The following is a 55,236-nucleotide window of genomic DNA, read 5'->3' on the forward strand; positions in this document are numbered from 1 at the left end:
AGCGAGATCCACGGCGACGAGAAGGCCGCCACCTGCGCCGGCTTCCTCCGCCGGGCCGCAGCCTTCTTCGCCACCTGCGGCATCGACCGCATCGAGCGGGTCATGACCGACAACGCCTGGCCCTACCGCAAGAGCTTCGCCTGGCAGCGGGCCCTGGCCGACCTCGGCTCGACCGGCAAGCTCACCCGCGCCTACCGGCCACAGACCAACGGCAAGGTCGAACGCTTCAACCGCACCCTGCTCGACGAATGGGCCTACCAGCGGCCCTACACCAGCAACACCGAACGCACCGCAGCCCTGGCAGACTTCCTGCACACCTACAACCACCACCGCTGCCACACCGCACTCGAAGGTCAACCACCCATCACCCGCGTGAACAACCCTGCGGGTCAATACACCTAGGGCGGACCCGCACCCGCCGACGCACGGAAGGGGATGTGTCGGGGGGTGTCCGCCCGCAGTGGTTGGCGCGTCAACGGGCGGTTAGTCGGTATCCGACCCCATCGCGCCGTTCCGAGGACGGACCCCCCGGCGCGGCCCCGACCCACCACCGGCGAGCAGGCGCTACGCGCACCCCCACCAACGCGCCACGGGCCGCCGCAGGCACCCCACCCCCGCCCAAACCACCGGACGCAATCCACCCCCGTAAAATCGGCCTCACTGTGTCTGACTCCGTGAACACCCCCGAAACCCCCCAGCCCAAAACCCCCGGTGCCTCCGTCCGGCGCACCCGGGCCAAGGGTGAGCCGCGCTTTCCCGATGGGCCGAAGGCCGATCCCGCCGGGTCGCACTTCGAGCGGCGGATCCGGAGTTTTCAGCCGCGGCGGAGCCGGGTCACAGCAGGCCAGGCGGACGCGCTTCAGCGGCTGTGGCCCAAGTGGGGCCTCGACATCGACGGCAGCCGCACCCTCGACCTCGCCGACCTGTTCGGCAACGACAACCCCGTCGTCCTGGAGATCGGCTTCGGCATGGGCGAGGCCACCGCCCAGATGGCCGCGGCCGACCCCGCCACCAACATCCTCGCCGTCGACGTCCACACTCCCGGCCAGGGCAACCTGCTCAATCTCGCCGACCGGAACGGCCTGTCCAACATCCGGGTCGGCAACGGCGACGCGATCATCCTCCTCCGCGAGATGCTCACCCCGGACTCCCTCGACGGCCTGCGCGTCTACTTCCCCGACCCCTGGCCCAAGAAGCGGCACCACAAGCGCAGGCTCATCCAGCCCGACTTCCTGACCCTCGCCGCCACCCGCCTCAAGCCCGGCGCGATCCTGCACTGCGCCACCGACTGGGAACCGTACTCCGAACACATGCTCGACGTACTCACGGCACACCCCGGCTTCGAGAACACGCAGGCTGACGGCGGTTTCGCGCCCCGTCCCGACTTCCGTCCCCTGACCCGTTTCGAGGGCCAGGGACTGGACAAGGGACATGTCGTGAACGACCTCCTCTTCCGTCGCGTACAGCACGTGGACCAGCCCCCCACCAGCACCTGACCGCACCTGGCACAGCTCCCGCCAACCGCCTGCGGACAGCGCCCCTCCGTCGTTAGGGTCAATGCCGTGGCCACCTGCCCCCCACACCTCTATCCCAGCGGTCCCCCCGCCGGCGCACCCGCCACCGGCCCCCTGCGGCACGCCCACTGGTGGCAGCGCGCCTGGGTGCGCTACGGCGCGCTGACCACGCTCCTCGCGATATCCGGCCTCGTCATCCTCGCCCTGGTCCGCGAGGAGACCGGCACGGAAGGGTTCCTGGTCGGGCTGGGGCTGGCCACGCTCCCGGTGCCCCTGCTCATAGCCGCGTTCCGCTGGCTGGACCGGGTCGAACCGGGCTCCTGGCGCAACCTGCTGTTCTGCTTCGCCTGGGGCGCCTGCGCGGCGGCGCTGATAGCGATCGTCGCCAACAGCTTCGCGACCAGATGGATAGCGACGGCGACGGCGGATCCGTCCCGCGCGGACACACTCGGCGCGACCGTCATAGCCCCGGTGGTCGAGGAGACGGCCAAGGCGGCGGCCGTCTTACTGGTCTTCCTCTTCCGGCGCCGCGACTTCACCGGCATCCTCGACGGAGTGGTCATGGCCGGCGTCACGGCCACCGGCTTCGCGTTCACGGAGAACGTCCTCTACCTGGGCACCGCCTTCGGCACCGACCAGCTCACCGGCGGCACCGGCATCGCCTCCGTCACGGCGGCCACCTTCTTCGTGCGCATCATCATGTCGCCGTTCGCGCACCCGCTCTTCACCGTCCTCACCGGCATCGGCTTCGGCTTCTCCGCGCTAGCGGCGGACCGCCAGCACGTCCGCCGCGTCGCCTTCCCGCTCTCCGGGCTGCTGCTCGCGATGGGCATGCACGCGATGTGGAACGGCTCGTCGGCGTTCGGCGAGTACGGGTTCTTCGCCGTGTACGCGGCGTTCATGGTGCCCATCTTCGGGCTGCTGACGTGGCTGGTGGTCTGGACACGGCAGCGGGAGCTGAAGACCGTACGGACGGAGCTGCCCGCCTACGCCGTGGCCGGGTGGCTGTCCCCGGTCGAGCCGTACGCGCTCGGCTCGATGCGGGCCCGGCGGATCGCCCGCCGGTACGCCCGCCGCCACGCGGGCAGGGCGGCGGCGCGGGAGGTCGCACAGTATGAGGCGTACGCGACGTCCCTGGCGTTCCTGCGGCACCGGGGCCGCCGCGGCCGCGCCGGTGCCGACTTCGTCGTACGGGAACGAGAACTGCTGGACGAACTGTGGCGCCGCCGGGAGGCCGCCCGCCCGGCCCTGGACTACGCCGCGCGGATCACGGCCCCTCCGGTACCGGTGGCGGCCCCGCCCTGGCCGGTGTACGGCGCCTACGGATACGGCTATCCGACGACGCCGTACCCCGCGTACAACCCATACCGGTCGTAATCGAAAGCTCAGCCCCCGGAGCAGGAGACTCAGCCCGGGGGGGCAGAAACCGCTCAGGCCGAAGCCCCCGAAGCATCGGAAGCCTCCCGATCTCCGCCTCCGTCAGCGTCAGCTCCCCGACCCCGACCAGCGCCGGCAGCTGCTCCACCGTCCGCGCGGAAGCGATCGGCGCCGCCACCGTCGGCTGGGCCGCGAGCCAGGCAAGGGCGACCGTGGCGACGGGGACGTCGTGGGCCGCGGCGATCTCGTCGAGGGCGTCGAGGACCCGGCGGCCCCGCTCGGTCTCCAGGTGCCCCGCGGCACCGCCCGCCCGCGCGCTGTCGACGGTCGTACCGGGCCGGTACTTGCCGGTGAGGAAGCCCGACGCGAGCGCGTAGTACGGGACGGCCGCCAGGCCGGTCCGCTCGACGAAGTCCTGGAGCTCGCCCTCGTAGGTGTCGCGGGAGACCAGGTTGTAGTGGGGCTGGAGGGCCACGTACCGGGCGAGCCCCTCGCGGTCGGAGAACTCCAGGGAGGCCCGCAGCCGCTCCGCGGAGATGTTGGAGGCGGCGATGTACCGCACCTTCCCGGCCTTCACGAGTTCGTCGAGCGCGCCGATGATCTCCTCCACCGGCACGTCGGGCTGGTCGAAGTGCGTGTAGTAGAGGTCGATGTAGTCGGTACCGAGGCGCCGCAGGGAGGCGTCGGCGGCGGCCTTGATGTTGGCGGCGGACAGCCCCTGGTACTCGGGGTGCTGGCTGACCTTCGTGGCGACGACGACGTCCGCGCGGTTGCCCCGGGACGCGAGCCACTTGCCGAGGACGGTCTCGGACTCACCGCCCTGGTTGCCGTCGGCCCAGGCCGAGTAGACGTCGGCGGTGTCGACGAAGTTGCCGCCGGCGGCCGTGTACGCGTCGAGGACGGCGAACGACTGTGCCTCGTCGGCCGTCCAGCCGAATACGTTGCCGCCGAGGGCGAGCGGGAAGACCTCGAGGTCGGAGGAGCCGAGCTTGCGGAGAGAAGTCATGCTATGTGTCAACGACCGTACGGGAACGGCTCATTCCACGGCAGACGCAAAGCTCCCGTAAACACCGCTCCCCGCACGGGATCAGACGTTCAGGCCCTTGCCCCGCAGCCACGCCAGCGGGTCGACCCCGTTGGTGGACCCACCGGTGTGGACCTCGAGGTGCAGGTGCGCCCCGGTGACGTTGCCGGTCGCACCCACGCGGCCGATGACGTCACCCGTGCTGACCTTCTGGCCGACGCTGACGCCGATGGACGACTGGTGCGCGTACCAGATCTCCGTGCCGTCATCGAGGGTCAGGACCGTCTTGTAGCCGTAGGAGCCGTTCCAGCCCGCCTCCGTGATGGTGCCGCTGTGCACCGCCTTGATCGGCGTGCCCGTGGGGGCGGCGAAGTCGAGGCCGGTGTGGTAGCCGGAGGACCAGTAGGCGCCGGCCTGACCGAAGGTCGAGGTGATGGTGTACGCGGAGGTCGGCAGCGTGTACTGCTTGGCGAGGGCGGCGAGCCGCTCGGCCTCGGCCTTCTTCCGGGCCTCCTCCTCCGCCTTCCTCTTGGCTTCGGCGGCCTTGGCCTTGGCTTCCTCCTCCGCCTTGGCGGCGGCCTCCGCGGCCGCCTTCCGGGCGGCTTCCGCGGCGTCCTGCGCGGCCTTGGTCTCGATCTGTTCCTGCTGGTGCTCGGCCTGCGCCATGATCCGGGCGCGCAGCGCCTCACCGGCGCCGGAGGTGCCCTGCTCGGTGTCGGCGGTCACCGTGCCGAGGTCGCTGAGCGGGGTGGCGGAGCCTTCGGGGGTGTCGTCGTCCGCAATGAGGGAACCCACCGAGGGCAGGTCCGAAACGGAGATCGACACCGGCGGCTTGCCGGTCTGGGCGCTGGCCATGCCGCCCGCGCCCACGGCGGCTATGACGCCGACGCCCAGGACGGTGGAGCTGCGGGCGAGTCCGCCGCCGCGCTGCTTGGTGACGCGATGCCGGCCGCGGACGGGACGGATGGACTCCGCGGTGGGGTTCCATTCCTGGAACGGGCCCTCGTCGGTGCGGTGACCGCCGTAGCCGAAGGTTTCGGTGTCGCGCTGGTTCGGCGCGGACGGGGCCGCGGGGGCAGGCCGGTTGGACGCCACGTGGGCGTACTCCTTTCCTTCCTTCTCGCCTACCGGGTTAGCTGACGGGTTCGGAGCAGGAAGGTCTCCTACGCGCGTATATCGGCCGTGCTTCCACGGCGGCATACGCCCGATTCACCCCAAGTGGTGGTTCCCCGGTTCCCTTTCGGGATTCGGCGCGTGCGCACGGAGCCGCCTTCTGTGACGGCTGGGACGACCGCGCTGCGTTATCGAACGTTAATAGACGCGCGGTGGGGATTCCAGCGATTCCTCTTGATCATTAACCTTTTTCGCGCGGACACACCTGCCACGACCGGCGCAAATCGGGCGAGTTGACCGCTATGCAAATGACTCACGAGGTTTGACGGTGTGTCAGTTGTTATGCGCAGCGGTGCGATTCACTCACCAACAGTAATGTCGGGATCGGGAAATACACCGAGGGCCGGAACCCTTTCGGATTCCGGCCCTCGGCCTTCAGTAGCGGGGACAGGATTTGAACCTGCGACCTCTGGGTTATGAGCCCAGCGAGCTACCGAGCTGCTCCACCCCGCGTCGTTGTGACTCCAGTGTACGCCATCCGCGGGACAGCTCGCGCACACCCGGTGCTCAGCGGCCCGGGTTGCCCGCGTGAGTGAGGGTCTCCCAGGCGGTGAACAGGTCGTCGGTGCCGGCGGGCCCGGCACTGCGCAGGTCTCCTGGGTGACGCCGTCCCGGAAGCGCTCCAGGGCGTGGCCGAAGGCCCGGTGGTCGTCGAGAAGAACGGCGATGGCGATGACCGCTTCGGTCGCCACGAGGTCCCAGCCCCCCGTGAAGTCCGGGTCTGTGGCGGCGACTTCCGGGAGATGGGCCGTGCGCAGCATGCCCTCGAAGCGCCGCACCCGCTCGGCGGGCCAGTCCCTGCCGCGCGTGTGCCGCACGATCTTTGCGGCCCTGGCCCAGACCGACCCGGTCGAGCCGGCCTGCACCGCGGTGTTCTCCCCGGTGTGCCGACGCAGCGTGGCCGACCTCCGGGTCGGCGGCCCCGCAGGAGGAGACGAGGAGGGGCGAGCGCGGTGAGCAGGAGCGCTGTCGTACCGGCCCTGGAGGCAGCGCGACCCGGGAGACGGCGCGACCCGGGAGACGGCGCGACCCGGGAGGCGGCGAGGCCGCACGATTTGTTGGGCCGATCGGCCCGCGCTCAGTGCGGCAGGTGGCGGTTCGGGGCCTTGGCCCGCTCCTCGTGCTCCGGGAGGACGACGACCTCCACACCTCCGGCCGCGAGCACGCCGCTGCCGTCGGCCCCCGCCACGAAGGTGTCCGGCTCGCGCCACGCCGTGACCACGCGTCGTACGCCCGCGTCGAGGATCAGCCGGGCGCAGGGTGCGGGGCGGGAGGCCCGGCGGGCGCAGGGCTCCAGGCTGCTGTAGACCGTCGCGCCGGCGAGCCTGGGGTCGGCCGGGCCGGTCTTCGCCAGGGCCACCTCCTCGGCGTGCGCGACCGGGTCGCCGCCCTCGCGGGAGTGGCCGCGGGCCAGCTCCGTGCCGTCGGCCGCGACCACCACAGCGCCGACGCTGAACGCCGTGTCCGAGGGCGGGCACTGTGCCGCCAGTTCGCAGGCGAGGGCCAGCCAGCGGTGGTCGGCGGCGACGGGGAGGGGGCCGGTGCCGGGAGCGGTCGGCTCGTAGCGCATGAGCACCACGTCCTCGATCCGCCGGGTCTCCAGCAGCCGGAGCCGGCCGGACTGGTAGCCGCCGGGTCCGAAGAGGCGGGGCGCCTCGGGGTCGCCCACGAAGAGCGGGGCGAGGACCAGCTGGAGTTCGTCGGCCAGGCCCTGGGTGAGGAGCTGGGTGTGGATCAGGCCGCCGCCCTCGACCATGAGCCGCCGTACGCCCCGGACGTCGTGCAGGTGGGTGAGGAGCCGCCGCCAGTCGAGGTCGGCGCCGAGCGGGACGATGTCGGTGGCATCGGAGGCATCGGTGGCATCGGTGGCATCGGTGGCGAGGCCGAGGGCACGGGCGCGTTCGGCGCCCTTGTCGGTGGTGTAGAGGACCTTCTCGCCGCCGGTGTGCCAGAACCGTGCCGCCGGGTCGAGGTCGCCGGAGCCGCTGACGGTGACCTTGAGGGGGTACTCCGGCCGGCCGGCGGCCGTGCGGGCGGCTCGCCGCTCGGGGGAGTTGACCAGCAGGCGCGGGTTGTCGGCGCGGACGGTGCCGGCGCCGATCAGGATCGCGTCGACGGACGCCCGGACCTCGTCGACCCGGTCGAAGTCGGCCGGGCTGGACAGGAGCAGGCGTTCGGGGCCGGTGTCGTCCAGGTAGCCGTCGAGGGAGACGGCGGCGGACAGCAGGACGTACGGGTGGGGCATCGACGCTCCCGGCTCGTGGAAACTCGTGGCGAACGGCGGACTGACGGGACGGGCTTGGTTCAAGTTTGAAACAAACCTACACTGGCGGCATGACGACTCGCTGGCTCACCCCCGAGGAGCAACGCGCCTGGCGCGCGTACATCGCCGCCTCGCTGCTCCTGGAGGACGCGATCGACCGGCAGCTCCAGCAGGACGCCGGCATGCCGCACCTGTACTACTCCATCCTGTCCGTGCTGTCGGAGTCCCCGGAGCGGCGGCTGCGCATGACCGATCTCGCCGAGCGGCTGAAGATCACGCGCAGCCGGCTGACGTACGCGGTGACGCGGCTGGAGAAGGACGGCATGGTGCGGCGTGAGGCCTGCCGGTACGACAAGCGGGGCAGTATCGCGGCCCTGACCGACGACGGGTCGACCGTACTGGAGCAGGCGGCGCCCGGGCATGTCGAGACCGTGCGGAGCTTCCTGTTCGACCGGCTCAGCGAGGAGCAGGTGGGACAGCTGGAGGAGATCTCCCACGCGATCGCGCAGGGGCTCCAGGAGGAAGGGACGCGGCCGGCGTCGGACGACGTGCCATGGCGACGGAGGTCCTCCACGGCCTGTTCGTGAGCCACGTCACAACGCCCCTCGGCCTCGTTGCTTCAAATTTAAAGCAAGGGTAGGGTTCCGGACGTGGATCTGCTTCAAATCTGAAGCAGCCTGCAAGCCGACGGCTGTGCAGCCGAACAGGAACGGAACCCGGAGGCCCCGCATGCCCGACACCCCCGCTGTCATCGCCACCCCGCGCTCCCGCGTCCGGGTCCCGCTGCGCTTCCACGACGGTTACGAGGTCCACGCCGAAGTCGTCACCTTCCACGGTCTGGCCGACGGCCAGGAGCACGTCGCCGTCGTCCTGGGCAAGCCCGGCGCGGTCCCGCTGGTGCGGCTGCACTCCGAGTGCCTGACCGGGGACGTGTTCGGCTCGGCCCGCTGCGACTGCGGTCCGCAGCTGCGCGAGGCCGTCGAGCGCATAGCCGAGCGCGGCGGCGTGCTCCTCTACCTCCGCCAGGAGGGACGCGGTATCGGCCTCTACAACAAGCTCGACGCGTACGCCCTCCAGGACGAGGGCCTCGACACCTACGAGGCGAACGCGGCCCTGGGACTGCCGGAGGACGCCCGCGACTACACGGCGGCGGCCCAGATGCTCCGGGCCCTGGGCATCGGCGAGCTGGACCTGCTCTCCAACAACCCCGACAAGGCCCTTCAGCTGCGCGACCTGGGCGTGGACGTCCGCGACCGCGTCCCCACGGGCGTCTTCACCACCGCGCACAACGTCCGCTACCTGCGCGCGAAGGTCCTCCAGACCCAGCACACGCTGCCGCTGGCCGCGCTGACGGGGCTCAGCGCGGGCTGAGCCGCCCGGCCCGGCCAGGCGCCGAACGAGGCGGCTTGCCCCTCGGCTCATCGGGTACAGCCTTGAAAGAGGGCGACCTCCGCAGTACCCGGAGCTTATGGAAAGTGACCGTTTCGTGACCGATCTCGGCGGCCCCGGCGACCCCCGGGCAAGGAGACCGGGCGATGGCCCGCAGGCCGTCGCGGCACAGATAGCCGACGCCGTGGAGAGCCTGACGGCGCTGTGGTCGGTCGCGGCCCAGGACGCGTCCCTGCGCCTGTCCCTGCACCAGCTGCGGGCGCTGCGCACCCTGGAGGCGGCGCCCGGCCTGAACCTGACGGCCCTGGCGGACCGGCTGGACATCGGCCTCCCCACGGCCAGCCGCCTCTGCGACCGCCTGGCGGCGGCCGGCCTCCTGGAACGCTCCCCGCACCCGGACACCCGCCGTGAGGTACAGCTGTGGCTCACCACGCACGGGCAGCATGTCCTGGGCGACGTCGCAGGTCGCAGGGCACAGGCCCTGGCCACGGCGCTGGCGGCGATGGAACCGGCGGAACGGGTGGCGTTGAGGCGGGGGCTGCGGGGGTTTCTTGCCGCGCGGGATGCGGAAATCCCGCGTGACGACGAGCCCGACCCGACTGGCGGACCGTAGCGGCGGCAAGTCCGGTCGGTCAGCCCCCCGAGCCATGACGGCTCCCCCCACCGGCGCCGCCGCCACCCAGCACCGCCACACACGTGTCGTCCCCTACCGGACGAGCCGCGCTGCCCGCGTCCCGGAGGACCACCGCGGCCACCGCCGCCGGGTCGCAGCCGAGGAGCACGGCGTCGTCGGGTGGTGTCCAGCGGGCGGGCAGGCCGTCGCTGTGCAGGAGGAGCAGGCTGTCGTCCTGCCACGGCACGCGCTGCACGCTCACGGACGCCGGGACCTGCGCGCCCACGATGCCGGGCTGGGACAGCATCGCCTTCCAGGTGCCGTCGGTGCGCAGGCGGGCGCTGACGTTGCCGATCCCGGCGAAGTGCAACCGCCCGGATCCGAGGTCGAGTTGGGCCACGGCGACGGCCGCGCCCCGGGTACGGCGCAGGACCCGGCCCAGATGCCGCAGTATCTCGGCGGGCGGCCGGTCGGCCACGCCGTGCAGCGCGTCCACGGCGGCCCCGGACGCCTCGGCGGCCTTGGGTCCGTGACCGAGCCCGTCGGCGAGCAGCAGGGTCAGGCGGTCGTCGGAGCACACCCGGCTCCAGGCGTCGCCGGAGTACTCGGCCCGGCCGAGGGGGACGTTGACACCACCGGCGCGCAGACCCCGGGCGGGCGTCCGATGCCGGCCGGCGGGGGGTTCGTGGTCGATGCGGGCCACGGCCACGGTGCCCCGGCCGGGGGCGCTGTGCAGGTCGAAGTCGTTCGCTATGCGCCGGCACGTGCCGAGGCCGGCGCCCAGGGAGGCCGCGGTGGTGTAGCCGTCGCGCATCGCCGCCGCGACGTCCGGGATGCCCGGGCCGTGGTCGAGCGCGACGAGCTGCACGGACAAGCGCCGGGGCTCGGCGGGTGCGCGCTCGACGAGGTTGATGACGACGTACCCGCCGTACGCGTGCCGCACCAGGTTGGTCGCCAGCTCAGTCGCCACGAGGGCCGCGGTCGCGATGCGGTGCGGGCCGAGCCCGGCGCACTCGCCGGCCGCCTCGGCCGCCACCCGGACGTCCCGCACCCGGGTCGAGTCGTCCACCGGCACGTCCCACACCCTGCTCATCACGACCCCGGCCGGGACGGCGGCACGACCGTGGCCCAGGCGGTGACGGTGACGGTCGTCCCCTCACCGGGCCGGCTGTCCACCTCGAACTCGTGGACCAGCCGCCTGGCCCCGCTCAGGCCGAGTCCGAGCCCCCCGCCGCTGGTGTAGCCGTCGGTCATCGCCCGGTCCAGGTCACGGATGCCGGGCCCGGCGTCGACGAAGGCCAGCCGCAGGCCGGGCGACGGCCCGGTGTCCAGCCGGGTGATCTCCGCATGGCCACCGCCGCCGTGGACGAGGGTGTTGCGGGCCAGCTCGCTGGCGGCGGTGACGAGCTTGGTCTGCTGCACCAGCCCGAAACCGAGCTCGGCGGCGGCCTGCCGGACCCGCTGCCGTACCCAGGCCAGGTCGGCGTCCGAGCCGATCGGCAGGCTGGCCGGGGCGGCATGGCGGGAGGCCGGCATCACGGACTCCCCCCGTCCCGGTGCTCATCCGCGGTGAGCAGCTCCATCGCGCGTTCGACGTCCAGGGCCGTACGCAGTCCGGGCAGGGTCAGCCCCAGCTCGACCAGGGTGATCGCGACCGCGGGACGCATCCCGGCCAGCACCGTACGGGCGGCCAGCAGCCTGGCTCCGGCGGCGATCTCGGCGAGGACCCGCCCCAGGAAGGAGTCGACGATGTCCACGCCGGAGATGTCGATGACCACACCGGTCACCCGGGTGTGCGCGATCCGTTCGGTGATGTCCTGCTGGAGCTGCTCGGCCATCCCGTCGTGCAGCTCCCCCTGGAGGGTGACCAGCAGGATGTCGCCCAGCCGGAGGACCGGCACCGTGAAGCCGTGCCCGCCCAAGGACCCGGCGACCGGAGATCCGGCGACCGGGTGCCCGAATCCCGCGGTCCCGTTCCCCGAGGGCCCGGTCATCGCGCGCCCGCGTCGGCCGCCCGGAGCGGTGCGATCTCGACGCCCTGCCGGCTGAGCGCGTAGGCCAGGGCGTCCGCCAGGCTCGCGCGGGTGAGCACCGTGCCGAGGTCGATGCCCAGATGGACGATGGTCTGCGCGATCGCGGGCCGGATCCCGGAGACGATGCACTCGGCGCCCATCAGCCGGGCCGCGGCCACCGTCTTCATCAGGTGCTGGGCGACCAGCGAGTCGACCGTGGGCACGCCGGTGATGTCGAGGATGGCGTACCGGGCGCGCTCGGTGACGATCGCGTCCAGCAGGCTCTCCATGACCACCTGGCTGCGCGCGCTGTCCAGCGTGCCGATCAGCGGTACGGCGACGGTGCTCTCCCAGAGTTTGATCACCGGGGTGGCCACCTCGTTCAGTTGCTCGCGCTGCCGTACGATCACCTCCTCACCCGCGCTGACCGTCGTCTCCAGTACGACCAGACGCAGCGTGCCCATCAGCACGGTGAGGGCCAGCACACACTCCTGGGCCTCGGGGGCGTACGAGTCCGGGAACTCGGCGCGCAGCAGCTCGGTCACCGGCTCGCGCAGGGCGGCCACCTCGTCGGCGAGCTCGTCCGCGCCGACCCCCCTGCGGGCGCGGGAGGCGGCCATCCGCCCCAACTGGTCGCGCACCGCGTCGAATCCGGGGGCCCGGATGTCGTCCAGCCGTCCGGCGGCCGACACCGCGGCCAGCGCCGCCGCCACGGACCGGCCCGCCTCCACCGCCTCGTCGCGGGACACGGTGAAGACCGTGCGGAACAGCGCGGCGTCCGCCCACCGTTGGGCGATCTGCTCCCGGCGCCGTTCGAGGAAGGCACTCACCTGTTGTGCGGCCGGCTCCCGTCCCGCGTTCTCTTCCGAAACCGACACTTGCATCGCTCCCTTGCACGGGCCGGACCGAGGTCGCGCTACGGCGCCTCAGCCGTTACTCGCCGTATGACAAACATTGTGGGCCGACGTACGGCACCACCAAACAACCGCTCATCCACACCCCCTGACCTGCGTCTGCCCCGGCCCTCACCGTCCACGCCAGTCCAGGCACACCACCAGGGCGTCGTCGTCCGGGACGGGTCTGCCGCGGTGGCCGGACAGTTCGCGCAGGACGGCCCGGGGCACCTCGGCGGCCCGGAGCAGCCGGGTCGACTGGATCGCCCGGACCAGTGCGGCGTCCCCGTACGCCTCTCCGCCCGGGGAGGCGGCGTCATACACCCCGTCGCTGACGAAGACCAGCCGGTCACCGGGCTCGACCCCGAACTCCTGGGCCACGTAGTCGGTCTCCTCGAACATGCCGAGCGGCAGCTGGGCGTCGAAGGGCACCCGCTCCACCGCACCCCGGCGCTGCCGCAGCAGCCGCGGGGAACCGGCGTCCACCGCCCGGACCCGCCCGGTGGCCAGCTCAATGTCCAGCATGAGCACGGACAGGTAGCAGCGGCCCCGGTAGCTCGTACTCGGGGCGGGCGCAGGAGCGGCCCGGCAGCAACTGCCACTGCATCTCGGCGGCCAGGGTGAGCCGGTCCCTGCGGCACGCCTGGAGGTACAGGTCGGTGTCCCGCTCGGCCACGACCACCTCGTGCCCGAGCACCTCGGCGATCTCGGCCAGTTCGCCGAGGCAGCCGTCGGAGTGCTCGCCGCCCGGCAGGGTCACCGTCAGCACGCCGAGGCGGTCGCCGCGCACGGTGACCGGCAGATGCGCGCGTACCCCGTCAGCCGAGTCACCCGAAAGGGTTTCCACGTACGGCTCCTGCGCGCCGAAGGCCCGGCCCGCCGGGCTGTTGGCCACGGACACCGGCTGAAGGGTGTGCGGCGGCACGGACACCGGCTGAAGCACCGTCAGTCCGTAGTCGGCCAGGTACAGCTCGACGGAGTCCGCCGCGTCCTGATCGGTCAGTACACGACGGACCGCGTCCAGCAGTTGATGGGGCGCCGCCGTGCGCAGGGCGCGCTCGGCGGTCACGAGTCTGTTCACGATCGTCGTCACGATGGTCGAAGCCCAATCCTTGAATCCTCGGTCGGACACCTGCGGGGTCCTCGCGTACGGCCCTCGGCCGCGGGGCCGGGCCGGGGCCGGGGCCGGTGTCGGCCCCGGCTCGCGGCACGCCTAGTACGCTGACGGCCATCCCGGTGCCTGCGAGAGTGTGACTGTGACTTCCCTCCGACCCCGCCCTGAGCCAGCCGAGGTCGCCCGTGTGACCTCCACGGCCGCGGAGTTGCTGGAAGTCCTCTGGGGCCGGGCCTCGACGGCACCCGCCTCGGCCTCCCAGCTGCGCGTGCTGCTCATCCTGGAGCACCACGAGGGCATCAACCTGCGCACCCTCGCCGACTCCCTCGCCTCCACGCCGCCTTCGACCAGCCGGCTGTGCGACCGGCTCCAGGCGGCCGGATTCGTCGAGCGCGTGGTGAGCGCGGCGGACCGGCGCGAGGTACGGCTGCACCTCAGCGGCCGGGGCCGCGCCTTCCTGGCCGACCTGCGCGTCCGCCGGGAACAGACGCTGCGCGCGGTGCTCGACCAGATGCCGGCCGCCAAGCGCGTCGCGCTGCTGCAAGGGCTGGAAGCGTTCTGCGACGCGGCCGCGGCCCAGATACACGACGACTCCGACGACTCCGACGACTCGCCCGCGTCCGGTACCCGGACTGCCTGAACTGCCCGTCGTGGCACCGGGACGAACATTCCGGATCCTCCCCCGCGTCCGCATGGCACAGCCAGCTTGTTGTCTCACGACTATCGTTGTCGAACGACAACTGTCCGCTCCGCGAGTCCCGTCACCAACTCCTGCGCGCCGCACCGCCCCACCCTCCTGCCCGTACCGTGAGCCGTTCGTGCGGGTACCCCGTCACCGCCCCGACCTGCGCCGTCTGTGGTCAACGTCTCGACGGGGAGGAGGCGGGGCATGAGCCGGGCGACTGCGGGTAGCGGGCTGGAGGTGGCCTGTCGGGGGACGGGAGCGGGCCGGAACGACGAGGGAGGGCCCGTGACGGCGACAACGCGCATCGGCACGACGACGGATTCCGGCACCGACACCGGTGAAGAGCTGCCGCAGATCGCCGAGCCGCAGAAGCTCGCCCCGCAGGACGCGCGCGAGCTGACCGGCCAGTTCCTCGAACGGCTCGCCGTGCTGGAGGAGGGCACGCCCGAACACCAGTACGCGCGCAACACGCTCATCGAGATGAACATGTCGCTGGTGCGGTTCGCGGCCCGCCGGTTCCGTGCGAGCGGCCAGGCGATGGAGGACGTCGTCCAGGTCGGTGTCATCGGGCTGATCAAGGCCATCGACCGGTTCGAGGTCTCCCGCGAGGTCCAGTTCACCAGCTTCGCGGTGCCGTACATCATCGGCGAGATCAAGCGGTTCTTCCGCGACACGTCCTGGGCCGTGCACGTGCCGCGCCGCCTTCAGGAGGCCCGTACCGAACTCGCCAAGGCCACCGAGGAACTGGCCTCCCGCCTCGGCCGCGCGCCGAAGGTCACGGAGCTGGCGGCGCTGATGAACCTCTCGGAGGAGGAGGTCGTCGAGGCCCAGGTCGCGGCGAACGGCTATCTGTCCTCGTCCCTGGACGCCGCGATCACCGGCGACTCGGAGGAGAGCGACACCACGCTGTCCGAGTTCATCGGCGAGGTGGACCCGGCCCTCGAACTCGTCGAGGACTTCCACGCGCTGGCCCCCCTGGTCGCCGAACTCGACGAGCGCCAGCGCCTCATCCTCCACCTCCGTTTCGTGGAGGAACTCACCCAGGCGGAGATCGGCAAGCAACTCGGCATCTCCCAGATGCACGTCTCCCGGCTGATCTCCCGGACGGTGGCACGGCTGCGGTCGGGGATGCTGGCGACGGGCTAGGACCTGTCGTTTGGATCACGCCGCAGACGCGGGGTCTGGCACCGAGCAGAACAGTCGCTTCCCTGCGACCTGATCCAAACGACAGACCCTAGGTGTATTGATCACGAGCGTTGCCGGCCGGGAGCGGACGGTTCAGGTGACGCCGTCGGACGTCGTCCCCGTGCGGTCCTCGACGCCGTGCTCGTATGCGAACGCGACGGGCATCCCCTGCCGCCAGTACGCGCACACCTCCTGGGCCTGGACGCGTTCCTGGGACCGTCCGGCGGGCAACGGCAGGTGCAACGCCCGCAGCAGGTCGAACCGGTGAAGGTCGAAGGCGCTCTCCACGGCCTCACCGAACCGCAACGTCGCGCCCACCGCCTGGCGGTAGCAGATCCATGACAGGGCCAGGGGCCCGAGCGCCAGCAGCAGCCACCAGCCGGAGCGGCTCAGCAGGGCTGTCGCCGCGGCCCCTGCCATGAAGGCCGACGCACAGAGCCGGGCCGCCGCGTCCAGCGTGTTGCGCCGGTCGTCGACGACGGCCCGCAGCGTCTCACCGAGCAGCGGGTACAGCCGCGGCCAGGCCACGACCGCGTCCCAGCCGTACCCGGCGCCCGCACGGTGTTCCGTCGCGGCCAGGGCATTGCCCAACGCGGTGGGCAACAGCCGGTCGGCAGGCGGGAAGAGCTGCCGCAGCCGGGTCCCCGCGGCGCCGGCCGCCTGGAGTTCGGCGTCGGTCATCGACTCGTCCAGTCGGTTCGCGTCGGCTTCCAGCCGGCTGCGCCGCCGCGCCTGCCGTCGGACACAGCGCTCGCTCACCGGCCGCAGGACAGCCGGCCAGAAACCCTCCATCAGCCGGACCAGGGGCAGTTGCAGCGGGTGGGAGACCAGCGCGGCCAGCGTCACCGCCAGCACGAGCAGGGTGAGTTCCCCGGCGTTCAGCCGCGCGGTGGTGCGCCAGGCCAGGCCGAAGTCGATGCGTTCCCCGGGTGCGCCCGCCCGGACGAGGACCAGGACGAAGAGGCTCAGCGCGAGCGTCGGAAGATAGCTGACCAGGAAGAACCGCCCGGTGAACACCTCGGCGGCGCCTCTGCCCAGCCTCTCCGGACTCATCGCACCAGTTCCATGGGGCCGTGGTCCGGGCAGGACGGAGGCTGCCAGTCGGCATGCACCCGCAGGGCGGCCAGTTCACAGTCGCGGCACGTGAACCGCAGCAGGGTGAACCGCTGTGGCGGGCCCGGAAGCGTCGCGTGATCACCACCGCCGAACTCCCGCGACGCCGTGTCGGGGTGCTTCCCGGCGAACCGCTCGCGGCGCGAGACGCCGAGCGGATTCCCGCCCACGGTCACCGTGACGCGCTCCAGTCCCGGATCCGCGCGGAACACCGTCGTCAGGACCGCGGCGGCGGTGTCCGGCGAAGTGCCGGGCGTCAACTCCAGCCGTACCGGCGCGGGCGCGGCGTCCTCAGGATCGACCAGCAGCGCGAAGAACTTCCCCGGATCGGGCATGACCGCACTCTCCTCAAGGGCCGAAATGGACGTAACCCGCCCACACCGACGGCTCCAACGGGTGGTCGAGGCGCAGCCGTTCCACGGCGGCGGCGGTGGCGGCCGCGGGGGAGCCGCCGTCCCGCAGGACATCGTAGAAGCGGCCCGCGGTGACCGCTGCCGAACGGTCGCCGACCGCCCAGAGGGTACCGACCACGTGCCGGAATCCGGCCATCTGGAGCCCGGCCGCCAGATGCTGGGCCTCGTCCATCAGCAGCACGCTGCTGGCCGCCGTACGGCACGCCGACACATACGCCAGCTCCGCCCCGGCCGGGCGGGTCCGGGCCATGTCGAGCACCGTCAGCGCGCCGTCGTGCAGCAGCACCGCGCTGTCGGACGCCTGAGTCGGATCCTGCCTGCCGTGGCAGGCGAAGTGCGCCCACGAACAGCCGGCCAGCTCGCGCCGCACCCGGTCGCGGGTGGCCTGCGCGTCGACCAGCGCCGTATGCGCCAGCCCGGGGAAGCGCGGCGCGATCCCGGCCGCCTCCGACACCACGTGAGGCAGCGGCGGCTGGCCCGGCGAGTCCGGCACCGCCACCGTCAGCAGCCGCCCTCCGTCCCGGCCGAGGACCGCCGGTTCCGCGTCCGTCCCGCCCTGGTAGGTGCGCACCAGCGCCCGCAGCGTAGGGGTGTACGAGGGGATGACGCGCCGCCATGTGCCATCGGCGCCTCCCACGAGTCCGGCGGCGTGCAGTGGCAGCAGGGTGAGCGCCCCGGTCGGGCACCACCAGATCCGCTTGCCGGGCACCCCGCTTCCGTCGTCGATCAGACCGAGCCGGTCGAACACCGGCTTCGCGACGGCCTCCCACAGCCATTCCAGCGTGGTCGCCATAGTCATCTGCAGGGCCACATGGCCCTGCGGCTCCGTGGCGCCCTGGTCGTGGACCGCCCTCAGGAAGTCGACCGCCCGGCGCCCCGTCTCGGCCAGGTCCAGGCCGGGCAACGGGACGACGAGCGGCGCCACGGGCGGCGGGAACACGACGATCGCGTCGCTGCGCCGAGGCGTGACGTTGACCAGTACCACCGGCCCCCCGGCAGCGGCTCGCGCGAGCGTCTCATAGGGGAGCGGCGCGAAGGGGCTGTCGTCACCCAGCTCGGCCCCGACCCGTTCCACCAGGGCGTCCCAGCGGCGCCCCAGCGCGACGAGACGGTCCGACGACGTCTCCGCGGACGCGGCGGCTTCTTCCAGAGCCGCGCCCACCTGACGCAGCTCGGCGGTGAGCCCGGAGGCCAGCCGGCTCAGGGCACCGGCCTCGACACGCGACTGCTGCAACTGCGTCCACAGCACCGAACGGCCCTGTTCCAAGAGCTCCACCGCCAGCTGCGGCCGCCCGGCGTCCAGGGCGCACGCCGCGGCGGCCGACGCCGTGCCCGTCCACTCGGAGAGCTGCGACTCCTGATCCGACCGGCCCAGCCCCCGCCAGCTGACCACGGGCAGGAGTCCGACCGCGAGGGACCAGGCGGCCAGCGCGCCGTCCGGCCCGTCCACGTCCCCTTGCCTCTCGCTGAGGTCGGCCCACTGGGACGCCGCCCGGATCCGCTGGGCGGCGGGGGCGAAAGGGGACCGGGCGCAGTCGGCGTGCAGCAGGGCGGCCTCCCGTGCCGCTCCGGCGTCCGAGGTCTCCTCGTACAGACTGCTGAGCGCCCCCGCCAGGAGGAACATGCTGTCCGCCCGCCGGCGCCTGGCGGCGTCACCCTCCTCGGCCGCCAGCCGGGCGCGCAGCAGGGCGACGGCCTCGTCCAGATCGGGCCGACTGTGCCTGCGGTACCAGCGGAGCAGCAGTGCGTTGGCGAGGTTGACGCTCCGGGAGAAGTGGTGCTGGGGGTGGCTGGACGGGGTCCCGTCCAGCGCCGCACGGATCAGGGTGATCCCCTCGTCGAGCCCCTCCCGCCCGGCGGCGTCGGCGATCAGCAGACAGGAACCGAGGTTGCTCATCGCCCGTACGTGTTCGGGTGTGCCCTTGGCGCTCAGATCGAGCATGCGCCGCAGGGCGTCCAGCGCGGCGTCCAGATCGGCCTCGTCGCCCCGCATCTGGTAGCGGCGGCGGTGCGCACCCCCGAGATTGCTCAGCAGGAGAGGCAGCGTCACCTGATCCGCGAAGACCCCGAAAAGACGGACGGCTTCGGTCCCCGCCGTGACCGCCTCGTCGACATCGGTCAGGGAACCGAGCAGCTCGGCACGGAACATGAGCTTGCTCGTCAGGTTGCCCAGCCGCTGGGCACGGGCGGTCGCGGCGGAACCGCTCGTGGGGGTCAGGGCGACGGACTCGCGCATGGCGGCGATCGAGTTGTCGAGATCCGCCTGGTCACCGGCGTGTTCGAAGCGGTAGGCCAAGGCGCCGGACAGCTGCGAGAGCAGCCGGGCGCGCTCTTCGCGCCCCTCGTCCGAGTCCGCAAGCTCGGCGGACAGCAGCTCGCGGAGCAGACCGACGCACTCGTCGATGTCCGAGCGGGAGCCGGTCGCCTCGTAGCCCGCCAGCAGAAGGTCGGCCAGGGCGGTGCGGATCTGCTCCGCCGCCTCGCCCGTCACCGACTCCGCCGCCTTTCGGACGGCCGCCACGGCGTGCCGGTGATCGGCCGCCGTCCCGGTCGCGTGGAAACGGTCGACGAGCCGCCACGCCAGCCAGTCGGACACGTCGTCCTCCCCGGCCCCGGCCACCTCCCCGCTGTCGTCCGCGTCGGCCCCGTTGATCAGCCGGTGGACACGCCGCATCCGCTGCTCGGCGTCCGGCGCGGTACGGTCCACGCTCGCGGCGAAGGCCGCCTCCGCCCTCGCCCGCGCGCCCGACGCGCCGGTGGTATGCCCCTGCACGCTGGTGTCGGCCGACATGGCCGCCTGGAACGCCGAGTCCGCCCGGCGCCAGTCGTCCTCGGAGAGATCCAGCGCCGCGCGTTCGAACAACGCCTCGGCCAGGGAGAGCTGGACGGCTTCCCGCGCCCCCGGCTCCTCGCCCGGGTTCACGTCCGGTCCCAGTCCCGATCGGAGCACCTCCACCGACCGGTCCAGGTCGGCGCGGTCCCGGAACCGGTCGTACCTGGCGTAGAGCATGTCGCCCAGGATCAGGGACAGCGAGGCAGTGGGCCGGGCCTGCGCCACGAGCCTGGTGTACGTGTCCACCGCCAGGTCGGCGTGTTCGCGCAGGCCCGACCGGTGGAACCGCTTCATGTGCAGCGCGCCGAGCGCGGACAGCAGGGCCTGGGTGAGGGGCTCGCCGTCGGGCGGCATCGGCAGCTCCATGAGCGGCCCGACGACCGCGTCCACCTCGGCCGACGTCACCTCGCCCGGACGTCCGTTCCACGCCTGGAGCACCAAGGCGACCTCTGTGAGCAGCAGGTCCTGCCCGTCGGCCAGTCCTAGCCGCTCGCATACACGGATGCCGTGCACCAGAAGGGGAATGAGCCTGCCCAGCTCCGCGCGGCCCAGCCGGGTGTCGCGGAGCAGTGTGCCCGAGTACCGGAGCCAGGCGAGGACGGCGGGAGAGACCCCGTCACGCAGCAGGCCGTCCGTCGAAGCGACGGCCTCCCGGCTCAGGTCGAGGGCGGCGACGAGGTCCTCCGGGTGGCCGCTCTGCTCGAACATCCCGGTCATCACCGTGTCCAGGAGCGCCAGCAGCCTGCGCCGCTCGGTGGCGGACTGCTTGTCGAGGGCAGCACGCAGCGCCGCGGAGGTGGCGTGCAGCTGGTCGGGGCCGCCGGGCCGGGCCCGAAGGGCGCCGGCGAACGCCTGGAGCACCTGGGGATCCGGCTGTCTGCCGTCCAACGGCAGGATTCTGCCCGCGAGTTCGGTGATCGTGGCGTACAGCGTGGTGCCGTTCCCCGTCATGACGGCATTGTCCTACGGCGCCGGACTCTCCGTCAGGCTTTCCGACCGGCTTCACACACGGTCCCGGAAACGAGACGGCGCCCGGGTCGGCCGAAGCCGACCCGGGCGCCGTACAGCAGGTCAGGGGCTGTTTCCCCGACCCGCCTCCGGTAGGCCCTGTGGGACTCGAACCCACAACCAATGGATTAAAAGTCCACAGGCTCACTGCTGGGGCCAACTCTCGTCAGGATTGGCGTTCCCCCGTTCACCCCACCGAACCCCAAGGAGTGCAGGTCAACGGCCGTGCGGCTGCATGTCTTGCGAGTCGTTCACCCCACCTCACCCCACCTCACCCCACCGCGCTGCATGGCGTTCGGGCCAGCACGGGGCCAGCAAGAAGGGCCCCCGACCCGCAGGTCAGAGGCCCTTTGCCTGTCCCTCGATTCTACGTCCAGCACTCCCCAATGTCAGTGCTGGCCCGTACCGTTGGAGACGTCCATTTCCGCGTCTGCTGGCTGCGACGCACTCGGTGGCCCCTGCTCCGGTACAGCGCCCGGGGCAGGGGCCGCGTCGCGCTTCCGGCGGGCCCTCGGCACGGCGGCCGCCGCCTTCTCCGTCAGTTCTTCCTCGTACTCCTCGAACAGCTCCATGTAGGTGTCGCTGGTGAGCACGATGGTGGAGTGGCGCAACTTCTTCTTGGCGTCGTGCAGGTCGCCGCCGCCGGCCTTCACCAGCGCGGCCGCTCCGTGCCGGAGGTCGCGCAAGTTGATGGGGGGAAGTCCGGCCCGCTCACGGATCCGGTGAAACTCCTTGCTGACCTCGTCGGGATGCAGCCAGGATCCGTCCTCAGCCGTCCAGATCTTGCCCGTGTCGATCCAGTCGTAGGCCTTCTCGCCCCGGGCCCTGCGCTCGGCAGCCCGGCCGTTCCAGGCGTCCCGCTCCGCCAGCTGCTGCGCGCGACGTTCCTTCAGCACGGTCACGGTCTCGCGGTCGATCATCACGGACGCCATCGAACTGTCCGTCTTGGGAGCCGTCTGGATCGGGGTCCAGCCGTCCACCACGATCTCGGTCAGGACGTCGATCCTGGGCGGCCGCGCGTCCAGGCGGGCGTTGTCCCACTCGGCGCCTACGCCCTCGCCACGACGCAGGCCGTGGTGGGCAACCGTATGGAACAGCGAGTACAGCCGCGTCCCTTCCGCCTCGTCGAGGAACGCTCCGAGCTGCTCGGGCGTCCACACCATGACCGGCCCCGGCTTCTCGCCGGTTTCCTGCCAGCGCCGGACCCGCTCATCCGTCCACAGCAGGCCCTTGGGGCGTGCGCCGGGACCCAGTTCAACGTGCGAGGCCGGGTTGAAGGTGATCATCTGCTGAGCGATGGCCGCGTTCAACGCCGCGCGGAGAGTGCGGCGGATCGCGTGCCGAGTCGCTGGGGTGTTCGTCTTGCGGAACGGCTTCATCTCGGCCAGCTTCGCCCGCTCGGCGGCAAGGCGCTCGCGTTCCTTCACGGGTGGCCGGCCAGGCTTGCCCCACTTGGCCCGCTGCACCTGTTCGCGCCGTGCCTGGTTCTCGGCATGGATCACGTCCGACTCGTCGGCGATGGCCCCGAACATGGCCTGGAGGTGGCCGACGTTGAGTCGGTCGAGGCGGTAGTGCCCAATGTGGGGCTTCAAGTGGGCCCGAATGTGGCTGGCGTACCCGTTGGTCGTCGTGCGCCGGATCTCCTTGCCGGCCATCCAGCGGTCCAGCCATTCGCCCACGGTGGTCTTGCCGTCGAGTGGCACGCCCACGCCGAGGCGCCTTTTCACCTCGTCGGCCTGGGGGATGTCTGCGCGGCGCCGGGAGATGTCGGCGAGCAGATCTCCCACGCGCAGCTGCTCGGCTGGATCGTCCCCGGGAAGGTCAAGGATGGCCTGAAGGCGGGAGAGGTCGCCCTGGGCCTCCGTGACTTGCTTGTACCCGGTGCGCCGGAAAGTCCGACGCTTGCCGTTCTCGTCCGGCGGCAACTCTTGGCGGAGTGCCACGGAACCGTGGTTCTTCTTCTTCAGCTGCGGGCATGCGTTGCTCAGCAGCTTGCCGTCGGGGCCCCGGCACTCGCATCGTCGGTAGACGCTTCCTGCCCGGCGCGCTGACGGCATGGGGGTTACTCCTCTCGCTCGGGGGGCTCGTCCTCGTCCCCCACGTCAGGCTCGTCCCCAACGTCGGGCTTGTCCTCGTCCCCCACGTTGAGGATGCCAAGCCCAACGCCCAGAACAAACTCTGTCGTCTTGTTGAGCTGGTCCAGCATCAGCTGATCCATCCCGCTGTTGGGGCGTACGGCGAACGCCAGCCCGTACTCAGACGTGATGGGCACAAGAATCTCGCCATCAGGCAAGTCCTCGCTGAAGAAGTACCAGACTCGTGGGCGGCGCGGTGACTCCATGCAGTCTCCCCCATCTCCCGCTCATGCGTTCGAAATTCGACTGGGACCAGCGCCCTTCCCTCCAAAGGCGTCTGCACATGATCGCACCATAGGTCACAGTGGTCTACGGGCCGCAGCGAACGGCTACTTAAAGTGATGTGAAGGGGAGGGCTGAAATCATTCGCCTTCCCCGCCCGGCGGCACCAGTGTGTCGATGAGACGCAGCAACCGCTCTCGCTGGTCTGGCGGGATCCGATCCAGTTTGTGCACGTAGGCCTTGGCCTCGGTGGAGCCACTCACGAGCGGATCCACGCCGTGGAACTGACTGCCGGCGGCGTCCTGCAACGTCTCCACCGGCAGTTCACAGGCCTCAGCGAGTGCGCAGAGTTCTTCATAAACGGGTGGCGTGACCGGTTCTCCCTGCTCCAGTCGGTACACCCACCCCCGAGTCACTCGGGTCCCCGTAACCGGGTCTACCGCCTTCTCGGCAAATGCCTTCAGCCCCACGTTGAGTTCCGCGCGGCGGCTACGAATGAGGTCCGCAAGCTGAGTTCGCTGTTCAGGGCTGCGCGTGGCTTCGCGCGGGTCCGATCCAGTGGGCGCCATAGGGTACATCCTGCCATTCCTTGGTCAGAGGTTCCGTACGTTGCGTTCAGCGTCTGCGCCGCCTATTTAGACGTACGGGCAGGTCAGTCGGTGGGCTCATCTCACCCACTGAACGGATTGTTCAGCACGTTGGACGATCCCGCCAGGTCGCAGTGAGTCATTGACCGATTACTTACACTCCCCACACGCTGTCACACACGCTGGACAAACCGTTCAACGTGTGTGATGCTCCGTTCATCGCTGTCCTATCCATGGGACAAGTTGTCCAGCGAGGTGAACGTGAGCGAAGTTCCACCCACGATGTACGCGGTCGTCAGCGGCGACCGCTTGAAGACGCTCATGGAGCGCACCGGCACAGGTGAGTCCATCACCAGCCGCGAACTGGCCGCCGCCGCCGGCGTGGCCAACGGGACCATCGGCGCCCTCATGTCCGGCGCCCAGCGCACCGTTCCCGAGGACAAGGCCAAGGCCATCGCCGCCGCCCTCGGCGTCGACCTCTTGGTGCTGTTCATACCGATGGAGCGGGCGGGCCGCGCGGTCGTCCCGCTCCGAGTCCAGCGGGAGGCCGTGTGACTGCCCGCCTGAAGCCGCTGACCCCCGAGCAGGTCCTGGACCTGCCCGCGATGCCGCCCGTCAAGGAGGCGTTCCGCGCCCTCAACATCAGCGAGGGCACCGGCTACGGCCTCATCAAGGACGACCAGTTCCCCATCGAGGTCTTCCAGTTCGGCCGCGCCAAGCGCGTGCGCAAGACCGACCTGCTGGCCTTCCTCCGCCTCCCCGAACCCGCTGCTGCCGAGGTCCAGTCGGCACCAGCGGCCACCAACAGCGACGCCCCCGGGGTCCAGCCGGGGGCGCCTATTGAGCAGCCCGCACCCATCAGTCAGTAGAAACGGAGCAGCTCATGCAGCAGCTTCCCACGGCCGTGTTCGTGGAGCCCAGCGCGGACCAGTCCGGCAACCCCGTCGAGACCGACGTGCGGGCGACCATCCAGGCCCTCGTCTCCGAGCACGGCCTGGTCGTCGAAGAGTTCGACACCGCGACCCTCGCCGAGTCCATCCGCAGCAAGTTCATGGCGTTCTACGTCCAGACCGACCGGCAGAAGATAGTCGTCTTCCCCCTCGGCCAGGACCTCGGCGAACGTCTGTCGGCCCTGCGCTCCCTGCTGCGCCGGCCGGAGGTGACGGCATGACGACCGCCGCCCCCAACCCCAAGGCCACCCAGGCCGACGACACCCGCATCGAGGGGCACGTCGACCGGATCATGGCCGCGCTGATCGAGGCAAAGCCGGAGCCCGCCTCGGCGGCCCACAGCCCGGCAGTGGTCCGCGCCCTCGCCGACATCGAGGCCGCCAAGCGGGACGTCGACGCCGACGTGGCCGCGTGCCTCGACGCCGTCGCCGACCTCATCAGGCAGACCGGTGACCCGGACGCCGTGTTCGACCGCGTCCTGGACAACTTCGCCCGCGAGGAACTGCGGGTGCTGACCGCCGCGCACGGCCTCCGCCTGGCCGAGTCCTCGGCCGAGGCCGTCGAGTCCGGCGACCTGACCGAGACGCTCGTCTTCTGGGAGTTCAACGGCAGCGCCCTCGCTGTGGTCCCGCGCGGGCAACGACCCGCCGACACCCTCCGCCAGCTGCGCGCCGCCATCGACGAGCGCGCAGACGAGCAGCAGCTGGCCGATTCCTTCCAGGCCTCCGTCGCCGCCGGAGACGTCGAGGACCTCGACAGCTGGCACGCCCGAGTGACCACCGAGGCCGCGCGTTGACCAGCACCGCAACGGGCGCCCGGCCCCTCGCCGGGCGCCCGCCCCAGCAGCGCATCGAGGGCGCCCTGTTCGTAGACCTCGACAGCCAGCGAGCCCGCTACGAGTGCCTGCGCCCCGACTGCCCGCACCGCCTGGAAGGCCCGGTCTACAGCACCGACCGCGACCCCGGCGACGTCGAGGGCCGTCCCATCGGGGTCGGCGGCCTGAAGGCCTTCATCGACGGCATCAAGACCCGGCACCTTGCCCAGCACCACGGGAGCACCCGTTGACCGACCCACAGACCGCACCAGACCTCCGGGCGACCGCCCGCGAGATGCACGACGCTGGCCTGTGCGTCCTCCCCATCAAGGCGGACGGCACCAAGGCGCCCGCCCTGAAGTGGACCCCCTACAAGGTCCACCGCAGCACGCCGGACGAACACGACGCGTGGTTCACCGGCGGCCGCCCCCGCGGCATCGCCGTGGTCTACGGCGAGGTGTCCGGCAACGTCGAGATGCTCGAGTTCGAGGGCCTGGCCGTCCGAGAGGGCCTGCTGGACGAGGTCACCGAGATCATGGAGGCGTCGGGCCTGGGCGAACCCTGGTCCGCCATCCTCAACGGCTGGGTGACCGAGTCCCCCTCCGGTGGCCGGCACTTCCGCGTCCGCCTGGAGGGCTCCACCGTTCCTCCGAACCGCAAGCTGGCCCAGCGGCTGGCAGGCGAAGACGAGTACACCCCCGAGGAACGGCAGCGCGTCGCCGAGAAACCCGGCACAAAGATCATCCGCGTCCTCGTCGAGACGCGCGGAGAAGGCGGGTACGGCCTGGTCGAACCGTCCGGCGGCGCCGTGCACGCCTCCGGCCGGCCGTACCTCCGCATCGCCGGATCACCCGCGAGCATCCCCGTCCTCGACGGCGACACCATGGGTGCGATCAGGGACGTCTGCCGGATGGTCGACCAGATGCCCACGCCCGAGGCGCCGAAGACCGCGCCCCGGCCGCAGGAACCGCTGCCCGACGGCGGCCTGCGCCCCGGCGAGGACTACGAGTCCCGAGCCGACTGGGCGGACATCCTCCGCGGCGTCTTCCGGCCCATCATCACGCGCGGTCACACCACCTACTGGGGGTGGGCGGACGGCGTGGGCGGCGTGAAGGCCACCACCGGCCGCGACCCGGAGAAGGACCGCCTGTGGGTGTTCGCCACCGGCTCGGAGTTCCAGGCCGATACGCCGTACTCCAAGTTCGGCGCCTACACGCTGCTGGAGCACGGCGGCGACTACAAGGCCTCCGCGTCCGCCCTGCGCCGACAGGGCTACGGCACGCCGACGCCCCGCCGCCGACTCAGCGCCGTGCCTGCCCAGGCGGAGCACTTCAGCGACGGCTCGGCCGCGCTGGACGCCAGCCACGCTCCGGACGCACAGGAGGAGTTCCAGGGCGGCCCGCAGCTGCGCGCCGTACCCGCCAAGCCCGAGTTGGACATCACCAACGAGGCCGACGCCATCGACGGCGTCCTGGAGCTGATGCGCACCGGCCAGCTGCCCGACCTCTACACCCGGGCGGGCGGCCCGTGCTGGGTCTACCGCGACGACAACGACGACCCCGTGGTGCAGCAGCTGGGCACGGACAACCTGCGCGCGTACCTCGCCGACCACGTCGCCACGTTCGTCGTGAAGCGAACCGCCGAGGAGATCGTGGAGGAACGGGAACTGCTCATGCCCAAGTCCTGCTCGACCATCCTGGGGCGCAAGCAGTGGCCGCTTCCCGTGCTGCGCGGCATCGTCACCTCGCCGGTGATCCGGCCGGACGGCAGCCTGCTGGACAGCCTCGGCTACGACCGCACGACCGGCCTGTACCTGGAGCCGCGCGTGAAGCTGCGCCGCCTCCAGCCGCAGGTGACCCAGGACAGCCTGGCCCGGGCCAAGGCCATCGTCCTGGACCAGGTCCTGAAGGACTTCCCCTGGGTGGCGGCCAGCGACCGGGCGCACTTCCTGGGGGCCCTGCTCACCCCGATCATCCGCCCGTACTTCCACGGCGCCACGCCGATGTTCGTGCTGACGGCGACCGCCGCCGGATCTGGCAAGTCCCTGCTGAAAGACATCTTCCGGCACTGCTACGGCATCGCCAGCACGGCCTGGCCCGAGAACGACACCGAACTGCGCAAGAGCATCACGACGCAGCTGTACGGCACCGGCCAGCCCGTCGTCGTGTTCGACAACCTGCCCAACGGCTACGTCCTCAAGAGCCCGGTGCTGTCCGCGCTGCTCACAGACGAGGTCTGGGGCGACCGCATCCTGGGCGCCACCGGCAAGGTGACCATGCCCAACGACCGCCTATGGCTGGTCACCGGGAACGCCCTGCGTACCGGTGGCGACAACAAGCGGCGCGTGTTCTGGGTCCGCCTGGACCCCGACTGTCCCGACCCGGACCAGCGCGACGGCTTCACCGTCGGCGACCTGCGGCCGTGGCTGCGCAGCAACTCCTCCACGCTGGTCGCCGCACTCGTCACCCTGGTCCGCGCCTGGGTCTCCGCCGGAGCCCCCATCGTCCGCGTCCGCAAAGGCGACTACAGCGAGTGGGCCTCCATGGTGGCCGGCCTGCTCGACTACCTCGGCGTCGAGGGATGGATGGCCGACCAGAACGAAGCGCGCACACAGGACGACGAGGAACAGGAGTGGACGGCCCTCCTGGAGATGTGGCGCGAGACCTACGGCGCCGAACCCGTCCAGGCCGGGGCCGTCATCAAAGGCCTTCCCAACCATGTCCCGCGCAAGGGCGACGAGCCGCCCAGCGCGAACCAGCTGGGCATGTGGCTGAAGGCCCGAGCCGGTCGGTACTTCGGCACGCACAAGGTCGTCATGGTCTACGACAGCCACAAGCGACAGAACCTGTGGCGCGTCGAGGTCCACGCCGACCGCGGCACCGGACGGCACGAGCCGTGACCGGCACCCGGCCCGATGCAGGGACTGCAGGGACCGTGCAGGGAGTGCTGCGGGGACTCTCGCAGGTCCCTGCACGGTGCCTGACCTGCGAGTACGCGGGGAGGCGGGGACTTGCGGGGGGTTGCCGCCATACCTCGTATAGCGCGCGCGTCCCATCCGTATCGCGCACCCCGTATAGCGCACGTCGTCTGACGGCAGTTCTGAAGCTCTCCGACATGCAGGCCTTGGCCTAAGTCCCTGCAAGTCCCTGCGTCCCTGCAAAACCCCAGATCAGCGCCACACCGGACCACTGCGGAAGTCCCCGCAGGACTCCCGCAAGGTCCCTGCACTCCCTGCATACCGCCAGCAACTGATTCGAGGTGACTCCATGCCCGAGGCCTTCACCCCTCGCCCGTACCAAGCCGAGGCGATCCATGCCCTGATCGACGGCTGGGCCGGACCCCACAACCGGCTCGCTGTCGTCCTCCCCACCGGCGCCGGCAAGACCGTGATCATCGCCAACCTGGTCCACCAGCAGCTCGACGGACTCAACGGCCGCCGCGCCCTCGTCATCGCGCACCGCGAGGAACTGCTGGAACAGGCCGCCGCCAAGCTGCGCGCCGTCGACCCCTCGCTGCGCGTCGGCATCGTCAAGGCCGAGCGCGACGAGCACCACGACGTGGACGTGATCGTGGCCAGCGTCCAGACCCTGGCCGTGCCGAAGCGCAGGGAGGCCATCCGCGACGTCGGCCTGGTGATCGTGGACGAGTGCCACCACGCCGCCGCCCGCACCTACATGGAGGTGCTGGACCACTTCGGCGCCTGGCGCGGCGTCCCTGTCGCCGGATTCACCGCCACCATGACGCGCACCGACGGCGGCCTGGCCGAGGTCTGGGAAGACGTCGTCTACACCCTGGACATCCTCGACATGATCGGCGACGGCTACCTGTGCGACGTCCGGGGCAAGCGCATCACGGTCGACAGCCTCGACCTGGACAAGGTGAAGACCCGGAACGGGGACCTGGTCGAGGGACAGCTGGGCCAGGCCCTCGAGGACTCCGGCGCCCTCGACGCCATCGCCAAGGCCTACGTCGACCACGCCGCCGACCGACCCGGCGTCGTCTTCACCCCGACCGTGGCGACCGCCCAGGCCGCCGCGGAGGCGATGCGCGCGGCCGGCATCTCGGCGGCCCCGGTGTGGGGCGACATGGGCCGCGACGACCGGCGGGCCACCCTCGCCCGGTACGAGGCCGGGGACGTCCAGGTGCTCACCAACTGCATGGTGCTCACCGAGGGATTCGACGCCCCGCATACCAGCTGCATCGTGGTCGCCCGCCCGACCAAGAGCCCGGGCCTGTACGTCCAGATGGTCGGCCGAGGCCTGCGCCCGGCGCCCGGGAAGTCGGACGCCCTGCTGCTCGACGTCATGGGCGCCTCGACCCGGCACAAGCTGGCCAGCATGGTCGACCTGACCGCGCGGGAGATCGGCCAGGCCGAGGAGGGCAAGTCCCTGCGCCAGGTCGCCGAGGAGGCCGTGGCCGCCGAGAAGCGCCGCACGCTGGTCGCGCACATCGAGGCCGAGGAGTTCAACCTGTTCGGCGCCTCGGCGATCAGGTGGCTGCGCACCGAGGACGGCACCTGGTTCATCCGTCTGACGTCCGCCATGTTTCTGTTCCTGGTCCGCGACCCCGGCACCCGGCTGTACCGGATGCGCCGCTGGACCGAGGCGGACGGCGTACACCCGCCCAGGGATGACACGGCGCGGCCGCTGCCCGAGGCCCTGGCGTGGCTGGAGCAGCAGGCCCGTGTCCTGGCCCCCGGCGCGTTCGTCTCCCGGCAGGCCCGCTGGAGGGCCGGAAAGCCGAGCCCGAAGCAGATGGGCCTGTGCAGGCGCCTCGGTATCACGGTGCCGCGGGCCGCAACGGCCGGCGACGTCGCCGACCTCATCGACCAGGACCGCGTCGGCCGCGTCCTGGGCCAGCTGATCCTTCCCGCTGCGTAGCGGTCCGGGCCTGCCCTTAACAGGCCCGGACCTCCACCCATCACACCACGGAGGAACCCATGGCCGACTTCACCACCGAGACCGTCACCCACACCGTCCGCCGCTGGGTTGTCCCAGCCGCCGAACCGTGGGGCGCCGCGGCCGCCGAGATCGGAAAGGCGTGGGCCGTCGCCGAACGGGCCTATCGGGATCACTTCGAGATCCCCGATGAGAGGTCTCTGCACGACGACGCGCTCCGCTTCCACGTCCGTGACGAGGAGATCGTCATCGAGTTCGCGACCGAAGCGAGGATCTCGTGACGGCTCGATCCCGTTGCCCCCGCGGCCACTTCCTCGCCGCCTCCGGCACCTGCCGCTGCGAACTCCCCCGCCCTCGCTGGGGCGCGGACCTGTGGGGCCAGGGCCTCACCGCCCGCCAGCGCCACAGCATCACCACCGTGCCCCTCACTGGGAGGTACCTGTGACCCGATCAACCCGCGTCCTCGGCTGGGCGTACCTACTCGCTGCGCTGCTCACCGCCCGCTGTTCCGTCACCAGCGCCCGCAATGACGCCTGGTGGTACGCCGCCGGCCTGTTCGGCGTCTCGCTGCTGCTCATCGTCGCCCTCGCCCGCGAGTATGTCGCCGCCGACGAACGCCGCGCCGCCGCAGTGCGCGCCGAACGGGCCGCCCGCCTCCGCACCTGGGCGAGCCAGGCGCGGAACGACCTGGAAGACGGCTGCTGCGAGCGCTGGTGGACCAGCTGCGGCACCGAGCACGACGACCTGCCCAACTGCACCAGGAAGGACCAGGCCGCGTGACCGCGAAGCGCTACACCGCCGACAGCATCACCGACGACGCCCTGGACGAGCTGTACGAGAACGCGAACCGTGGCTGGCGCCGCGGTGACGAGTGGAAAGCCCGCGCCGAGAAGGCGGAGGCCGCCATCAAGCGTGCCGATCGGCTCGCCCGCAGGTGGGCCATCCTTCGCGCCTACGGCGGCGCAGCCGTCGAGCTGCGCAAGGCCCTCGCAGAGCCCAAGGAGAACAGCACCCCGTGACCTGCGAACTGTGCGGCAACGCGGCCAGCGGCTACCTGTGCAACCGGCACCGGGAGCAGCTGGCCGCGCGGCTGCAAGAACTCCCCGCCCTGTACGCCGAGGTCGGCGAATGTCTCGTGCCCCGCCGCACCGGCTGGGGCGACATCGTGGCCACCAAGAGTGCGGCCGGCCCCCGCTCGCCGGTCAACGAGGACGTCCTCGACACGGTGAACTGGACCCGCGCAACCGAGGTGATTCACTCGTGGCGGGCGGACGTCCGGCGGCTGCGCTGGCCCCACCGCGGAGCCACGCCGCCCGCCCGGCTGGACGCCGACTGCCGATGGCTTGCCCAAGAGCTGGACTGGATCGTCGCGCAGTACCCGGCGGCCGGCGATCTCGCCCGCGAGGTAGCCGAGCTGAACAGCCAGGTCCGCTCGATCGTCGGCGACCCGGAACCGCGGCCGCAGCGGATCGGCTACTGCGTCGCGTTGGTCGGCGAGGGCGTGGTGTGCGGGGCGGCGATCTCCCGCATGCCGGGCGAGACACGGCTGAAGTGCCGGTGGTGCGGGACCGGGTATGGGCCCGAGGACTACCTGATGCTGAAGCACTTCCAACCTGCTGATGCGGGGTGATGCGCACCTGAAGTGTCCAACAGCCTGGACAAATTGTTCAGGCAGTGGGACATTGGGGAGCGAACGAAAGGCCGGGCAGCAGCTCGGGGGTTGCAGCCCCCGGCGCGCGCACTGCCCGGCCCTTCCACCGAACACCTGATCTGAGCAGGAGTCGGCATGACCGATCATTTCGCGCGTCTCGACGCGACCGCAAGTTCCCCCAAGGCCGCCCGCATTGCGGCCCTGCACCGTCTCTGCGACGAGGACTACGCCAAGGGCAAGGCCCAGCGAGTCACCCCGAACCTGGCCCCGTCCTACGCCGCGGCCTCCGGCACCGTCCCGGTGTCCGAGCCCAGCGACCTCGACGTCGCCCTCCGCGTCGCCCAGCAGCTGCTCGACAGCGACAGCGTCCTCTCCCTCCGCGAAGCCCTCCGCCTCCTGCTGCGTGCCCTCGGCGCCGAGCCGCCCGCGCTTCGTTGCCCGGCCGCACACCCCGAGGACCCCACCCCGTGCACTGGCCCGGTCGTCGTCACCATCCTCGACGCGCAGAACTCGGGCGCGAACGGATGCGAGCACCACGGCGCGCGCCTCCTCGCGTCCCTCGACGGCGGGCGTGTCTACCCCCTGCCCGACGCCCTCGACGCCCCCGACGGCGCCGCGATCCGCGTCTTCAAGGCCGCCGACAGCACCCACCCGTTCGCCTGGGTCGACGGCCCGCGCACCCGCCCCGAGCAGCGCAGCCACGCCGAGAACCGCCGCGGCGGTGAGGACCAGTGAGCACCCCCTACGACCCGCTGTTCGACCCGAGCACCAACACGGCACCGGACGTGCACAGCGTCGACCTCTCCCTGCGTATGGCCCGCGAGGCCCTCGACCGCTGCGCGCCCAAGAACATCCACGCCGACGGGCAGATGCTCACCGCGGCCGTCGAACTCGACTTCGCGCTGCGCCAGCTCGTCACCGCGCTGGACGCGGCACCGGCCGCCTCCGCATCCGCGGACCGGCCCACGGCAATCACCACTGCGGCGAACGAGCTGGAACACGCGCTGACTGTGGAGCTGGACGACGATCGAGCGCTGGCCCTGCATGCAGCCCTGATCGTTCTGCGCTCGAAGTTGCCGTGCACGTGCGCTCGATCGCAGGGGCTGCACGAGAAGTGCTGCCGTCGGTACGTTCCGGGACACGAGCTGCTCAGCCCCGCCCGGCGGCTGGCCGCCGCTCGCGCCGAACTGCGCCGCAAGGACGCCGAGCGGGGTGAGCGCCGGTGAACGCCCGCGAACTCACCCGGGGCCAGGTCGTCGTCCTCGGCGCGGCCTCCGTCCTCATGGTCGCCGTCGGTGGCTTCGGAGGCTGGGGCACCTACAGCAACGCCGTCTCCGAGTTCCACCGGCAGGCCACCGCCGCCGGCGTCGTCGCCGCGGGCGAGGGCCTCACCCTGATCCTCGCCATGGTGATGCTGGGCAGGACCATGCTCGGCCAGGCCTCGCCCGCCGTCGTCCGCGTCGGCATGTGGCTCGCCCCGGCGTCCGCCAGCTGCATCGGCGTCACGATCGCCAGCAATGCCCGCGAGGCCGCCGTGTACGCAGTTACCCCGCTCGCCATGAGCGGCTCGGCCGAGGGCCTCGGGTTCATCGCCCGCAGCATCGTCGTCTACCGCACCGGCGTGGACGCCGAGGTGATGCGCCGCAACGCCGACGCCGCCCGGCAACTCGCCTTCCAACGCTCCGTCGCCAAGAGCCACCCCGGTGCGTGGAAGCGCCGGATCGCCGTTCGCCGGTACTGGAGCCTGGCCAAGCACGTAGGCGTAGGTGACACCGAGCTGGGCGCCGGCCTGGTCGACGTCCAACGCGTCCGCGTCCGCAACGGAGCCGATGCGGCCCTCGCCGACATGTACGGCCAGGCCGTCACCGCGGCCGCCGAGGAGGCGCCCGCCCAGCCTCGACCCGCCTCCGCCACGGAGGTGCTCCGGGCCCGGTTCGCCGAAATGGACCCAGCGGATGCGATCCGCCTGGCTCACGATGCGCGACCTGATGCGCCCCCGGCCGAACTCGCCGTGCTGCTCGGCACTTACGGCGTGCCCGTCGACCCGGTCGCGGTCGCCCTGGTTCTCGGGCAGCGCCCCCCGGAGTACGAGGTGCATCGGCATGATGCGCCCGCGCATCAGCAGGTCAACGCCCTGCCGCCCGTGAATCTCCAGGGCGCCGTCGAGGAGGCCGCATCAGTCCTCGGGCCGGACCCGAAGCCCAAGGCCATCGTCGAGCACATCGCCCAGCACCGGCGCCTGGTCGTGGACGAGGCCTACGTGCGCACCGCCCTGTCGAGGGCCGCGAAGAAGCCCCAGCAGCCGCCGCAGGTGCCGGTGAAGCGCGACGAGGGGAACGGGGGCTACGCGTGATGAGCGACGCCCTGGAGAAGGCCGAGGCCGCCGCCCGCGAGGCTGCGGTGGACACGGCGGCCGTACAGATCGCCCTCGCGGCCGTCGAACTGGCCAAGGCCGCCGCGGCCCAGCAGCAGGCACCGCAGCCCTGCCACCACCACAAGCAGCGCCGCAGCACGGGCGAGTGGCTCGGCATCGCCTGCGCGGTGTGCATCGGCTCGGTCGGCCTGGCGTTCGCGTCCATCGCGCTGGCCATCCTCGGCGGCGTCGCCGCGATCGTCGTGCTCGTCCTGCGGGACATGTGGCGCGACATGCAGCGCAAGGGCCGCTGACCCGCCCTTCCAGCTCCCCCTTCAAGTCACTCGGGAGACACCCGTGTACATCCTCGACTTCCTGTACGCCCTGATCTGCCTCGCCATCGTGATCACTGGGACCGCAACGCTCATCCACCTGCGCGGCGAGCACGACCACGGCCCCGACTGCCGCCCCTGCCGCGTCCTCAACCGCGTCCTGCGTCGTCCGCCCCGCTGACCTGCCCTTCCGTCCCCCACGGCCCGCCCGTGGGGGAGCGGTGGGGCCGGAACAGCCCGGCCCGCCCGAGAGGAGCACCCCATGCCGGACAGCAACGAAGGCGGCTTCGTCACCACCGAGCGCACCGGTCCCGACGAGGTCACCACCGTGATCGTCACCAGCGAGGGCGCCACCGCCCACCGCATCCCCGGCGGCATCACCGAAGACGAACTCCTCGACTGACCGACAGTCAACGCACCAAGAAGGAGCAGCAGTGGCAGGAGACATCAAGTTCAGCGACCTGACGCTCAGCGAGAAGGCCGCAGTCATCCGCGCCGAGGCCCGCGGTGTACGCCGCGCCACCGCCGGCATCGAGCATCAGCCCGACATCGACCGCAAGGTCGCCGCCGTCTACGAACGGGCCCGTAAGCGCATCGCCAAGGGCAAGTAGCTACACCCCGGGGCGGCCGTCCACGGCCAAGCGACCGGCCGCCCCGGGCCTCCGTACCCCAGCAAGAGGCAGGAAGCCCCCAGCATGACGAACAACGTGGTCCAGCTCCACAAGGACGCCCCGGACACCCTGACCGAGACCATCATCGACGTCGTCCAGAACGCCGAGCCCCGGCCCGTCGACCCGCCCGAGCAGGCCGCCGAGGCTGGAACGTGGATCGCCGAGAAGCAGGCATACCTCGCCGAGGCCCCGCCCGTCGTCCCTACATTCCTGCGCAACGCCGCCGAGTTCATCGACGCCACCCGCTGGACCGTGTCGTACTACGCGCACGTCACCGCCTTCCACGCCCTGCGCACGCCCGTCTACCTCGCCCGGCTGCTGCTGCGCGCACCGCGCGGCGCCGGCCGCCTGCTGGTCCGCTGGGGCAAGTGGGTCGCCGACACCGACGCCCGGCCCGTCGAGGCCAAGGCCGCCGCGTCCGCCGACATCGAGGCCTGGCTCGCCCTCTCACGCGAACACTCCCGCCGTGTCCGCCCGCGCCGTATCGCCTCCATCGCCGTCGCCACCGTCACCAGCATCACCACCACCGTCAGCGCGTTCTTGGTGCCCGGCTGGACCGCTACAGCAGCCATCGCCGCCGCCGCACTGTGCGGTCTCAACGGCAGGAAGGGCGACAAGACCCTCATCACCCGCTACGTCGCCACCAACATCATGCGGCGCCTGGACTCCACCGAAGTGTTCGACGCGCTCGCCGCCATCGGCATCGAGGGCAAGAAGGGCCGCCGTGGCGTCGAATTCGCCTCCGAGGTCATGCGCGACGGCCCCGGCTGGCGCGCCGAAGTCGACCTCCCGCCCGGCGTCGAAGCCACCGCCGTGCTGGAGAAGCGCGCCGCCCTGGCCGCCGCCATGCGCCGTCCCATCAGCACCGTGTGGCCCGAGGCTGACCGCACCGCCCACCCCGGCCGCCTCGTGCTGTGGGTGGCCCAGCGCGACCCCGCCAAGGCCGGCCGCAAGCTGTGGCCGCTCATGAAGGACGGCCAGGCCGACGTCTACCAGCCGCTGCCCTACGGATTCGACCCGCGCGGCAACCTCGTCGAGATCACCCTCATGTACTCCAACCTGCTGGTCGGAGGCATCCCCGGCAGCGGCAAGACCAGCTGCGCGCTCGCCATCGTCCTCGGCGTCGCCCTCGACCCCACCGCCGAACTGTGGATCTACGAACTCAAGGGCTCCGGCGACCTCGACTCCGTCAAGCCCATCTGCCACCGCTACGTGTCCGGCGACGAAGACGAGGACCTGGAGGCCGCCCTGGGCGGGATGCGCTCCGGTATCGCCGAGTACCAGCGCCGCGCCGCGTTCGTGCGCTCCCTGCCCGCTTCCGAGGTGCCCGAGGGCCGCAAGGTCACCCGCGCGCTCGCCGAGAAGTACCCCGAGCAGAACCTGGGCCCGCGCGTCATCGTCATCGACGAGGTCCAGGAGCTGTTCACCCACGACGACTACAAGGAAGAGGCCGCAGCCCTGGCCACGCGCCTGATCAAGAAGGCGCGCGCCTACGGCATCATCCTCATCCTGCTCACCCAGAACCCCGACGCCCCGTCCCTGCCGTCCTCCGTCTCCAGCAGCGTTGGCACCCGTTTGTGCCTCGCCGTGATGGACTGGCGGGCCAACAACAACGTCCTGGGCACCGGCGCCTACGACCGAGGCCTGCGCGCCACCGACATCAGCATCGACGAGCAGGGCACCGGCATCCTCGCCCGCGGCCGCGAAGGCATCACCGTCCGCGCCGCGTTCATCAAGCAGACCGAAGCCGAGGACATCGCGAAGCGCGCCCTCGCCCTGCGCATCGCCGCCGGCACCCTGTCCGGCCAGTCCGTTGGCGCCCAGGTCGAGGAGCAGGACGTCGAGACGATCCTCGATCACCTGCGGGCCATCTGGCCGGACGGAGTCGAGGCAGTGCACTCCCACCGCCTCGTCGAGGCCCTCGCCCGGTTCCGCCCGGATCTCTACAAGCCGTGGACGGAGATGGACGCCGCCGGATCGTCCACGGCGCTCAGCGCTGCTCTCAAGCCCTTCAAGGTCTCCACCCGGCAGCTCACCATCCGCGACTGCTGCGGAGGCGCCAAGGGCCTGCGCTGGACCGATCTCCCGACCGCCGAGGACGGCGAGTAGAGGCCGCCGAGCCGGTTTCGGGAAGGGGCCGAGGTTTCACCCCACCCCGAAACCGGTTTCGCCCCCGATATCGGACCTGAGCTGGCAAGTTTCGAGTTTCGGGCCCTCACGCGAGACCCCCGGACCGCCTCGCAACCAGCCTCACCGAGAGCCCCCGCAGGCGACACCACTGCCGCATCATGGGGGCATGGAGCAGCAGAACATCCGCCCCGGCCACCTCACCGCCCACCAGACCGCGCAGCTGCTCGGCGTCGAACTGGGCACCGTCCGCCAGCTGGTCCGGCGCGGCCGGCTGACTCGGTCCGGCGGTACACCGCGGCAACCCTGGTACGCCTGGCAGGACGTTGTCACGCTCGTCGTCGAGAGGCGCCCGAGCAAGGCCGCTTGACCGCAGGTCAGAGCCGTGTCACGATCTCGGCGTACAACTGTGCCCCGAGACAGGCACCACAGACACCTGAGGCCCCGCCCACCAGTGGGGCCTTCGTCATGTCCGGGAGGCCCGCGATGCACAGCCCGCAGATCGTCGTCGAACTGCGAGAGGCACCGCCGGAAGACGGCTGGGCCTGCTACGAAGCCACCAGCCGTGCCTGCTTCGTCTGCACCTGCGGAACCACCACAGGCTTCGTCGACCGCGCCGAAGCCATCCAGACCGCCACCGAACACCCCGGCCGCGGCCAAAGCCCATGGATCGACGGCCCCCGCGAACCACTCAAGGTCGACGTCCGCCTCGTCGGCATCGGCACCGACATCAAAGACTTCGTCCGCCGAATGATCCGCAAGAGCTGACCATGGCCACCACCCCAGCCCACCGGCGCAAGGCCCGGCAGACCGCAGCCGCCTGGCGCTGGGTCTACGACGACCCACGATGGGCCCTCCTCCGCGACCAGGTCCTGTCCGAAGAGCCACTGTGCCGCGCGAGCTGCGGCCGGCCGCCCACTGTCGTCGACCACATCCGACCCCACCGCGGCAACGAGCAGCTCGCGTTCGACCGGGCCAACCTCCAGGCCATGTGCAAGCCCTGCCACGACGCCAAGACCGCCCGGGAGACCGGCTTCGCCGACGGAGGCCGACGCCTTCAGCACACCGCCCGCGTCACCCTGGTGTGCGGGCCGCCCTGCTCCGGCAAGACCACATGGGTACGCGAGCACGCCGAGCCCGGAGACCTCGTCGTCGACTGGGACGCGCTCGCTGTCGCCCTCGGCTCACCCCACGGCCACGAACACCCCGCCGCCCTAAGGCCCTTCATCGCCGAAGCGAGAGACGCCGTCCTCGCCCGCCTCGACCGCGCCCACAACCTCAACGCGGTCTGGGTCATCGCGACCGCACCACGCCACGCAGACCGCGAGCGGCTCGCCCCCGGCGCCAACGTCGTGCTGCTGGCCATCCCCGAGGACGAATGCGTGCGCCGTGCTCGCCGCGACGGCCGGCCAGGCGATACGATTGAAGCGATCGAGTCCTGGTGGCGCGTCTACCGCGCAGACCAGATGACCCCGGCGACGTGATCGCACCCCCAGGGGGGATGTGGATCTTCCCGCCGGGGAGGGTTTCGAACGCAGGCGGGGGCGATTCGCGCGTGACCGCCAGTTTCAGCCGGTTTTCTGAGGATCCTGTAACCGCCGCTCACTATGCGTGACATGCCCTGGGGGTGATCATGGGTACCCGTGGTCCGGTCGGCCAGCCCGACAACGTCCGTGCCCTCCGCGGCAACCCTGGCGGCCGGCCTACGCCCGCCCGCGTGACCGCCTCGCCCGGCGTGCCGGACGTGCCGGACTGGTTGGACGACGAGGCCCGCGCGGAGTGGGAGCGGATCGTGCCCGACCTCGACCGGCTCGGCGTGCTGGCGAAGGTGGACCGTGCCGCGCTGGCCACCTACTGCTCGGCCTGGTCCAAGTTCGTGGCGGCCGAACGGCTGCTGCAAGGCGATGACCTGGTGGCGGAGCGGCGGGCGGGCAACGGCCCGGCGAAGAACCCGGCGTGGCAGATCTGGCGGGAGGCAGCGACCACGGTTGCGGCCCTGGCGAAGGAGCTGTTCATCACGCCCAACGCCCGCCTCCGCTCGGTGAAGCCGGAGGGTGACGATGATGACCCGGGGGACGGCATCCTCGACTGAGGCAGCACGGCGCGTGCAGTTGACGCGCGAAATCGACGACGCGGTGACGCGGTGGGTCGACGAGGGCCTGGTGCAGGGCACCGAGTGGCTCGCCGAGGGACGCCGGCCGCTGCTGTGTACGCCTCTCCCGTCCCCGCCGGGAACGTGGTTCGACCCGGAAGCGGTCGAGCGGGTCCTGAAGTTCTTCCTGCTGCTGAAGCAGTTGATCGGACGTCACGCCGGGCGTGAGTTCCGGCTGCTGGACTGGCAGGTGCGCTACCTGATCGCGCCGGTGTTCGGGCTGAAGCGGCCCGACGGCTATCGGGTGATCCGTACCGTCTGGTTCGAGATCCCCCGCAAGAACGGCAAGTCCACCATCTGCTCGGGCCTGGGCCTGTACCTGTTCGCTGCGGACCGGGAGGCCGGCGCCGAGGTGTACGCGGCGGCCGGTGACCGGGACCAGGCGAACATCGTCTTCCGCGCGGCCGCGAACATGGCGTCGGGCTCGCCGCCGCTGAAGCGGAAGCTGGGCCGTCGGGGTATTCAGCGCAAGCTGCTGGAGCACCCGGTCACGCACTCCATCTTCCGGGCCCTGTCCTCGGAGGGGCTGCGTGCGCACGGCCTGAACGTTCACGGCGGCGTGATCGACGAGGTCCACGTCCACAAGAACCCGGACGTCGTGGACGCCCTGGAGACGGGCACCGGCTCGCGTACCCAGCCGCTGATCGTGTTCATCACCACGGCGGACGACGGCGCGGAGACCGGCTCGATCTACGCGACGAAGCGCGAGGAGATCGAGGCCCTGGCCGGCGGGCACGCCGAGGACCCGACCGTGTGGGGTGTGGTGTTCGGCGCGGACGAGTCCGCCGAGGACTTCGACCCGTTCGCCGAGGAGACCCTGCGCACCGCGAACCCCGGCTACGGGGTGACGGTGCTCGCCGACTACCTCGCGGGGAAGGCCGCGCAGGCGCAGCGTTCGCCGCAGCAGCTCAACCGCTACCTGCGGCTGCACCTGAACGTCCGCACGAAGCAAACCACCCGGTGGCTGCGCATGGAGGACTGGGACGCCTCGGCGCGCACCAGCTCGGGCGTGCCGATCCCGGTGGAGCTGTCGGCCCTCGAGGGACGGCAGTGCTACGGCGGGCTGGACCTGTCCAGCACCACGGACATGACGTCCTTCAGCCTGTGGTTCCCGCCCCAGGATCCGGAGGACCCGAACGAGCCTCACATCTGGGTGCCGTTCTTCTGGCTGCCGGAGGACCGCATCAAGGAGCTGACGCGGCGCACGAAGGTGCCGCTGGACCGGTGGGCGGAGACTGCGGCGCACGCCGGTCCGGCGCTGCGGCTGACGGAGGGCAACGTGGTCGACTACCGCGCCGTGCGGGAACTGATCGACGGCCTGGCGGAGCGCTTCGAGATCCTCGCCGTCGGCTACGACCGGTGGAACGCCACCGAGACGGTGAAGGAACTGGCCGATGCTGGGCTGGAGATGGAGCAGGTCTCGCAGGGCTACGCAGGGCTGAACCAGCCGTGCCAGCAGCTGGAGCGGCTCGTGCTGTCCCAGCGGATCGCGCACGGCGGACATCCGATCCTGCGCTGGCACATCGACTGCGTGGGGCTGAAGACCAACACGGACGGCTACGTGAAGCCGGTCAAGCCCGACCGGCAGACGTCCAGTAAGCGCATCGACGGCGTGGCCTCCGGGCTGAACGCGCTGGCGATGCACCTTGCCCGGGTCGAGCCGGAAGAAGAGCCGGAGCCGAACATCCGCATCATCGGCGCCTGACCACGACGATAAAGGGGGCCTGGTGGACGAGCGGATGCAGTGGGTGTACGAGGCGTGCGGCTTGGCCGCGGGGACGGCCGGGCTGGTCCTGGTCGGGGCCGCTGTAGCGGGTGCCCTCGGGGCCGGGCTCGCGCTCATCCCGGTGGCCGGGGTGCTGCTGGTTCTGGGTAACGCGACGGGAGGTAAGGGCTGATGCCAGCCGTTCGCCGTCTGTTCGACCGTCGCGGCCGCCAGGAACGCGGCCGTAAGAGCCTGCCGCCCCTGACCGGATCCTCGACCGCTGCGGACGTCACGGTCACGCCCGAGCGTGCGCTTCAGGTGGCCGCCGTCTACTCGTGCATCCGGCTGCTGGCGGAGACCGGGAGCATGCTGCCGACCGGTGTGTTCCAGCGGCAGGGCGCCTCGCGCGTGCCGTTCGACGAGCACCCGGTGGCGCCGCTGCTCACCTACGAGGCCAACCCGCAGCTGTCCGCCGGGGAGTTCTGGGCGCAGGTTCTGGGGTGGATGCTGCTGCGCGGTAACGCCGCCGCCTACGTGGAGCGCTCCGGGGGCGGCCTTCCGGCCGGGCTGTGGCCGATCGCGTGGACGAGTGTGGAGCCGCGCCGGGTGAAGGAGACCGGCGAGCTGGTCTACAAGGTCGACCTGGCGGATGACGAGTGGGCGCCGATCCGTGAGGAGGGCGGCCTGGTCCGGGCCGAGAACCTGCTGCACTTCCGCAGCTTCGGCATCGGCGGCGTCGAGGGTCTGTCGCCGATCGGCATGGCCCGTCAGGCTGTCGGTACCGGCTTTGCGGCCACCTCCTACATCGGCGGGTTCTTCGCCCGCGACGCCTCCCCAGGTGGCGTCGTGTCGGTGCCGGGCAAGCTCGACGACAGGCAGTACGAGCGCCTCACGCGACAGTGGCAGGACCTGCACGAGGGGTTCGACAAGTCGCACCGCCTGGCCGTGATGGAGGGCGGCGCGAAGTGGGACAAGACCACGCTGTCCCCGGCGGACGCGCAGTTCCTGGAGGTGTACAAGCTCACCCGCACGGAGATCGCGGGCATCTTCGGGGTGCCGCCGCACATGATCGGCGATGTGGAGCGGTCCACGTCGTGGGGCTCCGGGATCGAGCAGCAGTCCCTCGGCTACGTCATTTACTCCCTGATGCCGTGGCTGACCCGCATGGAGCGCACCGCCCGGCAGCTGCTCGGCGACCCCGACGTCTACATGAAGTTCAACCCGGACGCGCTGCTGCGCGGTGACACCGCTCAGCGCTTCAGCGGCTACGCGCAGGCCCGTCAGTGGGGCTGGATGTCCGTCAACGAGATCCGCGCCAAGGAGGACGAGCCACCGATCGAGGGCGGCGACGAGTACCTTCAGCCGCTGAACATGGTGCCCGCCGGCAGCCCGGCCCCGACCCAGCAGCGTGCCCTGCCCCGCCGCCCGCAATTGCGCGCGGAGACGGCGGAGTCCCCGTCGCTGGAGGAGCTGCCCGCCTGGGTGCAGCGCCACCACGAGCAGATCGCCGAGTACTTCGCCGCGCAGGGCGAGCGAGTGGTGGCCGAGCTGAACCTGCGGCCGGACGCCACAGCCGAGGAGATCATCGACGAGGCCGCGGAGAACGAGGAACTGACCGCGATCCTGCTGCTGCTCGCGCGTGGCGTGGTCGCCGAGGTCGGCGCCTCGACTGCCGCCACTCTCGGCGGTGCGTTCGCTGCGGAGCAGACCCTGTCGGTGCTGGCGGCCGGTGCGGCGGCCACGGCGGCGAACATCAACGCCACCACCCGCCGGGAGCTGGCGCACCAGTTCACCGTCTCCAACGCGCCCGCCGACGTGCAGGCGATGTTCGGGCGGATGACCGAGGCCCGCTCCCGCGTGCTGGCCCAGGCGCGCGTGAACTACCTGTCCAACTTCGGTGCCCACGAGGGAGCCAAGCAGGCCGGTGCCCGCACCAAGACGTGGCGGGTGTGGGACCCCAACCCGCGGCCCACCCACGCGGACGCTGACGGGCAGACCGTCGGCCTGCGGGAGATGTTCACCGTCGGCACCCATCAGGGCCGTTGGCCGCACGACTACCTGCTCGGCGTGGATGAGATCGCCGGGTGTACCTGCCGACTGCAATTCAACCTGTGAGGAGGCGCCGTCGTGCGCACACGCGAGGTGCGGGCCTTCCCGCTTGAGGGCCTGCGGATCACGCGGGCTGACGAGAAGACCGGCCGTCTGGAGTTCCACGGCCGCGCCATCGTCTACAACTCCCTGTCGGAGGACATGGGCGGCTGGCGCGAGCGAATCATGCCCGGCGCCGCGACGCGCACCTTGGCCAACGACCCAGACGTCCGGTTCCTGATCAACCACGACCCGAACCTGCTGCTGGCGCGCACCGCATCCGGGACCGCCGGCCTGTCCGAGTCTCCCGACGAAGGCGTGGATGTCGACGCCCGGATGGCCGACGTGTCCTACGCCCGTGACCTGGCCGTGTCGCTGGAGCGCGGCGACATCACGCAGATGTCGTTCGGGTTCTGGGTCACCGCCGACGGCTGGTCGGGCAACACGCACGAGGTGTTCGGCATCGACCTCGACGGCGGCGACGTCTCCGTGGTGACGTACCCGGCGTTCGCCGCGACCTCGGCGGAGCTCCGATCGGCCGCCGCCCGGCAGCTCGGGCCGCTTAAGGCCCCGGACACCGAGCAGGTCACGCGTGCGCTCGCGGAGATGCGTGCGGGCAAGGTCCTGTCCGCCTCGAACCGGCAGCTGGTGCAGGACGCCCGTGACGCGTTGGACGCGCTGCTGGAGGCCGCCGACGCCCGCTCCCTGCCCGAGGCCGGCTACCCCGCCGAGCGGGCCCGTCACCGGCTGCACGAGCTGGAGATGCTCGCCCAGCTGTAACCCCTGGTCTTCCCGGCCGTCCGGCCCGGGACCATCCCACCCTTCACCCATGTGAGGAGATCCCCCATGCCCACCAGCGTGGAGCTGCGGCAGCAGCGGGCCGGCGTCGTTGAGTCGATGCGGTCCATCACCGAACGAGCCGAGACCGAGAACCGCGGCCTGAACGGCGAAGAGCGCCAGTCCTACGACCGGCACGAGGAGGACTTCCGCTCGCTGACCGAGCGCATCCAGCGCCTGGAGGCCGAGGAGCAGCGGGCCGCACAGATGGCCGAGCCGATCGGCCGCGGCTCGGGCCGCCCCGACGACGGCGGCCGCGGTACCGACGAGCAGCGCGCCCAGGAGCGCCGGTCGGCGTTCTTCCAGGCCCTGCGCCGGGGCCTGCCGCGCATGGCGCCCGAGCAGCGCGCCCTCGTGGAGAACGCGGCCGGCGAGATCCTCGTGCCCGAGGACCTGGAGACCGAGATCATCCGGGCCCTGCCCGCGCTGACCGTGGTGCGCAGCATGGCCAGCTCCCGGCCCACCACCTCCAACCGGGTCCGCAGGCGGAGCCTGGACGAGGTGACCGTCGGCTGGGGCAAGCTGGAAACCGGCACCCCCCTGACCGACTCGATGCCGGACACCCCGACCGAGGAGTTCACCTACGTCGAGGACCTCTACGGTCTGGCGAAGATCGGCGAGGACGAGCTGGACGACTCCGACGTGAACCTGGAGGCGTTCGTCCGCGACAGCTTCAGCCGCGCCGTGGGTGAGGCCGAGGACACCGCGTTCACCATCGGCACCGGGCACGCCAGCCAGCAGCCGGTCGGGTTCATGACCGCTGGCGGCGGTGTGTCCACCGTGGCCGCCGCGGCTGCTGCGGCCATCTCGGTCGACGACATGAAGAAGCTGATCTACGCGGTGCCCGCGCAGTACCGCCGTAACGGCCGCTTCGCGATGTCGTCCACGACCGAGCTGGCCATCTCTGTGCTGAAGGACCTGAACGGGCAGTACCTGTGGCAGCCGTCCAACCAGGCCGGCCGCCCGAACACGTTCCTCGGCTACATGCTGGAGAACCAGGAGGACATCGCCTCGGTGGCCGCGTCCGCTCGGTCGGTGGCGTTCGGCGACTTCAACGCCGGATACCGCATCTACGACCGGCAGGGCATGACCGTGAAGGTCCTGGACCAGCTGTACGCCGAGGACGGCATGATCGGCTGGAAGATCCGGATGCGGGTCGGCGGCGACGTCGTCCGCCCGGACGCCCTGCGCATCCTCGCCCACCCGGCCGCCTGATGCGTATCGAGATCACCGCCGTTCCGTCCGTCTCGGACGGGACGGGCAACCGCTACCGCACGGGCCAGGTCGTCACCGTCGACGATGACCTGGCCCGTGCGTGGGTCGCTGCCGGTCACGCCCGCGAGTCGGGCAAAACGGCAGCCAAGCGCACCGCCACCCGGCGGGCACCGCGCACCGCATCCGCCAAGCCCAAGCCGTCCGGCACGGGCGGCGCTCCGCCCGCCGAGCCGGACGCCGGCACCAGCGAATGAGGGAGGTAAGCCGTGGCGTCACCATGGGCCACACCGGAGGACCTGCGGCTTCACCTCCGCCTTGATGCCATCGACGCCGCCCAGGCCGCCGCTGGGCTCGGCGAGGCCGAGGTCATCGTGCGGGCCGCGCTGCGGCAGCACATCGACGCCGTCGCCGGCGACACCGTCGAACTCGTCGGCAACGGGCGGCGCCTGATCAACCTGCCCGAGATGCCCGTCACCGCCGTGGCCTCCGTCCACTTGGACGGCGAGCTGCTCACCAACGGCACGGACTACCGGTGGAACCGGTACGGCATCCTCACTCGCCTCGGCGAGCCGACGTGGCGGGGACGGCTCGCCGCGTGCTGGCCGCTCGATGCCGAGGTGAGCGTGGTCTACGACCACGGCTACGCCCAAGTGCCCGCCGCGGTGAAACAGGTGTGCATCCAGCTCGCCGGTCGGGCCTGGGTCAACCCCCGCAGTATGGCCTCCGAGTCGATCGGCGACTGGTCCGGCACCTGGGACAAGACCCGCGCCGGGGACGCGCTGACCGACTACGAGACCAGCCTGCTGGAGCCCTACGCCCGCGGCCCCGAAAGCCGGTAAGGGGGTGGCCTGGTGAGCGTCGTCTCGCACCTGCTCAACACCACTGTTCCGGTCTGGCGGGCCAGCACGGTCGACGACGGAGGCGGCGGCCAGGAGACCACCTGGGCGCAGGTCGCCACCCCGCGCGCGCGTCGCTCGCAGCCCAGAGCACGAGAGCGGGAGGCCGCCGACCAGGCGGGCGCCCAGCTCGATGAGACCTGGTACCTCGACCCGGGTACGGACGTGCGGCGCGGTGACGAGCTGCGGCCGCCCGGGCGGGTGCTGGAGGTCATCGCCGTGTTCGAGCCGTCCGAGCCCGGCACCTACCTGCGGGCGGACTGCACCATGCGCCAGCAGGCCGACACCTAGGAGGACGCATGGCACGGCGCATCAGGCTGGACGGTCTGGAACGGGCACTGCGCGCCATCGAGCGGGTGCCTGAGGCGATGAACGAGGCCCGCACCGAGACGCTGCACGAGTGGGCAGACGGTGTCCAGAACACCGCCGAGGACCGGGTACCGCGCGACAAGGGCAACCTGTGGGAGGCCCTCGACCAGCGCGTGAACGAGCACTTCGGCCGCGCGGAGGTCGGCGTGTGGGACCCGGAGGAACTGGAGTACGCCGAGTACGTGGAGAAGGGCACCAGCTCCATGCCCGACCAGCCGTATCTGGTGCCGGCGTTCGACGAGCACCGCAGGCAGGTCACGCGCACCTACCGCGCCGCGTTCCGCCAGCACATCGGAGGGGGGTGATGGCGATGCCCGCCAAGGTGACACTGCCGGTCTACATGCGGATCGGCAGCCGCGGCACTGAACATCTGGTCGGCTACACCAGCTGGGACCTGGACACCGGGGAGCCGACCACGGACCTGTCCCGGATGGAGGACGAGTTCCCGCAGATGCTCGACGAGAGCCCCGAGCTGAAGGCCTTCGGCATCGAGCGGGAGGCGAAGTGACGGCCGCACTGTGGCCGCTGCAGGTGGCGGTCGTACAGAAGGCGCGCGCTCACCCGCCGCTCATAGCCCTCGTGTCCGGCGTCTACGACGAGGTCCCAGAACCCGCCCCGTACCCCTACGTCTCGCTCGGCTCCATCACGGAGAACGTGGACGATGCCCACAACCAGCGCGGCCTGGAGGCCTCCGTCGTGCTGCACGTGTGGTCGAAGTACCGCGGCTTCAAGGAGGCCGCCGACATTCTCGCCGCCCTGGACGCGGCCCTGGACCGGCAGCCGCTCACGGTGGCTGGCTTCACCGACGTGTCTATCGCGCACCGGCTTCACACCGAGGTGCGCGACCCCGACCCGACCATTCGGCATATCAACGTCAGCTATCGCGTGTGGCTGACCAAAGCGTAAGGAGGGCAGACCCATGGCTGGTCTGGACGCGTTCGGCACCAAGCTGCAGCGTGGCGACGGTGCTGGACCCGAGGTGTTCGAGGACCTCGCGAACGTCACGAACATCACCCCGCCCGGCATCGAGCGGGAGACCTACGACGTCACCGCCCACGATTCCCCCGATGCCTGGCGGGAGTTCATCGGCGGGCTGAAGGACGGCGGAGAGGTCGAGATCGAGCTGAACTACGACCCCCGCATTCATGACGAGCTGATCGCCGACTTCGCGGACAAGGACCCCCGCAACTACAAGATCATGTTTCCGGGGACGCTCGGTTCCTGGGCGTTCGCCGCGATCATGTCCGGCTTCGAGTCCGAGGCCCCGCACGACGACAAGCTGTCCGCCACGGTCACCTTCAAGGTGTCCGGGAAGCCCACCATCACCGCCGGCGCATGACCGAGGAGCACACGCCCATGACGACGTACCTGTCCGCAGAGCAGATCCTCGGCGCCGACGACCTGTCCTACGAGAACGTGAAGGTCCCCGAGTGGGGCGGCATCGTCCGCGTGCGGGAGATGCCCGGCACTGAGCGTGACAAGTTCGAGTCGCAGTTCGTCGGCCAGGACGGCGCGAGCATCCGCGCCGAGGGGCTGGAAGGCTTCCGGGCCCGCCTCGCCGCCGCCACGATCGTGGACGAGAACGGCAAGCAGCTGTTCCGCTCCGCCGCCGAGGTCAAGCGGCTCGGTGAGAAGTCGGCCACCGCTCTCCAGCGGGTGTGCGACGTCGCGATGCGCCTGTCCAAGATGAACGAGGACGACGTCAAGGAACTGACGGGAAACTGAGGGCGCGGCCGGCCAGACAGTTCTACTTCCGGCTGGCCGCGCACCTCGGCATGACCGTGCGCCGCCTGCTCGCCGAGACCGGTTCCGCCGAACTCGCCGAGTGGCGTGCCTACGAACAGCTCACCGGCCCGCTGGGCGGCGCCCGCGGCGACGTCCAAGCCGCGCTCATCGCCTCCGTCATCGCCGGTGTGAACCGCGGCAAGGGGCAGCGCGCCCCCACCGTCGCCGACTTCATGCCCCGCTGGGACCGGACCAAGGTCCGCAAGAGCCCGGAAGAGCTGTTCCAGATGGCGCAGATGGCGAACGCCGCCCTGGGCGGCAGCTTCAACACCACAACTCGATAGCGACCTGTAGAGGGGGTGATGGCCGTGGCCACGCTCGCCTCGATGACGGTCCGCCTGGGCATCGACACCGACGCCCTGCGCGAGGGTGCCGACCGCGCCAAGGGAATCCTGGGCGGCCTGGGCAAGGCTGTGGCGGGGCTCGGCGTCGGCGTACCGGCGGCCGCCGCCGTGGCGGCTGGTGTGGGCGGCATGGCCGCCGCGTTCGCGAGCGCGGGCGTGGCCGCGAAGGCGTTCCAGCTGGCGGTCGGCCCGCAGATGCAGGACGTCGCCGAGGTCGCCGGCCTCGCCGAGGAGGCAGAGAAGGCCGCGGCCGCCGGCGCCGAGGACGCAGCCGAGAAGCAGCAGGCATACAACGACGCCCTGAAGCAGTTGCCCAAGTCCACGCAGGCCATGGCGAAGGAGTTCGTCGGGCTGAAGAAGGACTACAAGTCGTGGTCCGACAGCCTGTCGGACACGACGATGCCCGTGTTCACCAAGGGTTTGCAGGTCGTGCGGCGGCTGCTGCCGCTGCTGACCCCGTTCGTCAAGGAAGCGTCGAAGGCGTTCGGTGAGTTCGTCGACGAGATCGACCGCAGCACCAAGGGCAAGGGCCTGGAGTCGTTCGCCCAGTCGATGGCGAAGGTCGCTGGGCAGAACCTGAAGTCTCTGCTGTTCGGGCTGAAGAACATCGCCGTGGGGATCGGCGGTGTGATCAAGGCGTTCCTGCCCATGTCGGACGAGATGTCCGGCGGGTTCGAGGAATCCACGGCCGCGTTCGCCCGCTGGGGCCAGGGCCTGTCCAACTCCGAAGGGTTCGCCCAGTTCGTCGACCTGGCCCGCCAGGGCGCCCAGACTCTGGGCAGCCTGGCCTCAGCAGCCCTGAAGGTGCTGGCCGCCCTCGCCCCACTGATCGGGGTCACTGCGGTCATCGCGCTGCACCTGGCCGAGTTCATCAACAGCCTGCCGCCCGCCGCGGTGCAGGCTCTTGCCTACGCCATCCTCGGCGCGGTGGTCGCCTTCAAGGCCTTCAAGGCCGCCTCCTCGGCGGTCGATACCGCGTCGGACCTGATGAACTCCCGCCTCGGGCAGGTCGCCCGCCGCTGGGTCGCCACGGCGGCGACCGCCATCAAGTCCGGTGCCCGCATCGCCGCCTCGGCCGTGGCGAACGCCGCCCGCACGGCGGCCGCGTGGACGGGTGCAGCCCTGAAGGCGATGGCCCGGTTCGCCGCGCAGATGATCCGCACCGCCGCGATCGCCATCGCCCAGTTCGTGCGCATGGCCGCCCGCGCGGTGATCTGGGCGGCGACGATGGCCGCCCAGTGGCTGATCGCGATGGGCCCGGTCGGATGGATTATCGGCATCGTGATCGGCCTGGTCGCGCTGATCATCGCCAACTGGGACACGGTCAAGGCGTACACGAGCGCCGCCTGGAACTGGGCCGTTGCCCAGATCAAGGCCGCGGTCAACGGCATCCTCGCCGGTATCGAGTGGCTCTCCCGGATCCCCGGGAAGATCGGCGCCTGGTTCGGGCAGGCCAAGGACTGGGCGGTCCGCAAGGCGCTGGAACTGGTCGCGTGGATCACCGGGCTGCCGGGCCGCGTGAACCGGGCCCTGGCCGGGCTGCTCGGTGTCCTGCGGCAGCGTGCCAGCAACGCCTTCCAGGCCATGCGTGACACAGCCGTGCAGAAGGCCCTCGCCCTCGTGTCGTGGGCGCGTGGGCTGCCGGGTCGGCTCATGTCCGCGATCGGCAACCTCAACCGGCTCCTGGTGGGCGCTGGCCGGGCGCTGATCCAGGGCCTGATCAACGGCATCTCCGGCATGGTCGGCTCGCTGCGCAGCAAGCTGTCCTCGATCACCAACATGCTGCCGGACTGGAAGGGCCCGATGCGGGTCGACCTGCGGCTGCTCGCCCCGTCCGGTGCCGCGCTCATGTCCGGCTTCATGGACGGCATCGCCGCCCAGACACCCGCTCTGCACGACCAGTTGCAAGGGATCACGCGGGGCCTGCCCGGCATGGCCGGCGTCAACCGCTCCCGCAGCGCCCAGCTGGCTACCCAGGGAGCTGGGCTGCGCATCGAGGTCGTGGGCCCGGCTGACTTCCGGGCGCTCATCCGCCGTGTCGTGCAGACCAACAGCCGCGGGGGCGACGTGCAGACCCTGTTCGGCACCAAGTAGGAGGAGGCAGGGGTGGGGTTCGACCCGCGCTTTGAGCTGCTCGTCGAGGGCGAGTGGATTCCGGTGCGCACCTACGAGCGCGACACCATCGAGGTGGAGACCGGCTGCGGGGACGGCGCCTCGCAGACCGACCCGGGCCGCCTGTCGATCACCATCGACAACCGGTCCGGCCGGTACTCCACCCGCAACCCGGAGTCGGACCTGTACGGGAAGATCGGCCGCAACACCCGCGGCCGCCTGTCCGTGCCCGGCACAACGTCCTACCTGGAGCTCGACGGCACCGTAGACGGCAGAGCCTCCACCCCCCACCACGCCAGCCTCGCCATCACCGGCGACCTGGACGTGCGGTGGGAAGGTGAGGCTGACTGGTACGCGCCCGGCGCAACGTTCCTGATCGGCAAGTGGGGGGCCAGCGGGAACCGGGCCTGGCACATGCGTGTTCAGGACGGAATCCTGTACTTCAGCTTCTTCTACGGCGCCGGCCTGAACCTGTTCGTGGGCTACTTCCTTCCTCCCGAGCTGCCGCGTCATGCCGCGCTGCGCAGCACCGTCGACGTCGACAACGGCGCCGGCGGGGCCACGGTGCGCCTGTACTGGGCCCCCACCCTGGCCGGTCCCTGGACGGAGATCGTCAGCTTCACCGAGCCCGGGGCGCCGCTGACCCTGTTCCCGGGCACCGCCCCGCTGGAGATCACCCCCACCGTCCAGACCGATGTCACCCCGAACCGCCTCCCACTGACCGGGCGCGTGTACAAGGCCGAGGTCCGCAACGGCATCAACGGCACGCTCGTGGCCGCGCCGGACTTCACCGCGCAGGCCGCAGGCGCCCCCAGCTTCGTGGACGCCGCGGGCCGCACGTGGACGCTGTCCGGCACGGCCGTCATCCGCGACCGCGCCGACCTGATCGTGGTCGAGGTGCCCGAGTGGCCGCAGGACTGGCAGCCCGACGAATCGGATGCGTGGGTGTCCATCGAGGGCGCCGGCATCCTGCGCCGCATGGGCCAGGGCAAGAAGGCGTTGCAGTCCACGCTGCGCCGCCGCATCCCCAGCTACTCCCCGCTCGCGTACTGGCCGATGGAGGAAGGCAACGCCGCCAGCCGCGCCTACAGCCCCATCGCCGGCGTCTCCCCCCTCACCCTCACCGGCGCCAACTGGGCCAGCGCCGACAGCCTGCCCAGCAGCCAGGCCCTGCCCGCCCTCGCCCCCACCAGCAGCAACCCCGCGATGATGATGGGCCGCGTTCCCGCCCCCGCCACGGCTCTGACGGCGTGGGCGGTGCAGTGGCTGTACCGGCTCGACCAGGCCCCCGCCTCCCGCTTCACGTTCATGCGGATCCTGGGCACCGGGACGATCGCCGAGTGGTACATCCAGACCGGCGCGGACGGCACCAACCTCATCGGCCGCGACGACGACGGCAACACCCTCGTCAGCCACAGCATCGCCACCGGCAGCGACCTGTTCGGCCAGTGGGTGCTGGTGCACTTCGTCCTGGCCCAGAACGGCAGCAACATCGACTACGACATCTATTGGACCGATGTCGGTGGCGACGCAGGTCACTTCGGCTCGTCGATCGCGGGCAGCGTCGGCCGGCCGACCGCTGTGGCGTCGCCGCCCAACGGCTACGCCGCCGACCTCCAGGGCATGGCCATCGGGCACATCAGCGTGTGGCCCGTGGCGGGCACCAGCGCCTACACCAACGCCGTCACCGCCTGGACCGGCGAGACCGCCTGGCAGCGGGTGCGCCGCCTGGCGACCGAGGAGAACCTGCCGCTGGCCCGCATCGGCGCCCCGGAGACCACCGAACTGGTCGGGCCGCAGACCCCGGACACGCTGCTGAACCTGCTCCAGGCCGCCGCCGACGCTGATGGCGGCCTGCTGCTGGAAGACGCCACCCGGCCCGGCCTGGTGTTCCGCGAGCGCTCCAGCATGTACAGCCAGACCCCCAAGCTGGTCTTGTCCTACAACCAGGCACCGGGCTTGGCGGCCCCGCTCAAGCCCGTCGACGACGACACCGCCGTGCGTAACGACCGCACCGTGCAGCGCGACGGCGGGTCCGAGGCGCGAGCGATCCTCGAGGACGGCCCGCTGTCGGTGCAGGACCCGCCGGACGGGATCGGCCTGTACGACGACTCGGTCACGCTGTCCCTACACGACGACGCCCAGGCCGAGCCGATCGCCTACTGGCGGCTGCACCTGGGCACCGTGGACGGGCCCCGCTACCCGCAGGTCCGGGTCATGCTGCACAAGGCCCCGCACCTCATCCCGGCCGTGCTCGCGCTCGGCGAGGGCGACCTCATCCGCATCACCGACCTGCCCAAGTACGTGGGCTTCGGCGACGTCGACCTGCTCGTCGACGGCAAGCGCCACGAACTCGGGCAAGAACACTGGGAGGTGACGTTCAACTGCTCGCCCGGCGCCCCGTGGAACGTCGGGATCCTCGACGATCCGGTGCTGGGAAAGGTAGACACCGACGGCAGCGAGCTCGCCGCAGCCGTCGACACGGACGACACCGTGCTGTCCGTGACCGTCACGGACGGCCCACTGTGGAACACCGACCCAGTCGAGTGCCCCTTCGACATCCGAACCGGAGGTGAAGTGATGACAGTCCACAGCTGCACGACCGCCGCACAGGACACCTTCACCCGCACCGTTACCACCGGCTGGGGCACCGCCGACTCCGGCCAGGCCTGGACCACCACCGGCGGCAGCACGTCCGACTACAGCGTGGGGGGTGAGTAGGTAGATGGGCGACCTGTACGCCAACTACGCCGAACTGGCGGCCGCGGAAACGGAAGGCGTGGACTACGAGCGCCGCACCGTGGACGTGGCCGGCGCGACGTGGACGTCCATCGCGATCCACGGCGGCGGCATCGAGGCCGGGTCCGGGGAGATGGCCCGCGAGGTCGGCACCAACCTGATGGACCACTACGAGTTCGCCGGCATCAAGCCGTCCGGCAACTGGGATCTGCACATCACCAGCACGAATTTCGACGAGCCGAACTGCGTGGCGCTGGTCGGCGGTTCCAGGCGCACCCTGTCCTTCCACGGCTACACCGGCACCACCGGCGTCGCCGAGACCGCCATCGGCGGCCTGGACACCGAGATGGTCGCTGCGGTGACCGAGCGGCTGGAAACCGCTGGGTTCACCGTCATCACCGCGCCCTCGGAGATCGCCGGAACGGACCCGTCGAACATCTGCAACGAGAACACCCGTAGCGCGGGCGTGCAGCTGGAGATGTCCCGCGCCCTGCGCGAGAGTTTCTTCCCGGACGGGGACACCTCGCGGGCGATGCGGGACAGCGGCCAGCGCACCGACGCATTCAGGCTGTACGCCACCGCCGTCCGGTCCGCGTTCCTCGGCCGGGGCCTGGTCTCTCTCGGCTCGATCAACGTGTCCCGGTACACGACCGTCCCCGCCCCGGGCGCGGACGTCGACCTCACGGCGAGCGTCGCCACCGACAAACTGGCGACCGGCGGCGGGCACTTCCTCGCCCTGGCCGCCCGCTGGCTCGACACCAGCAACACCTACCTCGCGCGGCTGGAGTTCTCCACCAGCCAGGCCGTCATCCTCACCCTGCGCAAGCGAGTGGCGGGCACGGAAACCTTCCTCGTGCAGCACACCACCGGCCTCACCCACGCCGCCGGCCGCCGCTTCGTGATCCGGCTCCAGGTCACCGGGTCCACACTGCGCGCGAAAGCGTGGCAGCACGGCACCCCGGAGCCGATCGCGTGGCAGCTGACGACGACCGACACCGATCTGACCCAGGCCGGCAGTGTCGGCACCCGCTCGCTGCTGTCGTCCGCGAACACCAACACCCTGCCCGTCGTCGCGTCGTGGGACGACTTCGCCGAGACCAGCGGCCCACAGCGGATGTCCGTGACCCGGTCCGTCAACGGCGTCGTCAAGACCCACGCCACCGGAGCGGATCTGCGCCTCGCGCAGCCCTCGATCATCGCCCTGTAGGGAGAGCAACTGCATGTCCAAGTACCCCGCCACCCCGCCGGGCACCACGATCAGGGCCAAGCTGCTGGCGTCGATGCTGCCCGATGAGGTCTACAAGACCAGCGAGACCACCAGGGCGAGCAACACCACGCTGACCGACGACCCCGACCTTCAGTTCGCGCTGGAGGCCAACGCGACGTACTTCGTTGAGTTCCACGTCCGCTACGCGTGCCTGTCCGCAGCCGGATTCCGCGTCCAGTTCAACGTGCCCTCCGGGGCATCCGGCAACTACGGCGTGCAAGGTCTGTGTTCCACCGTCAGCGACGCCGCAGGCTGCGGTGACGCCAGGTTCGGAGTCCACAACTTCAGCACGATCACCACCTTCGGTGACCGTGACAGCGCCTCCAACCAGGTCCTGGCCGTCGTCGAGGCCCTCATCACCACCGGTTCAACGGCCGG

General features: G+C 71.1%; 63 protein-coding genes, 1 tRNA gene, 2 pseudogenes and 1 riboswitch (1 of these 67 only partly in view). Of the genes and pseudogenes, 51 read left to right on the forward strand and 15 right to left on the reverse strand.

The window, feature by feature from the left end; all coding sequences use genetic code 11:
* The 3 genes from ACIBNA_RS07720 to ACIBNA_RS07730 all read left to right on the forward strand — a co-directional run.
* The coding region (locus tag ACIBNA_RS07720) for an integrase core domain-containing protein (protein WP_399164353.1) at window positions 1-402 on the forward strand (402 nt) is incomplete at its 5' end.
* Between the two features lie 260 nt (window positions 403-662).
* Entirely contained in the window at window positions 663-1,496 is an 834-nt protein-coding gene (gene trmB / locus ACIBNA_RS07725; protein ID WP_399164354.1) for a tRNA (guanosine(46)-N7)-methyltransferase TrmB, read from the forward strand.
* Window positions 1,497-1,562: 66 nt separating this feature from the next.
* Window positions 1,563-2,891, forward strand: coding sequence for a PrsW family intramembrane metalloprotease (locus ACIBNA_RS07730; protein WP_399164355.1), 1,329 nt, complete (start codon window positions 1,563-1,565; stop codon window positions 2,889-2,891).
* 79 nt (window positions 2,892-2,970) lie between these two features.
* Here the strand turns inward: ACIBNA_RS07730 and ACIBNA_RS07735 are convergent.
* The 3 genes and pseudogenes from ACIBNA_RS07735 to ACIBNA_RS07745 all read right to left on the reverse strand — a co-directional run.
* Window positions 2,971-3,897 (reverse strand): annotated as a pseudogene (locus ACIBNA_RS07735) (aldo/keto reductase); the annotation flags it as partial.
* A gap of 81 nt (window positions 3,898-3,978) precedes the next feature.
* Window positions 3,979-5,010, reverse strand: coding sequence for a M23 family metallopeptidase (locus tag ACIBNA_RS07740; RefSeq protein WP_399164356.1), 1,032 nt, complete (start codon window positions 5,008-5,010; stop codon window positions 3,979-3,981).
* A gap of 11 nt (window positions 5,011-5,021) precedes the next feature.
* Window positions 5,022-5,178: riboswitch (cyclic di-AMP (ydaO/yuaA leader) on the reverse strand.
* 289 nt (window positions 5,179-5,467) lie between these two features.
* Window positions 5,468-5,541: transfer RNA gene (locus ACIBNA_RS07745), tRNA-Met, on the reverse strand.
* Window positions 5,542-5,838: 297 nt separating this feature from the next.
* Here ACIBNA_RS07745 and ACIBNA_RS07750 point away from each other — a divergent pair.
* The gene (locus ACIBNA_RS07750; RefSeq protein ID WP_399164357.1) at window positions 5,839-6,045 is read left to right on the forward strand and encodes a hypothetical protein; all 207 of its coding nucleotides are present in this window, start codon (window positions 5,839-5,841) and stop codon (window positions 6,043-6,045) included.
* Window positions 6,046-6,166: 121 nt separating this feature from the next.
* Here ACIBNA_RS07750 and ACIBNA_RS07755 read toward each other — a convergent pair whose 3' ends face one another.
* On the reverse strand, window positions 6,167-7,333 hold the full coding sequence (locus ACIBNA_RS07755; protein ID WP_399164358.1) for a dihydrofolate reductase family protein: 1,167 nt from the start codon (window positions 7,331-7,333) through the stop codon (window positions 6,167-6,169).
* Between the two features lie 89 nt (window positions 7,334-7,422).
* On the opposite strand from ACIBNA_RS07755, the gene ACIBNA_RS07760 reads away from it, so the two are divergent.
* The 3 genes from ACIBNA_RS07760 (at window position 7,423) to ACIBNA_RS07770 (ending at window position 9,353) form a co-directional block, all read left to right on the forward strand.
* Window positions 7,423-7,938: a MarR family winged helix-turn-helix transcriptional regulator gene (locus ACIBNA_RS07760; protein ID WP_399164359.1), complete on the forward strand. Its 516-nt coding sequence runs from the start codon at window positions 7,423-7,425 to the stop codon at window positions 7,936-7,938.
* Between the two features lie 142 nt (window positions 7,939-8,080).
* The gene (gene ribA, locus ACIBNA_RS07765) at window positions 8,081-8,722 is read left to right on the forward strand and encodes a GTP cyclohydrolase II (RefSeq protein WP_399164360.1); all 642 of its coding nucleotides are present in this window, start codon (window positions 8,081-8,083) and stop codon (window positions 8,720-8,722) included.
* A 115-nt stretch (window positions 8,723-8,837) separates the two neighbouring features.
* Complete coding sequence (locus ACIBNA_RS07770; protein ID WP_399164361.1) at window positions 8,838-9,353, forward strand: MarR family winged helix-turn-helix transcriptional regulator; 516 nt, start codon at window positions 8,838-8,840, stop codon at window positions 9,351-9,353.
* Window positions 9,354-9,372: 19 nt separating this feature from the next.
* Here the strand turns inward: ACIBNA_RS07770 and ACIBNA_RS07775 are convergent, their stop codons facing one another.
* The 5 genes and pseudogenes from ACIBNA_RS07775 to ACIBNA_RS07795 all read right to left on the reverse strand — a co-directional run bounded on the left by ACIBNA_RS07775 (window position 9,373) and on the right by ACIBNA_RS07795 (window position 13,327).
* Window positions 9,373-10,446 (reverse strand): SpoIIE family protein phosphatase, encoded by a 1,074-nt coding sequence (locus tag ACIBNA_RS07775; protein WP_399164362.1) that lies wholly within the window; start codon window positions 10,444-10,446, stop codon window positions 9,373-9,375.
* A complete protein-coding gene (locus ACIBNA_RS07780) occupies window positions 10,446-10,889 on the reverse strand; it encodes an anti-sigma regulatory factor (RefSeq protein ID WP_399164363.1) in 444 nt (147 codons plus the stop codon). The genes ACIBNA_RS07775 and ACIBNA_RS07780 overlap by 1 nt, the downstream gene beginning before the upstream one ends.
* Window positions 10,889-11,347 carry an STAS domain-containing protein gene (locus ACIBNA_RS07785; RefSeq protein ID WP_399164364.1) on the reverse strand — a complete coding sequence of 153 codons (459 nt, stop codon included), beginning with the start codon at window positions 11,345-11,347 and terminating at the stop codon, window positions 10,889-10,891. The genes ACIBNA_RS07780 and ACIBNA_RS07785 overlap by 1 nt, the downstream gene beginning before the upstream one ends.
* The gene (locus ACIBNA_RS07790) at window positions 11,344-12,243 is read right to left on the reverse strand and encodes an STAS domain-containing protein (RefSeq protein WP_399164365.1); all 900 of its coding nucleotides are present in this window, start codon (window positions 12,241-12,243) and stop codon (window positions 11,344-11,346) included. Before ACIBNA_RS07790 ends, ACIBNA_RS07785 begins: the two co-directional genes overlap by 4 nt.
* Window positions 12,244-12,390: 147 nt before the next feature.
* A pseudogene (locus ACIBNA_RS07795) lies at window positions 12,391-13,327 on the reverse strand (PP2C family protein-serine/threonine phosphatase).
* Window positions 13,328-13,559: 232 nt separating this feature from the next.
* On the opposite strand from ACIBNA_RS07795, the gene ACIBNA_RS07800 reads away from it, so the two are divergent.
* Together ACIBNA_RS07800 and ACIBNA_RS07805 are read left to right on the forward strand one after the other, a co-directional pair.
* On the forward strand, window positions 13,560-14,012 hold the full coding sequence (locus ACIBNA_RS07800) for a MarR family transcriptional regulator (RefSeq protein WP_399164366.1): 453 nt from the start codon (window positions 13,560-13,562) through the stop codon (window positions 14,010-14,012).
* 330 nt (window positions 14,013-14,342) lie between these two features.
* The gene (locus ACIBNA_RS07805; RefSeq protein ID WP_399164367.1) at window positions 14,343-15,203 is read left to right on the forward strand and encodes an RNA polymerase sigma factor SigF; all 861 of its coding nucleotides are present in this window, start codon (window positions 14,343-14,345) and stop codon (window positions 15,201-15,203) included.
* A gap of 132 nt (window positions 15,204-15,335) precedes the next feature.
* On the opposite strand, the gene ACIBNA_RS07810 is transcribed toward ACIBNA_RS07805, so the two are convergent.
* The 6 genes from ACIBNA_RS07810 to ACIBNA_RS07835 form a co-directional block, all read right to left on the reverse strand.
* Complete coding sequence (locus ACIBNA_RS07810) at window positions 15,336-16,295, reverse strand: hypothetical protein (RefSeq protein ID WP_399164368.1); 960 nt, start codon at window positions 16,293-16,295, stop codon at window positions 15,336-15,338.
* Window positions 16,292-16,690 carry a hypothetical protein gene (locus tag ACIBNA_RS07815; RefSeq protein ID WP_399164369.1) on the reverse strand — a complete coding sequence of 133 codons (399 nt, stop codon included), beginning with the start codon at window positions 16,688-16,690 and terminating at the stop codon, window positions 16,292-16,294. Before ACIBNA_RS07815 ends, ACIBNA_RS07810 begins: the two co-directional genes overlap by 4 nt.
* Window positions 16,691-16,703: 13 nt before the next feature.
* Window positions 16,704-20,552, reverse strand: a complete 3,849-nt coding sequence (locus tag ACIBNA_RS07820) for a CHAT domain-containing protein (RefSeq protein ID WP_399164370.1) — start codon at window positions 20,550-20,552, stop codon at window positions 16,704-16,706.
* A gap of 446 nt (window positions 20,553-20,998) precedes the next feature.
* Window positions 20,999-22,666, reverse strand: coding sequence for a tyrosine recombinase XerC (gene xerC, locus ACIBNA_RS07825; protein WP_399164371.1), 1,668 nt, complete (start codon window positions 22,664-22,666; stop codon window positions 20,999-21,001).
* A 5-nt stretch (window positions 22,667-22,671) separates the two neighbouring features.
* On the reverse strand, window positions 22,672-22,950 hold the full coding sequence (locus ACIBNA_RS07830) for a hypothetical protein (RefSeq protein WP_399164372.1): 279 nt from the start codon (window positions 22,948-22,950) through the stop codon (window positions 22,672-22,674).
* Window positions 22,951-23,106: 156 nt separating this feature from the next.
* Window positions 23,107-23,535, reverse strand: a complete 429-nt coding sequence (locus tag ACIBNA_RS07835; protein WP_399164373.1) for a helix-turn-helix domain-containing protein — start codon at window positions 23,533-23,535, stop codon at window positions 23,107-23,109.
* 279 nt (window positions 23,536-23,814) lie between these two features.
* Between ACIBNA_RS07835 and ACIBNA_RS07840 the strand changes: the two genes are divergently transcribed.
* The 42 genes from ACIBNA_RS07840 to ACIBNA_RS08045 all read left to right on the forward strand — a co-directional run.
* Entirely contained in the window at window positions 23,815-24,108 is a 294-nt protein-coding gene (locus tag ACIBNA_RS07840) for a helix-turn-helix domain-containing protein (protein ID WP_399164374.1), read from the forward strand.
* A complete protein-coding gene (locus ACIBNA_RS07845; RefSeq protein WP_399164375.1) occupies window positions 24,105-24,422 on the forward strand; it encodes a helix-turn-helix domain-containing protein in 318 nt (105 codons plus the stop codon). The genes ACIBNA_RS07840 and ACIBNA_RS07845 overlap by 4 nt, the downstream gene beginning before the upstream one ends.
* Before the next feature lie 14 nt (window positions 24,423-24,436).
* Entirely contained in the window at window positions 24,437-24,724 is a 288-nt protein-coding gene (locus ACIBNA_RS07850; protein WP_399164376.1) for a hypothetical protein, read from the forward strand.
* A complete protein-coding gene (locus ACIBNA_RS07855; RefSeq protein WP_399164377.1) occupies window positions 24,721-25,299 on the forward strand; it encodes a hypothetical protein in 579 nt (192 codons plus the stop codon). The genes ACIBNA_RS07850 and ACIBNA_RS07855 overlap by 4 nt, the downstream gene beginning before the upstream one ends.
* Window positions 25,296-25,568: a hypothetical protein gene (locus ACIBNA_RS07860; protein ID WP_399164378.1), complete on the forward strand. Its 273-nt coding sequence runs from the start codon at window positions 25,296-25,298 to the stop codon at window positions 25,566-25,568. Before ACIBNA_RS07855 ends, ACIBNA_RS07860 begins: the two co-directional genes overlap by 4 nt.
* Window positions 25,565-28,216, forward strand: a complete 2,652-nt coding sequence (locus ACIBNA_RS07865; RefSeq protein ID WP_399164379.1) for a bifunctional DNA primase/polymerase — start codon at window positions 25,565-25,567, stop codon at window positions 28,214-28,216. Before ACIBNA_RS07860 ends, ACIBNA_RS07865 begins: the two co-directional genes overlap by 4 nt.
* Before the next feature lie 367 nt (window positions 28,217-28,583).
* Entirely contained in the window at window positions 28,584-30,197 is a 1,614-nt protein-coding gene (locus tag ACIBNA_RS07870; protein WP_399164380.1) for a DEAD/DEAH box helicase, read from the forward strand.
* A 59-nt stretch (window positions 30,198-30,256) separates the two neighbouring features.
* Window positions 30,257-30,496, forward strand: a complete 240-nt coding sequence (locus ACIBNA_RS07875) for a hypothetical protein (protein ID WP_399164381.1) — start codon at window positions 30,257-30,259, stop codon at window positions 30,494-30,496.
* A complete protein-coding gene (locus ACIBNA_RS07880; RefSeq protein ID WP_399164382.1) occupies window positions 30,493-30,660 on the forward strand; it encodes a hypothetical protein in 168 nt (55 codons plus the stop codon). The genes ACIBNA_RS07875 and ACIBNA_RS07880 overlap by 4 nt, the downstream gene beginning before the upstream one ends.
* Window positions 30,657-30,995 (forward strand): hypothetical protein, encoded by a 339-nt coding sequence (locus tag ACIBNA_RS07885; RefSeq protein ID WP_399164383.1) that lies wholly within the window; start codon window positions 30,657-30,659, stop codon window positions 30,993-30,995. Before ACIBNA_RS07880 ends, ACIBNA_RS07885 begins: the two co-directional genes overlap by 4 nt.
* Window positions 30,992-31,234 carry a hypothetical protein gene (locus ACIBNA_RS07890; RefSeq protein ID WP_399164384.1) on the forward strand — a complete coding sequence of 81 codons (243 nt, stop codon included), beginning with the start codon at window positions 30,992-30,994 and terminating at the stop codon, window positions 31,232-31,234. Before ACIBNA_RS07885 ends, ACIBNA_RS07890 begins: the two co-directional genes overlap by 4 nt.
* Entirely contained in the window at window positions 31,231-31,845 is a 615-nt protein-coding gene (locus ACIBNA_RS07895) for a hypothetical protein (protein WP_399164385.1), read from the forward strand. Before ACIBNA_RS07890 ends, ACIBNA_RS07895 begins: the two co-directional genes overlap by 4 nt.
* A 156-nt stretch (window positions 31,846-32,001) precedes the next feature.
* Window positions 32,002-32,601, forward strand: a complete 600-nt coding sequence (locus ACIBNA_RS07900; RefSeq protein ID WP_399164386.1) for a hypothetical protein — start codon at window positions 32,002-32,004, stop codon at window positions 32,599-32,601.
* Entirely contained in the window at window positions 32,598-33,092 is a 495-nt protein-coding gene (locus ACIBNA_RS07905) for a hypothetical protein (protein WP_399164387.1), read from the forward strand. Before ACIBNA_RS07900 ends, ACIBNA_RS07905 begins: the two co-directional genes overlap by 4 nt.
* A complete protein-coding gene (locus tag ACIBNA_RS07910) occupies window positions 33,089-34,219 on the forward strand; it encodes a conjugal transfer protein (RefSeq protein ID WP_399164388.1) in 1,131 nt (376 codons plus the stop codon). The genes ACIBNA_RS07905 and ACIBNA_RS07910 overlap by 4 nt, the downstream gene beginning before the upstream one ends.
* Complete coding sequence (locus tag ACIBNA_RS07915; protein WP_399164389.1) at window positions 34,219-34,533, forward strand: hypothetical protein; 315 nt, start codon at window positions 34,219-34,221, stop codon at window positions 34,531-34,533. The genes ACIBNA_RS07910 and ACIBNA_RS07915 overlap by 1 nt, the downstream gene beginning before the upstream one ends.
* A 43-nt stretch (window positions 34,534-34,576) precedes the next feature.
* On the forward strand, window positions 34,577-34,732 hold the full coding sequence (locus ACIBNA_RS07920; protein ID WP_399164390.1) for a hypothetical protein: 156 nt from the start codon (window positions 34,577-34,579) through the stop codon (window positions 34,730-34,732).
* A gap of 81 nt (window positions 34,733-34,813) precedes the next feature.
* On the forward strand, window positions 34,814-34,954 hold the full coding sequence (locus tag ACIBNA_RS07925) for a hypothetical protein (RefSeq protein ID WP_399164391.1): 141 nt from the start codon (window positions 34,814-34,816) through the stop codon (window positions 34,952-34,954).
* Window positions 34,955-34,985: 31 nt separating this feature from the next.
* On the forward strand, window positions 34,986-35,162 hold the full coding sequence (locus ACIBNA_RS07930) for a DUF6257 family protein (RefSeq protein ID WP_399164392.1): 177 nt from the start codon (window positions 34,986-34,988) through the stop codon (window positions 35,160-35,162).
* A gap of 84 nt (window positions 35,163-35,246) precedes the next feature.
* Window positions 35,247-37,331, forward strand: a complete 2,085-nt coding sequence (locus ACIBNA_RS07935; RefSeq protein ID WP_399164393.1) for an FtsK/SpoIIIE domain-containing protein — start codon at window positions 35,247-35,249, stop codon at window positions 37,329-37,331.
* 187 nt (window positions 37,332-37,518) lie between these two features.
* A complete protein-coding gene (locus tag ACIBNA_RS07940) occupies window positions 37,519-37,719 on the forward strand; it encodes a hypothetical protein (protein WP_399164394.1) in 201 nt (66 codons plus the stop codon).
* Between the two features lie 116 nt (window positions 37,720-37,835).
* Complete coding sequence (locus ACIBNA_RS07945) at window positions 37,836-38,117, forward strand: hypothetical protein (RefSeq protein WP_399164395.1); 282 nt, start codon at window positions 37,836-37,838, stop codon at window positions 38,115-38,117.
* 2 nt (window positions 38,118-38,119) lie between these two features.
* On the forward strand, window positions 38,120-38,833 hold the full coding sequence (locus ACIBNA_RS07950) for an AAA family ATPase (RefSeq protein WP_399164396.1): 714 nt from the start codon (window positions 38,120-38,122) through the stop codon (window positions 38,831-38,833).
* A 233-nt stretch (window positions 38,834-39,066) separates the two neighbouring features.
* Entirely contained in the window at window positions 39,067-39,441 is a 375-nt protein-coding gene (locus ACIBNA_RS07955; protein WP_399164397.1) for a phage terminase small subunit P27 family, read from the forward strand.
* A gap of 13 nt (window positions 39,442-39,454) precedes the next feature.
* Entirely contained in the window at window positions 39,455-41,206 is a 1,752-nt protein-coding gene (locus ACIBNA_RS07960; protein ID WP_399164398.1) for a terminase large subunit, read from the forward strand.
* Window positions 41,207-41,228: 22 nt separating this feature from the next.
* A complete protein-coding gene (locus ACIBNA_RS07965) occupies window positions 41,229-41,399 on the forward strand; it encodes a hypothetical protein (RefSeq protein WP_399164399.1) in 171 nt (56 codons plus the stop codon).
* Window positions 41,399-43,321, forward strand: coding sequence for a phage portal protein (locus tag ACIBNA_RS07970; protein WP_399164400.1), 1,923 nt, complete (start codon window positions 41,399-41,401; stop codon window positions 43,319-43,321). Before ACIBNA_RS07965 ends, ACIBNA_RS07970 begins: the two co-directional genes overlap by 1 nt.
* A 12-nt stretch (window positions 43,322-43,333) precedes the next feature.
* Window positions 43,334-44,074, forward strand: coding sequence for an HK97 family phage prohead protease (locus ACIBNA_RS07975; RefSeq protein WP_399164401.1), 741 nt, complete (start codon window positions 43,334-43,336; stop codon window positions 44,072-44,074).
* A 66-nt stretch (window positions 44,075-44,140) separates the two neighbouring features.
* Window positions 44,141-45,346, forward strand: coding sequence for a phage major capsid protein (locus ACIBNA_RS07980; RefSeq protein ID WP_399164402.1), 1,206 nt, complete (start codon window positions 44,141-44,143; stop codon window positions 45,344-45,346).
* Window positions 45,346-45,600, forward strand: a complete 255-nt coding sequence (locus ACIBNA_RS07985) for a hypothetical protein (RefSeq protein WP_399164403.1) — start codon at window positions 45,346-45,348, stop codon at window positions 45,598-45,600. The genes ACIBNA_RS07980 and ACIBNA_RS07985 overlap by 1 nt, the downstream gene beginning before the upstream one ends.
* A 12-nt stretch (window positions 45,601-45,612) precedes the next feature.
* Window positions 45,613-46,185 carry a hypothetical protein gene (locus tag ACIBNA_RS07990; protein WP_399164404.1) on the forward strand — a complete coding sequence of 191 codons (573 nt, stop codon included), beginning with the start codon at window positions 45,613-45,615 and terminating at the stop codon, window positions 46,183-46,185.
* A 12-nt stretch (window positions 46,186-46,197) separates the two neighbouring features.
* The gene (locus tag ACIBNA_RS07995; RefSeq protein WP_399164405.1) at window positions 46,198-46,533 is read left to right on the forward strand and encodes a head-tail adaptor protein; all 336 of its coding nucleotides are present in this window, start codon (window positions 46,198-46,200) and stop codon (window positions 46,531-46,533) included.
* A gap of 8 nt (window positions 46,534-46,541) precedes the next feature.
* On the forward strand, window positions 46,542-46,916 hold the full coding sequence (locus ACIBNA_RS08000; protein WP_399164406.1) for an HK97-gp10 family putative phage morphogenesis protein: 375 nt from the start codon (window positions 46,542-46,544) through the stop codon (window positions 46,914-46,916).
* A 5-nt stretch (window positions 46,917-46,921) separates the two neighbouring features.
* Window positions 46,922-47,119, forward strand: a complete 198-nt coding sequence (locus ACIBNA_RS08005; RefSeq protein ID WP_399164407.1) for a hypothetical protein — start codon at window positions 46,922-46,924, stop codon at window positions 47,117-47,119.
* Window positions 47,116-47,517, forward strand: coding sequence for a DUF3168 domain-containing protein (locus tag ACIBNA_RS08010; RefSeq protein ID WP_399164408.1), 402 nt, complete (start codon window positions 47,116-47,118; stop codon window positions 47,515-47,517). The genes ACIBNA_RS08005 and ACIBNA_RS08010 overlap by 4 nt, the downstream gene beginning before the upstream one ends.
* 13 nt (window positions 47,518-47,530) lie before the next feature.
* Window positions 47,531-47,950 carry a phage tail tube protein gene (locus tag ACIBNA_RS08015; RefSeq protein ID WP_399164409.1) on the forward strand — a complete coding sequence of 140 codons (420 nt, stop codon included), beginning with the start codon at window positions 47,531-47,533 and terminating at the stop codon, window positions 47,948-47,950.
* Entirely contained in the window at window positions 47,947-48,336 is a 390-nt protein-coding gene (locus ACIBNA_RS08020) for a hypothetical protein (RefSeq protein ID WP_399164410.1), read from the forward strand. Before ACIBNA_RS08015 ends, ACIBNA_RS08020 begins: the two co-directional genes overlap by 4 nt.
* A gap of 50 nt (window positions 48,337-48,386) precedes the next feature.
* Window positions 48,387-48,680: a DUF4035 domain-containing protein gene (locus ACIBNA_RS08025; RefSeq protein WP_399164411.1), complete on the forward strand. Its 294-nt coding sequence runs from the start codon at window positions 48,387-48,389 to the stop codon at window positions 48,678-48,680.
* Between the two features lie 24 nt (window positions 48,681-48,704).
* Window positions 48,705-50,834 carry a hypothetical protein gene (locus ACIBNA_RS08030; protein WP_399164412.1) on the forward strand — a complete coding sequence of 710 codons (2,130 nt, stop codon included), beginning with the start codon at window positions 48,705-48,707 and terminating at the stop codon, window positions 50,832-50,834.
* 12 nt (window positions 50,835-50,846) lie between these two features.
* Window positions 50,847-53,573, forward strand: coding sequence for a hypothetical protein (locus tag ACIBNA_RS08035; RefSeq protein ID WP_399164413.1), 2,727 nt, complete (start codon window positions 50,847-50,849; stop codon window positions 53,571-53,573).
* Window positions 53,574-53,577: 4 nt separating this feature from the next.
* Complete coding sequence (locus ACIBNA_RS08040; RefSeq protein WP_399164414.1) at window positions 53,578-54,798, forward strand: poly-gamma-glutamate hydrolase family protein; 1,221 nt, start codon at window positions 53,578-53,580, stop codon at window positions 54,796-54,798.
* Between the two features lie 13 nt (window positions 54,799-54,811).
* On the forward strand, window positions 54,812-55,236 hold the 5' portion of the coding sequence (locus tag ACIBNA_RS08045) for a hypothetical protein (RefSeq protein WP_399164415.1). Its footprint extends 94 nt past the window's final position; the window shows 425 of its 519 coding nt (coding positions 1-425); its start codon is at window positions 54,812-54,814; its stop codon lies off the right edge, out of view.

The sequence above is a fragment of the Streptomyces sp. NPDC050164 genome (assembly GCF_044459945.1).
Classification (GTDB): domain Bacteria; phylum Actinomycetota; class Actinomycetes; order Streptomycetales; family Streptomycetaceae; genus Streptomyces; species Streptomyces coeruleorubidus_A.

Bases quoted from the DNA above. Each gene is read 5' to 3' on its own strand.
- ACIBNA_RS07755 (WP_399164358.1), bottom strand. From the start codon at position 7,333: ATGCCCCACCCGTACGTCCTGCTGTCCGCCGCCGTCTCCCTCGACGGC.
- ACIBNA_RS07760 (WP_399164359.1), top strand. From the start codon at position 7,423: ATGACGACTCGCTGGCTCACCCCCGAGGAGCAACGCGCCTGGCGCGCG.
- ribA (WP_399164360.1), top strand. From the start codon at position 8,081: ATGCCCGACACCCCCGCTGTCATCGCCACCCCGCGCTCCCGCGTCCGG.
- ACIBNA_RS07775 (WP_399164362.1), bottom strand. From the start codon at position 10,446: ATGAGCAGGGTGTGGGACGTGCCGGTGGACGACTCGACCCGGGTGCGG.
- ACIBNA_RS07780 (WP_399164363.1), bottom strand. From the start codon at position 10,889: ATGCCGGCCTCCCGCCATGCCGCCCCGGCCAGCCTGCCGATCGGCTCG.
- ACIBNA_RS07785 (WP_399164364.1), bottom strand. From the start codon at position 11,347: ATGACCGGGCCCTCGGGGAACGGGACCGCGGGATTCGGGCACCCGGTC.
- ACIBNA_RS07810 (WP_399164368.1), bottom strand. From the start codon at position 16,295: ATGAGTCCGGAGAGGCTGGGCAGAGGCGCCGCCGAGGTGTTCACCGGG.
- ACIBNA_RS07815 (WP_399164369.1), bottom strand. From the start codon at position 16,690: ATGCCCGATCCGGGGAAGTTCTTCGCGCTGCTGGTCGATCCTGAGGAC.
- ACIBNA_RS07820 (WP_399164370.1), bottom strand. From the start codon at position 20,552: ATGACGGGGAACGGCACCACGCTGTACGCCACGATCACCGAACTCGCG.
- xerC (WP_399164371.1), bottom strand. From the start codon at position 22,666: ATGCCGTCAGCGCGCCGGGCAGGAAGCGTCTACCGACGATGCGAGTGC.
- ACIBNA_RS07830 (WP_399164372.1), bottom strand. From the start codon at position 22,950: ATGGAGTCACCGCGCCGCCCACGAGTCTGGTACTTCTTCAGCGAGGAC.
- ACIBNA_RS07835 (WP_399164373.1), bottom strand. From the start codon at position 23,535: ATGGCGCCCACTGGATCGGACCCGCGCGAAGCCACGCGCAGCCCTGAA.
- ACIBNA_RS07850 (WP_399164376.1), top strand. From the start codon at position 24,437: ATGCAGCAGCTTCCCACGGCCGTGTTCGTGGAGCCCAGCGCGGACCAG.
- ACIBNA_RS07855 (WP_399164377.1), top strand. From the start codon at position 24,721: ATGACGACCGCCGCCCCCAACCCCAAGGCCACCCAGGCCGACGACACC.
- ACIBNA_RS07870 (WP_399164380.1), top strand. From the start codon at position 28,584: ATGCCCGAGGCCTTCACCCCTCGCCCGTACCAAGCCGAGGCGATCCAT.
- ACIBNA_RS07875 (WP_399164381.1), top strand. From the start codon at position 30,257: ATGGCCGACTTCACCACCGAGACCGTCACCCACACCGTCCGCCGCTGG.
- ACIBNA_RS07900 (WP_399164386.1), top strand. From the start codon at position 32,002: ATGACCGATCATTTCGCGCGTCTCGACGCGACCGCAAGTTCCCCCAAG.
- ACIBNA_RS07915 (WP_399164389.1), top strand. From the start codon at position 34,219: ATGAGCGACGCCCTGGAGAAGGCCGAGGCCGCCGCCCGCGAGGCTGCG.
- ACIBNA_RS07925 (WP_399164391.1), top strand. From the start codon at position 34,814: ATGCCGGACAGCAACGAAGGCGGCTTCGTCACCACCGAGCGCACCGGT.
- ACIBNA_RS07935 (WP_399164393.1), top strand. From the start codon at position 35,247: ATGACGAACAACGTGGTCCAGCTCCACAAGGACGCCCCGGACACCCTG.
- ACIBNA_RS07940 (WP_399164394.1), top strand. From the start codon at position 37,519: ATGGAGCAGCAGAACATCCGCCCCGGCCACCTCACCGCCCACCAGACC.
- ACIBNA_RS07945 (WP_399164395.1), top strand. From the start codon at position 37,836: ATGCACAGCCCGCAGATCGTCGTCGAACTGCGAGAGGCACCGCCGGAA.
- ACIBNA_RS07950 (WP_399164396.1), top strand. From the start codon at position 38,120: ATGGCCACCACCCCAGCCCACCGGCGCAAGGCCCGGCAGACCGCAGCC.
- ACIBNA_RS07970 (WP_399164400.1), top strand. From the start codon at position 41,399: ATGCCAGCCGTTCGCCGTCTGTTCGACCGTCGCGGCCGCCAGGAACGC.
- ACIBNA_RS07980 (WP_399164402.1), top strand. From the start codon at position 44,141: ATGCCCACCAGCGTGGAGCTGCGGCAGCAGCGGGCCGGCGTCGTTGAG.
- ACIBNA_RS07985 (WP_399164403.1), top strand. From the start codon at position 45,346: ATGCGTATCGAGATCACCGCCGTTCCGTCCGTCTCGGACGGGACGGGC.
- ACIBNA_RS08000 (WP_399164406.1), top strand. From the start codon at position 46,542: ATGGCACGGCGCATCAGGCTGGACGGTCTGGAACGGGCACTGCGCGCC.
- ACIBNA_RS08005 (WP_399164407.1), top strand. From the start codon at position 46,922: ATGCCCGCCAAGGTGACACTGCCGGTCTACATGCGGATCGGCAGCCGC.
- ACIBNA_RS08015 (WP_399164409.1), top strand. From the start codon at position 47,531: ATGGCTGGTCTGGACGCGTTCGGCACCAAGCTGCAGCGTGGCGACGGT.
- ACIBNA_RS08020 (WP_399164410.1), top strand. From the start codon at position 47,947: ATGACCGAGGAGCACACGCCCATGACGACGTACCTGTCCGCAGAGCAG.
- ACIBNA_RS08025 (WP_399164411.1), top strand. From the start codon at position 48,387: ATGACCGTGCGCCGCCTGCTCGCCGAGACCGGTTCCGCCGAACTCGCC.
- ACIBNA_RS08040 (WP_399164414.1), top strand. From the start codon at position 53,578: ATGGGCGACCTGTACGCCAACTACGCCGAACTGGCGGCCGCGGAAACG.